This is a genomic window from Streptomyces sp. NRRL F-5755 (assembly GCF_001279365.1).
In the GTDB taxonomy this organism is placed as follows: Bacteria; Actinomycetota; Actinomycetes; order Streptomycetales; family Streptomycetaceae; genus Streptomyces; species Streptomyces rimosus.
Window position 1 is genome coordinate 1 of record NZ_LGCW01000081.1, and the last position, 56,580, is coordinate 56,580.

Consider the following 56,580-nt stretch of genomic DNA (forward strand, 5'->3'; position numbering starts at 1 on the left):
GGCCATCTCCTCGGCGCCTGGAGCGGCCGAAGTGTATGGACGCAACCGGGGCTTCGGTCGCCTGCGGGGAGTGTCCCCCTGCACACCCCCTCCCGTCGGATTGGCGAGTGCGGGCCGGTGGGGGAGGGGGAAAGAAGCCGGGTGCGCGCCCCCCCACGAGGCGAAGCTCGCCTGGCGTAGGCGCAGGGCCCCGGGCGGCTCCGCGCCATGCGGAGGCGGCCGCCGGGGTCTGTAAGGACCCCTGCCACGGCGGCGGGATAGTCGCCTACGGCGCGGGCTCGGGGACACGTAGGGGTCTCCCCGCAGGCGACCGAAGCCCCGGTCGCGTCCATACACTTCGGCCGCTCCAGGCAACGAGGAGAGACCCCTGCGGGGCCCCGAGCCCCCACCCACCGAACCCCGAGCGTCAAGGCGCACCCCCACCGGGCAGAACCGCACCCCACCGGGCAGAACCACACCCCCACCGGGGCAAGCACCACCCCCCCCGGCCCCCGTCACGCAATCGTGACCCCCCACCCGGTAGAAAATGACCCTGGCACCGACAACGGGAGACAACGTGAGCGAAGCGGCAGGCGCAGAGGCAGATCCGTTTGGGACGGCTCGGCTGCGCAGGGGGGTGCTCGATGCGTGGGCGGCCTCGCCGGCCCGGTTTCGGGAGGATGCGAACGCCGAGGAGGATCTCGCTCTCGGCGGGTACCGCGACCGTCTCGCCGTCGAGCTGGCGCAGAACGCCTCGGACGCGGCCGCCCGCGCCGGCGTACCCGGGCGGCTGCGCCTGACCCTGCACCCGGCGGAACGCCCCGGCACGGACCCGGCCGTACTGGTCGCCTCCAACACCGGCGCCCCCATCGACGCCACCGGCGTCGAGTCCCTGGCCACCCTGCGCGCCTCGGCCAAGCGCGAGACCGAGACCGCGGCGGCCGTCGGCCGCTTCGGTGTCGGCTTCTCGGCTGTGCTCGCGGTCAGTGACGAGCCCGCGCTGGTCGGCCGGACCGGCGGCGTCCGCTGGTCGTTGACCGAGGCCCGCGAGCTGGCGAGCCAGTTCGCCGCGCACAGTCCCGGACTCGGCGGCGAACTGCGCCGCCGGGACGGCCATGTGCCGCTGCTGCGCCTGCCGTTCCCGGCGGAGGGCAGTGCCCCGCAGGGTTACGACACTTCTGTCGTGCTCCCGTTGCGCGACGGCGCCGCGCACGAGCTGACGGTCCGCCTGCTGGCCGGTATCGACGCCGCGTTGCTGCTGACGCTGCCGGGCCTGGCCGAGGTCGTGATCGAGACCCCGGACGGTGTGCGGGAGCTGAGGCGGCGCCAGGAGGGCGCGTACGTCGTCATCGAGGACAGTGAGCGCGGCAGCTCCCGCTGGCGGGTCAGGAGCGAGAGCGGGTCGCTGGACGCCGAGTTGCTGGCCGACCGCCCGGTGGAGGAGCGTCTGCGTCCGCACTGGGCGGTGACCTGGGCGGTTCCGGTGGACGAGGAGGGCGCGCCGGTGCGTCCGGCGACCGCGCCGGTCGTGCACGCGCCGACGCCCACGGACGAGCGGCACGGTCTGCCGGCGCTGCTGATCGCTTCGTTCCCGCTGGAGCCGACCCGGCGCCGCGTCGCGCCCGGCGCGCTCGCCGATCATCTCGTACGGCGCGCCGCCGAGGCGTACGCGTCGTTGCTGGCGGCCTGGCAGCCGGTTTCGGCCGGGACGGTCGATCTCGTGCCGGGTCCGCTGGGGCAGGGCGAGTTGGACAACGAGCTGCGGCGGCAGGTGTTGGAGCTGCTGCCGCGCGTACGGTTCCTGCCGAGCGCGGCCGCACCCGCCACGCGTACGGAGCTGCCCTTGGAGGCGCAGTCCGGCACGAGCGGTCCCGATGAGCTGGCTCCCGGCGAGGGGGGCGGCTGGGGCGGCGCCCGCGGCGAGGAGGACGCGTATGTGCTGCGGCCGGTGGACGCGGAGCTGGTCGAGGGGGCCGGTGCGGACACGGTCCGTGTGCTGGCCGAGCTGTTCCCGAGCCTGCTGCCCGCCGGGCTGGAGCGGCGGCCCGAGCTGCGCGCATTGGGTGTCGCGCGGGTGCCGCTGGGCGAGGTCATCGACCGGCTCGCGGGCGTGGACCGGTCGCCCGCCTGGTGGTGGCGGCTGTACGACTCGCTGGCCGGTACGGATCCGGAGCGGCTGAGCGGCCTGCCCGTACCGTTGGCGGGTTCCGGGGCCGAGGACGGCCGGGCGTCGCGCACGGCCATCGGCCCGCGCCAGGTACTGCTGCCCCTTCCCGAGAGCGGCGGGGGTGACGCGACGGACCGCCACCGCGTCCTGGCCCGCCTGGGGCTGAAGGTCGCCCACCCCGATGCCGTGCATCCCCTGCTCGAGAAGCTGGGCGCCACCCCGGCGAACCCGCGCGCCGTCCTGACGACTCCGCAGGTCCGGGCGGCCGTGGCGGGCTCTTTGGACGCGGCCGAGGACGACTATGCCTTCGGCTTCGACGGCGAGCCGGCCGGGCTCGGCGGCGAGGAGCTGGCGGAGGCCGTGCTCGGTCTCGTGCGCGACGCGCACCTCGCGCCCGGCGACGAGCCCTGGCTGGCCGCGCTCGCCCTGCCCGACGAGGACGGCGAACCGGCCCCGGCGGGCGAACTGGTGCTGCCCGGCAGCGACTTCGAGCGGGTGATCCGTGAGGGCGAACTCGCTTCGGTGGAGGCCGAGTTCGCGGAGCGCTGGGGTGAGCAGCCGCTGACCGCCGTCGGCGTGCTGGCGGGCTTCGCGCTCGTACGGGCCCCCGACGTGGTGCTGGATCCGGATGAACTGGAGCCGCGCGACGGGGACTTCACCGAGCCGGACGATGTCGGCGTGCTGGACGCCGTGGACGTGTGGTGCGAGGACGTCCTCGACGGGCTGCCGGAGACGCCGGTGCCGCCGGTCGCGACGGAGATCGTGGCCGTACGGGACCTGGACCTGGTGGACGACGACGCATGGCCGCAGGCGCTGGCGATGCTGTCGCGGCCGCCGCTGCGGGACGCGCTGACCGCGCCCGTGCGGGTGCTGCTGCCGGACGGCACGACCGAGCTGGTCCGCCCGTACACGGCGTGGTGGCTGCGCGGGCACCCGGTGCTGGACGGCCGCCGCCCGGCGGGGCTCCGGGCCGCGGGCGGCGACCCGCTGCTGGCGGGGCTGTACGAGTCGGCGGACGCGGGCGAGGTGGACGCCCAGGTGCTGCGCGCCCTCGGCGTACGGACCTCCGTCGCCGCCCTGCTGGAAGAGCCGGGCGGCGCGGCCGAACTGCTCGCCCGCCTGGCGGACCCCGCGCGCGAGGTGGACTCCGCCCAACTGCACGCGCTGTACGGGGTGCTGGCGGAGCTGGACCCCGAGCAGGTCACGCTCCCCGACGAACTGCGGGCCGTGGTCGGCGGCGAGGTCCGCGTCGTGGACGCGGCCGACGCGGTGGTCGCGGACGCGCCCGACCTGATGCCGCTGGCCACCGGGCTGCCGCTGCTGCCGGTACGCCCGGCGCGCGCCGCGGATCTGGCGGAGCTGTTCCAGGTACGGCGGCTGAGCGAGGTCTTCCCGGCGCCCGTACGGTCGGAGGGCACCCGGCACGAGGTCCCCCAGCCGGTCCGAACCCTCCTCGGCCCGGACACCCCGCACTCCTACGTCGAACACGAGGAACTGACCGTCGAGGACGGCACCGAACTCGACTGGCGCTGGACCCCCGACGGCACCCTCCACGCCGCCACCCTGGAGGGCGTCGCCGCCGGCCTCGCCTGGGCCGCCGGCCAATGGCCCCGCCGCTTCGAAACCGCCGCCCTCCTGGAGGACTTGGACCGCGCGGAGGAACTGGCGGAGGCCCGCTGGTTCGACTGACACCGGTGCGTTCGCCCATGCGCGGCACACCCGCTCCCTTGTCCGGCGGGATAAGGTGACGCGCATGGGCATCGCACGCTGTTCAGGGCCGACGGGCTTCACGTAGCCCGCCAGGAGATACCTGGCGGTGGCTGCGATCGGAGTCCCGTGGCACGCACCGCCCATCACCTTCGCCCTGCCCCCGGTCGGCCCGCGTCCGGCTGGTCACCGGGCGAGCCCTGGAGTTCCGTGGTCCTCCACGACCTCCGGTACAGCGCCCGCACTCTCGCCGAGGCGGCGCGCGAGTCCAGAAGGCCCCGGCCGCGCACGGTCCGCCGTACGGTGGCCATCCACTCGTTTCCCCGTTATCAGCGGGACCGTTCCGTCGCCCGCTGGTCCGCGCAGGAGGAACGCCGGGCGCGGCAGCGGCTGCGCCGCCAGGTGGGCACCGTCGTGGGGCTGCTGAACTCCGCCGCCGGCGAGCTCGCCCTCGATGTCGCGGACACCGTGGACGTACCGCCGGTGCGTCACCGGCGCGGCTCGCTCTGGCTCGCGTAGTCGGCTAGGCGGGGAACCGCCGCCCCACCACCCGCCAAGCCACCTCCAGCAGCACGGCCGCCGCCGCGGCGATGCCCACCGCTGCCCACGGCATGGTCGTGCCGACCAGTTTCAGGTCGAAGAAGTTCTGGAGCCAGGGGACGACGAGGACGACCAGGAAGCCGAGGGCCATGGCCAGGACGAGGCCGATGCGCCACCACGTGTAGGGGCGGGCGATGATCGCCAGGACCCACATGGCGCTGAGGAACAGGGTGAGGGTGGCCGCGCTCGTCTCGGCCGGGAGGGCGTCCGGGCCGTCGTAGTGGCTGCGGGCCAGGAGGTACGTGGCGAACGCGGCGAGGCCGATGATCAGGCCGGAGGGGACCGCGTACCGCATCACCCGGCGGACGAAGTGCGGCTTCGCGCGCTCCTTGTTGGGGGCGAGGGCGAGGAAGAACGCGGGGACGCCGATGGTGAGGGTGGACAGCAGGGTGAGGTGGCGCGGCAGGTACGGGTACGGGATCTGGCAGCAGGCGACCAGGATCGCGAGCAGGACCGAGTAGACGGTCTTGGTGAGGAAGAGGGTGGCGACGCGGGTGATGTTGCCGATCACCCGGCGGCCCTCGGCGACCACCGACGGCAGTGTCGCGAAGCTGTTGTTGAGGAGCACGATCTGCGCGACGGCCTTGGTGGCCTCGCTGCCCGCGCCCATCGAGACGCCGATGTCCGCGTCCTTGAGGGCGAGTACGTCGTTGACGCCGTCGCCGGTCATCGCGACGTTGTGGCCGCGCTTCTGGAGCGCGCCGACCATGTCCCGCTTCTGCTGCGGCGTGACGCGGCCGAACACCGCGCCGTCCTCCAGGGCCTTGCCCATCTCCTCCTGATCGGCGGGGAGTTTGCGCGCGTCCACGGGGGATTCCGCGCCGGGCATGCCGAGCTTTCCGGCCACCGCGCCGACCGACACCGCGTTGTCGCCGGAGATGACCTTCGCCTGGACGCCCTGTTCCTCGAAGTACCGCAGGGTGTCCATCGCGTCGGGGCGCAGCCGCTGTTCGAGGACGACGAGGGCGGTGGGGCGGACGTGGTCGGTGATGGCGGAGTCGTGCAGGTCGCGTTCGGCGCGGGCCAGCAACAGGACGCGCAGGCCCTGGGAGTTGAGGTCGTCGACCTCGGAGAGCGCGTCGTCGCCGGAGGGCAGGAGGACGTCCGGGGCGCCGAGCAGCCAGGTGGTGTGTTCGCCGTCCGGGCTCTGCAGGGCCGCGCCGCTGTACTTGCGGGCGGAGGAGAACGGCAGCGCGTCGGTGCTGCGCCAGTCGTCCTCCGCCGGATACGCGTCGATGATCGCCTGGAGGGACGCGTTGGGGCGCGGGTCGGACGCGCCGAGCGCGCCGAGGACCTGCTCGATGCGGCCCTCGTCCGCACCGTCGAGCGGCCGCAGCTCGCTGACGTCCATGCCGCCCTCGGTGAGCGTGCCGGTCTTGTCCAGGCAGACCACGTCGACGCGGGCCAGACCCTCGATCGCGGGCAACTCCTGGACCAGGCACTTCTTGCGGCCGAGCCGGATGACGCCGATCGCGAAGGCGACCGAGGTGAGGAGGACCAGGCCCTCGGGGATCATCGGGACGATGCCGGCGACCATGCGGCGTACGGCCTCGTCGCCCGCCATGTTCAGGGTGAACAGGTGGCTGAGGATCAGGCCGATGGCGGTCGGCACCATCATCCACGTCACGTACTTGAGGATCTGGCTGATGCCGGTGCGCAGCTCGGAGTGGACGAGGGTGAAGCGGGACGCCTCCTCGGCGAGCTGGGCTGCGTACGCCTCGCGTCCGACCTTGGTGGCGGTGAACGCGCCGCCGCCGGCGACCACGAAGCTGCCGGACATCACCTTCTCGCCGGGCTTCTTGACCACCGGATCGGCCTCGCCGGTCAGCAGCGACTCGTCGATCTCCAGGCCGTCGCTCTCCAGGACCTCCCCGTCGACGATCACCTTGTCGCCGGGGCCGAGTTCGATGACGTCGCCGAGGACCACCTCGGAGGTGGGGATCTCGGCGGCCGTGCCGTCGCGCCGTACGGTCGGCCTGGACTCGCCTATGACGGCCAGGCTGTCCAGGGTCTTCTTGGCGCGCAGCTCCTGGATGATGCCGATGCCGGTGTTGGCGACGATGACGAAGCCGAACAGGCCGTCCTGGATCGGCCCGACGATCAGGATGATCACGAACAGCACGCCGATGATGGCGTTGAAGCGGGTGAAGACGTTCGAGCGGACGATGTCGGCGGTGGAGCGCGAGGACCGTACGGGGACGTCGTTGACCTCGCCTCTGGACACCCGCTCGGCGACCTCGGCGGCGCTCAGGCCGCGGTGGGCCGGTTCGGCGGCCTGCTCGCGGCTGCCGGCTTCGGTCTTCGCCCGCTGAGTCATGCCTTCGACGTTACGGGCGGAACGGACGATTCACCCGCTGGATACGCACAGGAAGGTGGCGGGAGTTGTTGGAGGGGCGTGCGTCAACCGTCGGGGGTCGGGATGCGTCCACTATGGGGTGACATGGTCCGCGGGGCGAGACGGCCGTCCGGGCCGGGCCGTGCCCGTCTCAGACCGCGTCCACCGGCGTGGGCCCGGCGTCCCGCGCCGCCGCGGCGCGCTTGATCGCTGCGTCGCGCTTGCGGACGTACCAGATGCCGAGGAGGCCGAGGCCGCCGCCGGCCAGGCAGGTCCACACCCACCAGGTGCGGTCGTGGTCGGCGAACCAGCCGTAGAAGGGGAGCTGGGCCAGGAAGAGCACGAACCAGATGATGGTGCCGCCGGTGATCGTGCCGACGACGGGGCCCTCAAGAGGCTCCGGGGCCTCGCGCAGTTCGGACTTCTTCCACATGGGGCCAGCTTACGGGCAGCCGCTGACAGCACCGATCCCGGCAGGCCGGGCCGCGCGGCGCGGCCGTCGGGAGGGCCGTGGACGGGTCGAGACCGGACCGCGGGCGGACCGCGGGCACCCGCCGAGCGCTACTGGCCGGATTCCCCAAGGGTCTACGCGCGGAGATAGCGATCATCGACTTGTTTATTCATACTGAACCTATCCGGTTCTGACTGGTTTGATTCGTTCAATCATCCAATCTGATCCGGTCTGTTTGTGTTCTGGGCCCGATCCGGGGCCCCCACGCCTCTTCAGGCCCGTACGACTGAGGTCCGCGCATGTCCCCCTCGGCCACCACGCCGGTCGACGCTGTCCAGAGCCCAGGCCCGCAGCCGCCGAAGAACGGTCTCGACCGGTTCTTCAAGATCTCCGAGCGGGGATCGACGGTCTCCCGCGAGCTCCGCGGCGGTCTCGCCACCTTCTTCGCCATGGCGTACATCGTCGTGCTGAACCCGATCATCCTCGGCGCCGGTCAGGACAAGTTCGGGCACCACCTCGACAACGGCCAGCTGGTCACCGCCACCGCCCTGATGGCGGGCCTGTCCACGCTTCTGATGGGCGTCATCGGCAATGTGCCGATCGCCGTCGCCGCCGGCCTCGGCATCAACGCCGTCGTCTCCCTCCAGCTCGCCCCCAAGATGAGCTGGCCGGACGCGATGGGCATGGTCGTGCTCGCCGGTCTGGTGCTGATGATCCTGGTCGCCTCCGGCCTGCGGCAGCGGGTCATGGACGCGATCCCGAACGGGCTGCGGCGCGCCATCGCGATCGGCATCGGCCTGTTCATCTCGCTGGTCGGCCTGGTGGACGCGGGCTTCGTCACCCGTAACCCGGACGCCGCGCACACCACCGTGCCGCTGGCGCTGGGCCAGGGCGGCCAGCTCCAGGGCTGGCCGGTGCTGGTCTTCGTCGTCGGCCTGGCGCTGATGTTCCTGCTGACCGTGCGGAAGACCAAGGGCGCGATCCTGATCGGCATGGTCGTGATGGCCATCGTCGCGATCATCATCAACGCCGTCGCCGAGATCCCCGACGCGAGCTGGGGCCTGGCCGTGCCGAACGTGCCGGACAGCCTCGTCGGCGCCCCCGACTTCGGCCTGATCGGCCAGATCAGCCTGTTCGGCGGCTTCAAGGAGGTCGGCCTGCTGACCGGCTGCCTGTTCGTCTTCACCGTGCTGCTGTCCGGCTTCTTCGACGCGATGGGCACGATCATCGGCGTCGGAGAGGAGGCCGGGCTGACCGACGAGAACGGCAGTCTGCCGGGCATGGGCCGCATCCTGATGGTGGACGGCATCGCGGTCGCGGCGGGCGGCGTCGGCTCGGCCTCGGCCAACACCTGCTTCGTGGAGTCCACCGCGGGCGTCGGCGAGGGGGCCCGTACGGGGCTGGCGAACGTGGTGACCGGCGGGCTCTTCCTGCTGGCGCTGGTCTTCACACCGCTGGCGACGGTCGTGCCGTCGCAGGCCGCGACGCCCGCCCTGCTGGTCGTCGGCTTCCTGATCATGTCGGCCAACGTCCGGGAGATCGACTGGAGTGACTTCACCGTCGCCGTCCCGGCATTCCTGACGATCATCTCGATGCCGTTCACCTACAGCATCACCAACGGCATCGGCATGGGCGTACTGGCCTTCATCCTGCTGCGGACGGCGACCGGCCGCTTCAAGGAGATCCCCTGGCTGCTGAACGCGGTGGGGCTGGCCTTCCTCGTCTACTTCCTGCTCAACCCGATCGAGCAGGTGCTGGGCGTCAGGTGAGGCCCGGCCGGTCCGTACGGCGGGACCGGCTCACAGCGGCGGGGCGGCGTAGAACCGCTCCGTCCGGTCCACCGACATCTTGAAGCGTTCGTCGAAGTCTTCACGGATGAGCGTCCGGGTCACATAGTCCTGGACGCTCATTCCGCGTTTGGCGGCGTGCTGCCGAAGGCGCTCCAGCAGTTCCCCGTCCATGCGCAGGCTGAGCACTCCCGATCCCATACCGCCACGGTCCTCTCACGCCCTGGTCAGGCGGGTCACTTTCCGCTGCGTCCTCACTCGGAAGGGTGATGCGGGCGGCCCCACGTCAACGGGCTTTCATTAGAGAGGGTAATGAGTTATGCTAACGACCATGCCGGAACTGTCCCTTGGCGACGATGCTGCCGCCGTGAACGCCTTGCGGTCCGCCGTGATGCGGCTCTCCCGCCGACTCAAACACCAGCGGGTCGACGAGTCGCTCAGCCCGACCGAGATGTCGGTGCTCGGCACCCTCGCCCGGTGCGGCCACGCCACCCCCGGCGAGCTGGCGCGCAAGGAGCACGTCCAGCCGCCGTCGATGACCCGCATCGTGGCGATGCTGGAGGCCAAGGGCCTGGTCCGGCTCGAAGCGCACCCCGACGACCGCCGCCAGAAGGTCGTCACCCAGACCGAACAGGCCGAGGCGATGCTCGAAGAGAGCCGCCGCAAACGCAACGCGTGGCTGGCCGAGCTGGCCTCCGGGCTGGACGAGGACGAGTGGGCCGCACTGCGGACCGCCGCACCCGTACTGGAGAAGCTCGCCCAGCTGTAGAAACCGAAAGCCGAGGAGGCGAACCCACTTTGAGTACGGGATCCGGAGCAGACTCCGCCCCCGCACCGATATCCCACGACACCACCGCCACCGACGCCGCGACCGCACCCCCCGCAGGCTCCCGGGGCACCGCCGCCGAGCCGCGCGGGGGCATGTTCCGTTCGCTGCGCGTCCGCAACTACCGGCTGTTCGCCACCGGACAGGTCGTCTCCAACACCGGCACCTGGATGCAGCGCATCGCCCAGGACTGGCTGGTGGTCAGCATCACCGGCTCCTCCGCCGCCGTCGGCATCACCACCGCGCTCCAGTTCCTGCCCATGCTGCTGTTCGGGCTGTACGGGGGCGTGATCGCCGACCGGGTCTCCAAGCGCAGGCTGCTGCTGGTCACCCAGGCTTCGATGGGCCTGACCGGCCTGGTCCTGGCCGTGCTGACCCTCAGCGGGAACGTCGCGGTCTGGCACGTCTACCTGATGGCCTTCGTGCTCGGCCTGATCACCGTCGTCGACAACCCGGCGCGGCAGGCGTTCGTCGTCGAGATGGTCGGCCCGGACGACCTGCGCAACGCCGTCAGCCTGAACTCGGCCAACTTCCAGTCGGCCCGGCTGATCGGCCCCGCCGTGGCCGGCGCGCTGATCACCTCCCTCGGCAGCGGCTGGGCGTTCCTCCTGAACGGCCTGTCCTTCCTCGCGCCGCTCGCCGGACTGCTGCTGATGCGCACCCGTGAGCTGCACAAGGTCGACCGCGCCCCGCGCGGCAAGGGCCAGCTGCGCGAAGGCGTGCGCTACGTCGCCGGCCACCCCGAGCTGATCTGGCCGATCGTCCTGGTCGGCTTCATCGGCACCTTCGGCTTCAACTTCCCGATCTGGCTGACCGCCTTCGCCGACAAGGTCTTCCACGGCGGCGCCGGCATGTACGCCTGGTTCAACGGCCTGATGGCGGCCGGTTCGCTGGCGGGCGCGCTGCTCGCGGCCCGGCGCAGCACCTCGCGGCTGCGGCTGCTGGTGGGCGCGGCGCTGCTGTTCGGCGTGCTGGAGATGGCCGCGGCCCTCTCCCCGGCCGTCTGGATCTTCGGCGCGCTGCTGATCGTCATCGGCATGGTCGGCCTGACGATCAACGTCACGGCCAACTCCAGCGTGCAGCTGGCGACCGACCCGCTGATGCGCGGGCGGGTGATGAGCCTGTTCATGATGGTCTTCATGGGCGGCACACCGCTCGGCGCGCCCATCGTCGGCTGGGTCACCGACGCGTACGGCGCCCGCCTCGGCTTCCTCGCGGGCGGTCTGGTCTCCGTGCTGGCGGCGGCCGGTGTCGGCCTGATGCTGACCCGCGCGGGCGGGCTGCGCGTACGGATCGACCTGCGGCGCGGCCACCAGCACGTACGGTTCGTGCCCCGGCAGCGGGACGGCGAACCGGAGCGGCTGACGGCGGCGGCCTGATACGCCCGTACCGGGCCGGGACCGCGCGTACGGCGATCCCGGCCGGTGCGCTCTGCGGTCCCGGCCCCGCCACCGCCCCGTGCGCGACACTGGCCGCATGAGACTCTTCGCCGCAGCGCTCCCGCCCGAGTCCGCCGTCGAGGAACTCGCGGCCCGGGTGCGCCGGCTGCGGCGGCTGCCCGGCGCGGACCGGCTGCGCTGGACCGGGCGGGCCGGCTGGCACTTCACGCTCGCCTTCTACGGCGAGGTGCCGGAGACCGTCCTCCCCGAGCTGCGCGAGCGGCTGGCGCGGGCGGCCCGGCGGTACGAGCCGATCCCGCTGCGCCTCAAGGGCGGCGGGCGCTTCGCGGACCGGGTGGTGTGGGCGGGGGCCGACGGCGGCCTGCCGGCCCTGCGGAAACTGGCGGACTCGGCGAACGCGGCGGCCCGCCGGGCCGGGGTGGAGATGTCCGGCCACCGCGCGTACACCCCGCACCTGACCGTCGCGCGCAACCGCGGCGGCGCCCTCGACCTGGACCCGTTCGTCGAGGCCCTGACGGACTTCGAGGGCGGCGCCTGGACCGTACGGGAGCTGGCGCTCGTCCGCAGCCACCTGCCCGCCGGCGGGGTGCCGGGCGAGCAGCCCCGGTACGAGACGGTGGCGGCCTGGCCGCTGGGCCGCTGAGCCTGGCCGCGGGTGTGCCGGCGGGGCCGGTTACGCTCGAAGGGTGGACCCCAAAACCCGTAACCGGATCATGTCCGGCCTGTTCGCCGTACTGCTCATCGTCGTGATCGTGGCGGCCGCCCTGCGCTGAACCGCCGGACGGCCGCCCGGCACCGCCGTCCCCTCAGCTCACCAGGCGAACGCCTCCGGCGAAGGACCGGTGGCCGGGAAGATCTCATCGAGCGCGCTCAGCAGCTCCGGCGAGAGCTCCAGCTCCACGGCGCGCAGCGCGGAGTCGAGCTGTTCGGAGGTGCGCGGCCCGACGATCGGCCCCGTCACACCGGGCCGGGTGAGCAGCCAGGCCAGCGCGACCTCGCCGGGCCGCAGCCCGTGCTTGTCGAGCAGGTCCTCGTACGCCTCGATCTGCGCCCGGATCGCGGAGTTCGCCAGCGCGCCGGCCGAGCGGCCCCCGTTCGTACGGGCTCCGCCGCCGCCCTCGCGCTCCTTGCGCACGGCGCCGCCGAGCAGGCCGCCGTGCAGCGGCGACCACGGGATGACGCCGAGCCCGTAGGACTCGGCCGCCGGGATCACCTCCATCTCGGCGCGCCGCTCGGCGAGGTTGTAGAGGCACTGCTCGCTGACCAGCCCGAGCGAACCGCGGCGCGCGGCGGCCTCGTTGGCCTGCGCGATGTGCCAGCCCGCGTGGTTGGAGGAACCGGCGTAGAGGATCTTGCCCTGCTGCACCAGGACGTCGACGGCCTGCCAGATCTCGTCCCACGGCGTGTGCCGGTCCACGTGGTGGAACTGGTAGAGGTCGATGTAGTCGGTGTTCAGCCGCTTGAGGCTGGCGTCCACCGCACGCCGGATGTTCAGCGCGGAGAGCCGGTCGTGGTTGGGCCAGACCCGCTCCCCGTCGCCGCCCATGTTGCCGTAGACCTTGGTGGCGAGCACGGTCTTGTCGCGGCGGCCGCCGCCCTGGGCGAACCAGGAGCCGACGATCTCCTCCGTGCGGCCCTTGTTGTCACCCCAGCCGTAGACGTTGGCGGTGTCGAAGAAGTTGACGCCCGCGTCGAGCGCGGCGTCCATGATGGCGTGGCTGTCGGTTTCGTCCGTCTGGGGTCCGAAGTTCATCGTTCCCAGGACGATGCGGCTGACCTTGAGTCCGGTGCGTCCGAGCTGCGTGTACTCCATGGGGCCCTAGCCAACGCCTTGGAGCGTGCTCGAATCAAGACGCGCGCCGTGCCCCGCGTCCCTCAGTTCCCTGCCGCCATGTACGGCCCGCCCACGTCCCACGCCTGGTGCATGGCGTCCGCGAAGGCCGCCGCGAGCAGGTGCTCGCCGGACGCGGAGGGGTGCGTTCCGTCGTAGGTGTCCCGGTCCAGGTCGTAGTCCGCCGGGTGGGAGGCCAGCAGCAGCGGCGAGGCGGGGGTCGACAGGTCCGCGACCGCCTTGGCCAGCAGTTCGTTGAAGCGCTCGCACTCGGCGGCGAAGGGCGCGTCGCACAGGGCGCGGGTGTTCGGGATGACGGGCAGCAGGACGGCCCGTACGGACGGGCGGGCGGCCCGCGCCTCGGCGACGAAGCGGCGCACGTTCGCGGCGGTCTGCTCCGCGTTCGTGTAGAAGCCGAGGTCTATCAGGCCGAGCGAGACCAGCAGGGTGTCGGCCTTGGACGCGCGCACGGCCTCGCCGATCAGCGGCGCCATGTGGCACCAGCCCTCGCCCCACCCGGCGAGGTGCCGCCGCGCGTTCTCGGGGAAGTCCGGGTCCCGGTAGGCGTACGAGACCGCCGCGCCGGCGGCCGCGTCGTACAGCGCGCCGCGCGGCCCGACGATGCGGTACGGCCCGCCGAAGGTCCGGTTCAGGTGCTGCCACATGCGATAGCGCCAGGTGAAGTCCCCGGCGCTGCCGATCGTCATCGAGTCGCCGACGAACATCACGCGCATACGGCCTCCCGGCCCGCCGGCCCGGGAGCGCCAAAGGGCGCGGTCGGGGTACTCATGCGGAGATCATAGGGAGCCGCCGGGCGGGCGGTCGGCGCCGGGCCCTGGGTCCGCCCGGCGCCGCGGGCCGGCCGCACCGAAGTGGCAAGCTGACCCCATGCGTTCGCTACTGTGCGCGGCCGGGGCCGCGGGGATACTGCTGTTCGCCGCGGCCGGGCCGGTGGCGGCCGACGACGGCGGGGACGGCTTCACGATCACCGATCCGCGGATCAAGGAGTCCAGCGGCCTGGCGGCCAGCCGGACGCACCCCGGGGTGTACTGGACCCACAACGACAGCGACGACGGCCCGTACGTCTATGCGGTGGACGGCCGCACCGGCCGTACGGTCGCCACCGTCACCCTGCGCGGCATCGGCGACCCGCGCGACGTGGAGGCGATCTCGGTCGGCCCGGACGGCCATGTGTACGTCGGCGACATCGGCGACAACCTCGGCGGCACGTGGAACCACGTCTGGATCTACCGCTTCCCGGAGCCGCGGCAGCTGCGCGACCAGACGGTCACGGCGGCGCAGCTCACCGTCACGTACGACGAGGGCCCGCGCGACGCCGAGGCGATGATGGTGCATCCCAAGACCGGCCGGGTCTACATCGCCAGCAAGAAGAAGAGCGGCGGCGCCGCCCTGTACGAGGGCCCGGAACGCCTGTCGTCGCGCGGTACGAACACCTTCCGCCGGATCGCGGCCATCGACCAGTGGGTGACCGACGGCGCGTTCTCCCCGGACGGCACGCGGCTGGTGCTGCGCGGCTACTTCGGCGCGGAGATGTACCGCTGGCAGGGCGGCCGCCCGAAGGACATCGGAAGCGTGGGCGTACCGCTCCAGATGCAGGGCGAGTCCGTCAGCTTCACCCCCGACGGACGCACGCTGATGTTCGGCTCGGAGGGGAAGTCCAGCCGCGTACAGCCGGTGGGCCTGAGCGGCGACCAGCTGCCGGAGTCGGCGGCGAAGAATTCCGACGGGAAGACCGGCGACAAGGGCGGCACCGACGACCGGAGCCAGGACGGCCCCGGCAAGAACCGCAACGTCCTGCTGGCGGCGGTGACGTTCGGGGTGGGGGCGGTGGTGGTGCTGGGCCTGCGGAGGGTGTTCCGGCGGAAGTGAGCGGCCGGCGGCCACCGGTTGCGGGTGGCTGAGCGCCCTGCTCAGCCGCCCTGCTTCTCGATATAGGCCGCGATCCCGTCCAGCAGCCGCCCCAGCCCCAGTTCGAACAGGGCGTCGCCTTCGTCGCAGTCGTCGTCGAAGGCGAACGTGTCCTCGGAGAGCGCGGCGAGGTGCGGGTAGCGGCCGCTTTCCATGGCCTTGACCAGGAACGGGCCCTGGATCTTCCACCATTCCTCGTCGGTGATGCCGGTGCGCTTCTCGGCCATCGCCGAGTTGAGGCGGGTGCGCGCCGCGCCCGCGACATAGCCCTCCACGATCGTCAGCAGGCGGATCTTCTCCCGGTCGGGCAGGGCGACGCCCGACAGCCCGCGGATGGTGTACTCCAGCGCGTCGACCGAGTTGGGGCCCAGCAGCGGGCGCGTCTGGTCGACCTGGAGCAGCCAGGGGTGGCGGTGGTGGAGCTGCCAGGCGCGGCGCGCGACGTTCTCCAGGACGGCCCGCCAGCCGGCCTCGGGCCCGGGGAAGTCGTCGGCGCCGAACGCGGCGATCTTGTCGAGCATCAGGTCCAGCAGCTCGCCCTTGCCGGGGACATAGCGGTAGAGCGACATCGTGCCGACGCCCAGCTCGGTGGCGACCCGCCGCATCGACACCGCGCCGATCCCCTCGGCGTCGGCGACCGCCACCGCGGCGGTGACGATCCGGTCGAGGGTCAGGCCGGGCTTGGGGCCGCGGGTGGGGCGCTCGCCGGTGCCCCAGAGCAGCTCCATGCTGCGTGCCGCGTCGCCGCTGCCACTGTGTTCTGTCGTCATGGTGCGGCCAGTCTATGCCGCCGGCCAAAAATTGAGTACGGCGTACGCGGTGATCGGGTAGGGTGGGCCACGTTACTGAGTACGCCGTACCCAATTCCGGGGCCGGCGCTCAGCGCCCAGGGCTCGGTGCCCGGGGCGGACGAGGAGGACGGGGAGGCGCATGAACACATCCGACGTGGCGGTGCTGGCGGAGGGGCTGGCCAAGCGGTACGGGGACAAGCGGGCGCTCGACGGCTTCGACCTGGCCGTACGGCGCGGCACCGTACAGGGCCTGCTCGGGCCCAACGGGGCGGGCAAGACCACCGCCGTCCGCATCCTGGCGACGCTGCTGCGCCTGGACGGCGGACGGGCGACGGTCGCCGGGCACGACGTGGCGCGCGAGCCGCACGCCGTACGCCAACGGATCGGCCTGACCGGGCAGTACGCCGCCGTGGACGAGATCCTGACGGGGCGGCAGAACCTGGAGATGTTCGGGCGGCTGTTCCACCTGGACGGGCGGCGGGCGCGGGCCCGCGCCGACGAGCTGCTGGCGCGCTTCGGGCTGGCCGACGCGGCCGGCAAGCAGGTCAAGCACTACAGCGGCGGCATGCGGCGGCGCCTGGACCTGGCGTCCAGTGTCCTGCTCGCGCCCGAGGTGCTGTTCCTGGACGAGCCGACCACCGGCCTCGACCCGCGCAGCCGCAACGAGGTCTGGGAGACCGTACGGACCCTGGTCGCGGGCGGTACGACCGTCCTGCTCACCACGCAGTACCTCGACGAGGCCGACCAGCTGGCCGACCGGATCGCCGTCATCGACCACGGCCGGACCGTCGCGGAGGACACCCCGGACGGCCTCAAGCAGGGCATCGGCGGCGACCGCATCCACGTAGTGGTGCGCGACGCCACCGAGCTGCCGCGGACGGCGCGGATCGTGGCGCGGGTGGCGGCGGACGGCGCCGCGCCGGACACGGACGTGGCGGAACGGCGGGTCGGCGCGCCGGTGGCGGACGGCGTGGCGGCGCTGACCGAGGTGGCACGGGCGCTCCAGGACGCGGGGATCGGGGTGGCGGACATCGGGCTGCGGCGGCCGACGCTGGACGAGGTGTTCCTGCGGCTGACGGGGCACCGCACCGCGGCGGGGGAGCCGGACGATGCCGGAGCCGGCCGTACGTACGGGACGGAGGCCGCCGCATGAGCACCCCCGCCCCCGCACAGCTCCCCGAACGGCGCCTGTACTGGGCCTTCGCCGACTGCTGGACCATCGTCCGCCGCGACCTGACCCACCTCGTCAAGCAGCCCGTCAACATCGCCTGGCAGCTGGGCTTCCCGATCGTCTCCGTCCTGCTCTTCGTCTATGTCTTCGGCAGCGCGATGGACGTCGGCGGCGAGGGCTCCTACCGGGACTACGCGATGCCCGGGATGTTTGCCATGACCATGGCGTTCGGCTTCATGAACACCGCGATGCTGGTCGCGGTCGACAAGGACCGGGGCGTGACCGACCGCTTCCGTTCGATGCCGATGGCGCGGTCGGCGGTGGTCAGCGGGCGGGGCGTCTCGGATGTGTTCGGCGCGGCGCTGGACCTGGCGGTGCTGGCGCTGATCGCCGTCGTCGTCGGCTGGCGCTCGGACGGCGGCGCCGTCGCCACGCTCGCCGCGTTCGCCCTGCTGCTGCACCTGCGCTTCGCACTCATCTGGGTGGGGGTGCTGCTGGGCCTGCTGGTGCCCAACCAGGAGGCGGCGGGCGGGCTGTTCGCGCTGGCCTTCCCGTTCGGCATGATCTCCAGCGTCTTCACACCGCCGTCGATGATGCCCGACTGGCTCGGCGCGATCGCGATGTGGAACCCGGTCTCCTCGACGGCGAACGCCGTACGGGAACTGTTCGGGCAGCCCGGCACCACCGGCGGCAGCTGGATCGAGCAGCACGCCCTGCTGATGGCGGTCGTCTGGCCGCTCGTCCTGACCGCGGTCTTCCTGCCGCTGGCCGTACGCCGCTTCCAGCGCCTGAGCCGCTGAGAGGGCCCTTGGGCACAGCACGACGGCCGGGCCCCGGCGGGTGCGTCCCGCCGGGGCCCGGCCGTCCGGGGCGAAGGCCCCTACAGCTTGGTGATCACGTAGTCGATGCAGGCGGTCAGCGCCTCGACATCGGCCGGGTCGATCGCCGGGAACATCGCCACCCGCAGCTGGTTGCGGCCCAGCTTGCGGTACGGCTCGGTGTCCACGATGCCGTTGGCGCGCAGCGCCTTGGCGACGGCCGCCGCGTCGATCTCGTCGTCGAAGTCGATGGTGCCGATGACCTGGGAGCGCTTGGCCGGGTCGGTGACGAACGGCGTCGCGTACGGGGACTCCTCGGCCCAGCCGTACAGCGTGCGCGAGGAGGTGGCGGTGCGCCGTACCGCCCAGTCCAGGCCGCCCTGGCCGTTGATCCACTCCAGCTGCTCGTTGAGCAGGAAGAGGGTGGACAGGGCCGGGGTGTTGTACGTCTGGTTCTTCAGCGAGTTGTCGATCGCGGTCGGCAGCGAGAAGAACTCCGGCACGTGCCGGCCGGAGGCGTGCACCGTGCGGGCGCGCTCCAGGGCCGCGGGGGAGAAGACGCCGATCCACAGGCCGCCGTCGGAGGCGAAGGACTTCTGCGGCGCGAAGTAGTAGACGTCCGTCTCCGCGATGTCCACGGGCAGGCCGCCCGCGCCGGAGGTGGCGTCCACCAGGACGAGCGAGCCGGCGTCCGCGCCCGCCACGCGCTTGATCGGGGCGGCGACACCGGTCGAGGTCTCGTTGTGGGTGAAGGCGTAGACGTCCACGCCCTCCTCCGCCTTCGGCTCCGGGTGGCTGCCCGGGTCCGCGGAGATCAGCGTGGGCTCGGCCAGCCACGGCGCCAGCTTGGCGGCCTTGGCGAACTTCGAGGAGAACTCGCCGAAGGTGAGGTGCTGGGACTTGTTCTCGATCAGACCGTGGGTCGCGATGTCCCAGAAGGCGGTGGAGCCGCCGTTGCCGAGGACGACCTCGTAGCCCTCCGGCAGCCGGAACAGCTCGCGCACGCCGTCGCGGACCTTGCCGACCAGGTTCTTGACCGGAGCCTGGCGGTGGGACGTGCCGAGCAGAGAACGTCCGGTGGCGGCGAGGGCGTCGAGCGCCTCCGTACGCACCTTGGAGGGGCCCGCGCCGAAGCGACCGTCGGCGGGCTTGATGTCAGCGGGAATCTGGATATCAGCCACGGGCGAAGCGTAATCCGTCAGGGGGCCGGCGCAGGACCGGGGTCCACCGGGTGAGACGGATCGGACACCGCCGCCGGACCGGTTCCCCCGTGACCGTCTTCCGCTTCCCCGGCCTTGCCCTGCCCGGCGTCCGCGCGACCGGCCTCCGCGTACATCTCACCGACCGAGGCCGCCGCCCGCGCCAGCTCCGCCCGCGCCTCCGGCGGTTCCAGCACCTCGACCGTCGTCGCGAACTGGAGCAACTGGCGCACCGCGCGCAGCTCTTGCAGCGCCAGTTCGACCGTCACCCACGGACCGCCGGTGTCGCATGGCGGCTCCACCAGCGCGGGCCCCATGATCCGTACGAACAGGTCCAGCCGCGGCCGCAGCACCCGCGCCGTCGCCCGGAACCCCGCCGGCCGCTCCTCCACCTGCCGCCGCAGCACCTCCCACACGTCCGCCAGCTCCACCCCCTCCCGGCGCCGCACCGGCGTGTCGAGCACCGTGGCCGCGGCCACCCGGTCGGCCCGGAACAGCTGGGAGCGCCGCCGCCGGTCCGCGACGAGGTACCAGGTCCCGGCCTTGGAGACGAGGCCGTACGGATCGACGGTGTACGTACGTGTACGGGTCTCACCGCTGTGCCGGTACCGCAGGCGCAGCCGCCGGTCGGCGAACACCGCGGTGTGCAGCGTGTCCAGGTCCACCGCGGGCCGCGGGCCGGACAGCCAGCGCCCGGGATCGACCAGGATGCGGCGGCTGGTCAGCTCGGCGGCGGGCCGGTGCGGCGCGGGCAGCGCGGCCATCACCTTGCGCAACGCGGACCCGAGCGCGTCATCCAGCCCGAGCGCGCGGTGCGCCCCCTCGGCCGCCAGCACGAACAGCGCCCGCGCCTCTTCGGTGGTCAGCCCCGTCACATCCGTACGGAATCCCGGCAGCAACGCGATACCACCGTGCCGCCCGCGCTCCGCGTACACCGGAACTCCGGCCGCGGACAGCGATTCGATGTCGCGGTAGATCGTCCGGACGGACACCTCCAGCCGCGTGGCCAGCTCGGCGGCGGGCACCCGGCCGCGGGTTTGCAGGAGGAGCAGGATCGAGAGGAGGCGGTCGGATTTCACGCGGTCCAGTCTTCCGGAAAGCCCGCCGGAAAACTTGACGGCAGGTGTCAGGTTATGGCGCGAGAGTCCTGGTCATGAACCTCACGAACGACACCGTTCCCGCAGCTTCCCCCACCCTCGCCGAGCTGGCCGCCCAGCTCACCGGCGTCCTCCTCACCCCCGGAGACGACGGCTACGACGAGGAGCGCTCCGGCTACCAGACCGCGTACTCCCACCGCCCCTCGGTGATCGTCGGCGCGGCCTCGGCGGCCGACGCCGTGGCGGCGGTGCGCTACGCCCGTGCCCACGGACTGCCGGTGTCCGTGCAGTCGACCGGGCACGGCCTGGCGGCGGCCGGCGACGGGGGCCTGCTGATCAGCACGCGCCGGATGGACGAGGTGCGCGTCGACGCGGAAGCCCGGACCGCATGGACCGGGGCGGGTGTGCTCTGCGGCCAGGTGGTCGAGGAGGCCGCGCCGTACGGGCTGGCGCCGGTGAACGGGTCGTCGCCCGGGGTGGGCGTCGTCGGGTACACGCTCGGCGGGGGGCTGGGCATCCTGGGGCGGGAGTTCGGGTACGCGTCCGATCGCGTCCGGACGGTGGAACTGGTCACCGCCGACGGGGAGTTGCGCCGGGTGTCCGCGGCGCGCGACCCGGAGCTGTTCCGGGCGCTGCTCGGCGGCGGTCACGGGCTGGGCGTGGTGACCGGCCTGGAGTTCGGGCTGGTGCCGGTGGAGCGGGTGTACGGCGGGCAACTGGTCTTCGGCGCCGACCTGGTGGACGAGGCGCTGGCCGCGTACCTGGCATGGACGGAGAACCTGCCCGGCGAGCTGACCTCGTCGGTGGGTCTGATCGCCTACCCGGACGTGCCCGCCATGCCGCCGCACCTGCGCGGGCGCTACCTCGCCCACATCCGGATCGCCTACACGGGCACGGCGGAGGACGGCGAGCGGCTGGTCGCGCCGCTGCGCGCGGTCGGGCCGCGGGTGGCCGACACGCTGCGCGACATGCCGTACGCCGAGTCCCACACCATCCACCAGGACCCCACCACGCCGCACGCCTACGACGGTGACAGCGTGCTGCTCAGCGGCCTGGACGCGGACGCGCTGCGCGCGGTGGCCGCGCTGACCGGCCCGGACGCCCCGCTGATGACCGTGGTGCAGCTCAACCACCTGGGCGGCGCGCTCGCGGAGGGCGGCGGCTCCGTCGGCCACCGGGACGCGCGCTATCTGTTGCGCCTGCTGTCGCCACTGGACGGTACGGACGTGGCGGCCGCCCGCGCGCTGCACGCGGAGGTACGCGGGGTGCTGGCGCCCTGGGCGCTTGGCCGCAGCGTCAACTTCCTGTTCGGTGATCACGGTGACAAGACGGCCGACGCGTACGAGGAGCCGGTGCGTCGGCGGCTGGCCGCTGCCAAGGCCGCGTACGACCCGGAGAACCTGTTCCGGGCGTAGGGCGCCAAAGCGCGGGCAGCGGGCGGGGGAGTGCCCCCGGCCGAGTGGGCAGGCTGGGTGCATGGCTGATCGTACGCAGACACGCGGGACGCGGGACGGGACACCGGACGGGACGCGGGAGCTGGCACGGGAGCTGTCGGCCGCCGTGCGCGGCGAGGTCTCGGCCGCCGCCGGGGACCGGGCGCTGATGACCATGGACGCCTCCAACTACCGCCGGGTGCCGCGGGCGGTGGTCGCGCCACGGGACGCGGAGGATGTCGCCGCCGTACTCCGCGTGTGCCGCGAGCGCGGCGTGCCGGTGGTGCCGCGCGGCGGGGGCACGAGCATCGCCGGGCAGGCCACCGGGCTGGGCGTGGTGCTGGACTTCACCCGCCATCTGCGGCGGATCGTGTCGCTCGATCCCGAGGCCGCCACGGCGGTCGTCCAGCCGGGCGTGGTCCTCGACGACCTGCGGGCGGTGGCCGCCGTACACGGCCTGACCTTCGGCCCGGACCCGTCCACGCACAGCCGCTGCACCCTCGGCGGCATGATCGGCAACAACTCCTGCGGCTCGCACTCGGTGGCCTGGGGCACCACCGCCGACAGCGTGCGGGAGCTGGAGGTGCTGACGTACGGGGGCGAGCGGCTGCGCGCCGGGCGCGGCACGGCGGCCCTGGACGCGCTGCCGCAGCGGCTGCGGGACGGCGTACGGGAGCTGGTGAACGGCGACTTGGCGCTGCTCCGCACCGGATACCCGGACCTCCCGCGTCGCATCTCCGGCTACGCGCTGGACGCCCTGCTCCCGGAGCAGGGGACCGACCTGGCGCGGGCGCTCACCGGCAGCGAGGGCACCCTCGGCGTGCTGACCGAGGCCACGGTCGCGCTGGTCAGGCCGCCCGCCGCCAAGGTGCTGGCGGTACTCGGGTACGCGGACGAGAGCGCGGCGGCCGAGGCGGCGCACACGCTGCTGCCGTACCAACCCCTGACCGTCGAGGGCATGGCCGCCGACCTGGTGGGCAGCGCGGCGGGGCTGCCCAAGGGCGGCGCCTGGCTGTTCGTCGAGATGGGCGGCGACGAGCCGGGAGAGGCACTGGCCCGCGCCGAAAAACTGTGCCGCGACGCGGGCACGGCGACGACCGACCACACCGTCGTCACCGACCCGGCACGGCAGCGCGCCCTGTGGCGGGTGCGCGAGGACGCGTCCGGCACCGCGACCCGGATGCCCGACGGCTCGGAGGCGTGGCCCGGCTGGGAGGACTGCGCCGTGCCCCCGGAGCGACTGGGCCCCTACCTGCGGGACTTCCGTTCCCTGCTGGCCCAGCACGGCCTGCGCGGCACGCCGTACGGGCACTTCGGCGACGGCTGCATCCACGTCCGTATCGACTTCGACCTGCTGACCGCGCCCGGCATCCGCCGGTTCCGGGAATTCTCCGGCGACCTGGCGGAGCTGGTCGTGGCGCACGGCGGCTCGCTCTCCGGCGAGCACGGCGACGGACAGGCCCGCGCCGAACTGCTGCCGAAGATGTACGGACCCGAACTGGTCGGCCTCTTCGGCCGCTTCAAGGACCTGTGGGACCCGGCGGGCGGCCTGAACCCCGGCATGCTCGTCCGGCCGGACCGGATGGACGCCAACCTGCGCTTCGCGCCGCTGCCGAAGCGCCCGGTGGACGTGGAGTTCGGCTACCCGCACGACGGCGGTGACTTCTCGGCGGCGGTACGGCGCTGCGTCGGTGTCGCCAAGTGCCGTAACGCCGCCCCCGGCCCCTCGGCCGTCATGTGCCCGTCGTACCGCGCCACCGGCGAGGAACGGCACTCCACCCGGGGCCGCGCCCGGCTGCTGCACGAGATGCTGGCGGGCGAGGTGGTCACCGACGGCTGGCGTTCCGAGGAGGTACGGGACGCGCTGGACCTGTGCCTGTCCTGCAAGGGCTGCCGCAGCGACTGCCCCGTGGGCGTGGACATGGCCACGTACAAGGCCGAGTTCCTGCACCACCACTACGCCGGGCGGCTGCGGCCCGCCGCGCACTACTCGATGGGACGGCTGCCGCGCTGGCTGCGCGCCGCGGCCCCGGTCGCGCCGCTGCTCAACGCCCTGGCCCGGACCCCGCTGGCGGGCGCGGCCAAGCGCCTGGGCGGCATCGCGCCGCAGCGGGCGATCCCGGAGGTGGCCACCGAGCCGTTCGTACGGTGGTGGGCGAAGCGGACGCCCGCACCGGCCTCGGCGGGACCGGCGCTCCTCCTGTGGCCGGACACCTTCACCAACTACCTCGCACCCGAGGTCGGCCGCGCCGCCGTACGCGTACTGGAGGCCGCCGGCCTCTCCGTCCGGCTGCCACCGGTGCAGCGCCGCCCCCTGTGCTGCGGCCTGACCTACATCTCGACCGGCCAGCTCGACCAGGCGCGCGCGGTCATGCGCCGTACGGTGAACGCCCTCGACCCGCTGCTCACCGACGGCACCCCGCTGACCGTCCTCGAACCGAGCTGCGCGGCGGCCCTGCGCACCGACCTGCCCGAGCTGCTGCCCGACGACCCGCGCGCGGCACGGCTGGCCGCCTCCGTACGCACCTTCGCGCAAACCCTGGAGGAGCGGGCGCCCGCCTGGGAGCCACCGCGCCTCGACCGCCCGGCCGTCGGCCAGACCCACTGCCACCAGCACGCCGTGCTGGGCGAGGCGGCCGAACACCGCCTCCGCGAACGGGCCGGGCTGACGGGCGGCCTGAGCGGCGGCTGCTGCGGCCTGGCCGGAAACTTCGGCTTCGAACGCGGCCACTACGACGTGTCCGTGGCCTGCGCGGAAGAACAGCTCCTGCCGTCCGTACGGGAGGCCGCCCCCGGCACGGAAGTCCTGGCGGACGGCTTCTCCTGCCGCACCCAGATCGCCCAGCTCACCGACCGGCGAGCCCGCCACCTGGCGGAGGTGTTGGCGGAGGGGGTGATGGGTGGGGGTGAGGCGAACGGGGAGGGGTGAGGTGGGTGGGGGCGCGGGCGGTGAGGCGGGTGGGCCGGGGCTGGAGCCGAGGCCGGAGCCGGAACCCGGCCCGCCCGCGCGCCTCCTGGAGGCGAATCGAACGTGATCGTCCCCCCGGCGGGGGCTTACCCAGGGGTGGCCGCGGCGAAGCCCCCGGGCCGGTGGGACTCCTGGCGCGGTGTGCCGGGCACCCGCCCCGGAAAACCGCATTTCACGGCGTGCTCGGCGGGTCGTAGCGTGGGCCTGTGAACGAGTCGCGCCACGAGTCCAGCAACCCCCAGTCCGCCGGTCAGGCGGGTGCCCCGGCCGGGGGCACCGCCGCCGGTCTGCCGCCCGTGCCCCCGGTTCCCGAGCCTGTACCGGCCTCCCCGGAGGTCCGCGCCGCGGAGCGGGACGCGGCGGCGAGCGGGCGGCTGGTGTCCATCGCGCTGGTCATCGGCGGCATCATCTCGCTCCAGTTCGGGGCCTCGGTCGCGGTGCTGCTCTTCCCGCGGGCCGGTGCGCTCGGTGTGGTCACGCTCCGCCTGGTCGTCGCCGCGCTCGTCCTGATGATCGCCTGCCGCCCCAAGGTGCGCGGCTACTCCCGCGGCGACTGGGCCACGATCGTCGCCTTCGGTGTCGCCCTGGTCGGCATGAACTCGCTGTTCTACGAGGCCATCGACCGCATTCCGCTGGGCGCCGCCGTCACGCTGGAGTTCATGGGCCCGCTGATCCTGTCGGTGGTCACCTCGCGGCGGGCGCTGAGCCTGGTGTGGGCGGCGCTCGCGCTGGGCGGTGTCGCCCTGCTCGGCCGGGAGGGCTTCGACGGGCTGGACCCGCTCGGCGCCGGGCTCGCCCTGTCGGCGGGCGCGCTGTGGGCCGCGTACATCCTGCTCTCGTCCCGTACGGGTCAGCGCTTCCCGCAGGCGGACGGCCTGGCCCTGGCGATGGCGGTGGCGGCGCTGCTGAGCCTGCCGCTGGGCATCACCAGCGCGGGCACGGCCCTGCTGGACCCGGTCACGATCGGGCTGGGCGCCGCCGTCGCGCTGCTGTCCTCGGTCACGCCGTACACCCTCGAACTGCTCGCCCTGCGCAAGCTGCCCGCTTCCGGCTTCGCCGTGATGATGAGCCTGGAGCCGGCCGCCGGGGCGCTGGCCGGCTTCCTGGTCCTGCACCAGTCGCTGGGCTGGGCCGAGGTGGTGGCGATCGGGCTGGTGGTCCTGGCGAGCGTCGGTGCCGTACGGAGCACGAGCGGGGCCGGGAAGGGCTGAGACGGGCCCGGTGCGGGCTGACCGCGCGTCGGTACGGGCCGAGCCGGGTCCGTACGCGCGAGAGCCCCCCACCGGTGCGGTGCGGGGTTCTCGGCCCGGAGTGCCACGGTCCTTACGGGTCCGTGGGTTCCGGGGAGTGGAGGGTGATGGCTCCGGCGGGGCAGAGGCCGGCGGCCATCCGGGCGGCGGCCCGGTGTCCGGGGGCCGGTGCGGGGTGCTTGAGCACCACCAGGCCCTCTTCGTCGTCCTGGTCGAAAACATTGGGAGCGGTCAGGGCGCACATCCCAGCGCCGACGCAGCGGTCACGGTCGACGCCCAGACGCAGCCGCTCTTGTGGATCGCTCATGGGGCTACTCCTTGTCCCAGGTGACGGGCAGGCTGATCACGCCGTAGATGTTGGCGCGGTCGCGCAGCGGCACCTCCTGCGGCGGCACCGCGAGGCGCAGGGTGGGGAAGCGGGCGAAGAGCGCCGGGAACGCGACGGTCATCTCGACGCGGGCGAGCTGCTGGCCGAGGCACTGGTGGGGGCCGTGGCCGAAGGAGACGTGCCCGGTGGCCTTGCGGTGGATGTCGAACCGGTCGGGGTCGGGGAACTTCAGCGGGTCGCGGTTGGCGGCCTGCACCGAGACGGTCACCGTCTCACCGGCCCTGACCAGCTGGCCTTCGATCTCGACGTCCTCCAGGGCGGCGCGCGGGATGGGGTCGGCCACGCTGAGGTAGCGCAGCAGCTCCTCGACGGTCTGCTCGGCGAGGCCCGGGTCGGCGCGCAGGGCGGCCAGCTGGCCGGGGTTGCTGAGCAGGGCGAAGGTGCCGAGGCCGAGCATGTTGGCGGTGGTGTCGAGTCCGGCGGCCAGGAGCACCCCGCCGACCCCGATCAGCTCTTCCTCCGTGAGGTCGGAGGTGGTCAGGTCGCTGAGCAGGTCGTCGGTGGGCTCGGCGCGCTTGGCGGCCACGAGTTCGCCGATGAACTGCCCGACGGCGGCGAACGCCGCGCCCCTCGCCTCCGCGTCCGCGGCCTGGTCGAAGAGGATCGCCACATGCTCCTGGAAGCGGTCCCGGTCGCCGTACGGCACGCCGAGCAGTTCGCAGATCATGAGCGCGGGCACCGGCCGCGCGAACGCCTCCACCAGGTCGACGGTGGGTCCGGCCTGCTCCATGGCGTCCAGGCACTCGTGGGTGAACTGCTCCACGCGTTCGGCGAGCCGACGCATCCGGCGGACCGTGAACTTGCCGGTGAGCAGCCGCCGGTAGCGGGTGTGCTCGGGGGCGTCGAGGCCGAGGAAGTCGCCGGCCGGCGCCGGCGGCACCGAGGTCATCTCCTCCATGCCCGGCATCGGTACCGGCAGGTGCAGGAGTTCGTAGCGGGAGCTGAAGCGCGGGTCGGACAGGACCGCGCGGGCCGCGGCGTGGCCGGTGGCCAGCCAGCCTATGTGCCCGTCGGCGTAGCGCATGCGGCGCAGGGGCCGGTCGCTCAGCGCGGTGAGTTCGCCGGGCGGGTCGAAGGGGCAGCCGGTGCGGCGGTCGGTGGGCAGGGTGGGCGGTTCTCCGGTGGTGCCGTCGGCGGTGGTGTCGGGGGCCGTCGGGTTGTGCGACATAAAATCCTCCTGTGATCGCCGTGCGGGATGTGGATCGTGCTCATCGGTGAAGTGGCTTGAGGGGAGCGGCCGTTACCGCTTGGCGCCGGTCTTGAAGGTGCGGCGTGCCCACAGGTAGCCGACCAGGGAGAGCCCCGCGCACCAGGCGAGGGCGATGACCGCGCTGGAGCCGATCCCGGTGCCGAGCCACAGGCCGCGCAGCGTCTCGATGATCGGCGTGAAGGGCTGGTACTCGGCGAACCAGCGCAGACCGGCGGGCATCGACTCGGTCGGCACGATGGCGCTGCCGAGGAACGGCAGGAACGTCAGCGGCATCGGGATGTTGCTGGCGGTCTCGACGTTCTTGGCGACCAGGCCGATGCCCGCGCAGAGCCAGGTCAGCGCCAGGGTGAGCAGGGCGAGCAGGCCGATGGCGGCGAGCCATTCCACGGGTGTCGCGCTCGGGCGGAAGCCCATCAGGAGGGCGACGCCGGTGACCAGCGCGATGCTGACCATCGTCTGGAGCACGCTGCCGACGACATGGCCGGTCAGGAACGAGGCGCGGGAGATCGGCATCGTACGGAAGCGGTTGACGATGCCCTCGGTCTTGTCGCTGCACACGCTGATCGCGGTGGTCAGGGCGCCGGACGTGGCGGCCATCAGGATGATGCCGGGCGCGAGGTAGTCGATGTAGTCGCCGCTGCCGGTGGGCATGCCGCTGATGCCGGTGCCCAGGGCGCTGCCGAAGACGTAGTTGAACAGCAGCAGCATCGCGAGGGGCATGATGACGACGGTGAGCGTCAGGGACGGGTAGCGCAGCGCCTTCTTCAGGTTGCGCCGCAGCATCGTCCTGGAGTCCCGAGCGGCGCACGACAGGGTGGCCATCAGACGTTCTCCTTGGACGGGGCGGCGGTGCCGGCCGGGTGGGGCTGACCGGTGAGGGTCAGGAAGACATCGTCGAGATCGGGGGTGTGCACGGTGAGCGACTCGGCCTGGACGCCGGTGGTCTCCAGGGCGTCGAGGACGGCCCGCAGGTTCGGGATGGAGCCGTCGCTGGGGATCTGGAGGGTGAGGGATTCCTCGTCGCGCGTGGCGACGCCGAAGATGTCCGCCGCGGTGTCCAGGACCCGGGTGTCGGCGAACCGCACCCGGATATGGCCGCCGGGGATGCGCTGCTTCAGCTCGTCGGCGGTGCCCTCGGCGATCAGCCTGCCGTGGTCCAGTACGGCGATCCGGTCGGCGAGCTGGTCGGCCTCTTCGAGGTACTGGGTGGTCAGGAAGATGGTCACGCCGTCGTCGGCGACGAGGCCGCGGATGATCTCCCACATGGTGCGCCGGCTGCGCGGGTCGAGTCCGGTGGTGGGCTCGTCGAGGAAGATGATCCGCGGATCGCCGACCAGGGTCATCGCCAGGTCCAGCTTGCGCCGCATACCGCCGGAGAAGGTGACGGCGGTCTTGCCCGCGACCTCCGACAGGTCGAAGCGGCGCAGCAGGTCTCTGGCCCGCCGCTTGCCCTCGCGCCGGTCGAGGTGGTGCAGGTCCGCCATGAGCAGGAGGTTCTCCTCGGCGGTCAGCAGGTTGTCGACGGCCGAGAACTGGCCGGTGACGCCGATCGCGGAGCGCACCGCGTCGGCGTCCCGGGTCAGATGGCGGCCCGCGACCCGGGCTTCGCCCGCGTCGGCGTCGATGAGCGTGGAGAGGATCTCCACCGTGGTGGTCTTGCCGGCACCGTTGGGCCCGAGCAGCGCGAAGATGCTGCCTTCGGCGATGTCCAGGTCGATGCCGTCGAGCACGAGCTTGTCGCCGTAGGACTTGCGCAGTCCGGTGGCGGTGATCGCCGACGCCCTCGTGGGGGCGGCGCCGGGCGCGGAGGTCTGGGTGACTGTCATGCCGTTTTCCCTTCGGCGGTGGAGCGTTGGGATACGTGGGGTCAGGCGCGGCGGACGATGATGTCGCCGGTGGCGGTCCGGGCGATCACCTCGACGGTCTCGTCGGAGTCCGCGGGGCCCTCGGCGGCGCCGAGCGAGTTGCGTACGACGCCGTACTTGGTGTGGGTGTCGAGCCAGGCGGCGGTGCCCTCGTGGATGCCCACTTCGAGGTCGCCGACGGAGGTGCGCAGGTCGATGCGGCCGCGGGTGACGTCGCCGACGCGGATGCCGCCGGCGGACGCGGAGGCGTCCACCCCGGCGTGGGCGGTGCCGATGTCGGTACGGCCGTTGGCGCACTTGGCGCTGATGTCGCCGTGCGCGACGCCGACGGAGATGTCGCCGTTGGCGGCGCTGGTCTTCAGGGCGCCGGTGACCTCGCCGATCTCGATGACGCCGTTGCTGTTCTTGACGGTCGCCGAGCCGGTGACGGTGCCGATCTCGATCCGGCCGGAGCCGACGGCTTCGATGTCCCCGGTCGAGCGGGCCAGGCGGATGTCGCCGTGGTCGGTCCTGAGGTCGGCGCCGGCCGCCTCGTCGACCTGGAGGTCGCCGAGCGAGGTCTTGAGGGTGACTTCTCCGAAGCTGCCTTCGCAGAAGAAGCCGCCCAGGGCGGAAGTGCCCCGGATGTCCGACCCGGCGGGCAGTTCGACGCTGACCTCGATGGCGCCCGGCTTGCCGAACAGGGACCGCTTCTTGGGCGTCTTGATCGCGAGGCGGCCGCCCGAGCAGGTGACCTGCGTCTGCTGTACGGCCTGTACATCCTTGTCGTCGGCCCCGTCGCGCGGCAGCACCTCGACGACCGTCTCGGTGCGCTTGCCGGCGGTGATGCGGGCGGTGCCGCAGTCCAGTTCGAGGGTGGCGGTGATCGGTTCGGGGGTCTCGTAAGCAGGCATGGCGGTGCCGTCCTTTTGGCTCGCGTGGGTGTTCCCGCTGGTGAGGCGGGTGATGATGACGTCGGCCGGATCGGTGATCCGCCGGTGAAGAGTGGGTGGGGCGGGTCGCTCAGCGGACCCAGCCGGTGAAGCTCCGGCCGCCCGAGGGCTTGCCCCGGCCCGTCGGGGCCGCGCGCTGCCCGCCGTCGAGGGCGGTGGACACCGCCCGTACCAGCCAGGCGTTGACCGACAGGCCCTCCGCCGTCGCGGCTTCCTCGGCGCGGGCCTTGAGGTGGGCCGGGAGACGGAAGTTGATCCGCGCCATGGCGCCGTCGTCGGTGTCCGCGGGCGGCGGGGGCGGCGCGGGAACCGCGACCGGTTCCGGCTCCTCCCGCACCGGCTCGGGGGCGGGCGGCGCCGTCACCACGAACTCCGGGTCGAGTCCGCGCAGCCGTACGTCGACCGAGCCCGGCGCCAGTTCCCGCGTGACCTCGCCCATGGCGGCGGACAGCGCGTTCAGGAGGGTCAGCCGGGTGGCGGACTCCAGGGGGGCGGTGAGCCGTTCGGCGAGGGCGCGGGCGTCGTCGCCGCCGGCGTCCGCGGCGACGGCCAGCTCCTGCCGGAGGTTGTCGACGTAGGGCGTGAGGTCCATGACGCCATCATGGCACATTGATGGCGCCATGGCGAGCCAAAGTGGTGGCACTTTGGCGCGCGTCCGCTCTGACCTGCGGGTTTCTCTGTGAAATCGATGTGCCGTGGTGTCGTGGTGGCGGTGCCGTGGCTCACGGCGATGCCGTGGTGATGCCATGCTGGCGCCGTCGGAGTGCCGGGTGATGTGCCATAGGGTGCCGCGCTGGCGCCGGTGCCGGGGTCGCCCCGTACCCCCGGAGTCTCCCCCGCAGAAAATCATGCAGGCGTGCTTGATTGTTTCTCTCCGCGCTGCCACGCTCGGTACCCGCACCGCATGAGTCAACGTGCCCTGCCCGTACGGCAGATGGCCGACGAGGGGAGTGCCGCGTGTCCGACGCCGACGCCGTACTGGCGGATCTGAGGGACGAAGGGGATGCGCTCGACGCGCTGGTCGGCGGGCTGGCGCCGGCGCGGTGGACGGAGCCGACACCGGCCGCGGGCTGGACGGTCGCCCACCAGATCGGGCACCTGGCCTGGACCGACCGGCAGGCCCTGCTGTCCGCCACCGACCCCGCCGCCTTCCGGGAAGCGGCCGAGCGGGCTCTGGCCTCGCCCGCGACCTTCGTCGACGAGGGCGCGCGGCGCGAAGCGCAGGCGCCGCCCGACGAGCTGCTGGCGCGCTGGCGCGCGGTCCGGACCGAGCTGTACGAGGCACTGGCCGCCCGGACCACGCGGGACAAGATGCCGTGGTTCGCGACCTCGATGAGCACCGCCTCCATGGCCACGGGCCGGCTGATGGAGACCTGGGCGCACGGCCAGGACATCGCCGACACGCTGGGCGTACGGCGTGAGCCCACGGCGCGGCTGCGGCACGTGGCCCGTATCGGCGTGCGCGCGCGGGACTACGCGTACGCGGCCAACGGGCTGCCGGTCCCGGCCGAGGAGTTCCGCGTCGAGCTGCGCGCTCCCGGCGGCGGCACCTGGACGTACGGCCCGCAGGACGCGGCGCAGCGGGTGACCGGCGACGCCCTCGGCTTCTGCCTGCTGGTCACGCAGCGCGCGCACCGCGACGACGTGGACGTACGGGCCGAGGGCGCGGACGCGGACCGCTGGCTGGACATCGCCCAGGCGTTCGCCGGGCCGCCCGGCAAGGGGCGTGAGCCGGGCGGGCGGGGCGCCCGGTGACCGGCGGGGACGTGCTGCGCGTCGGCAACGCCTCCGGCTTCTACGGCGACCGCTTCGATGCCGTACGAGACATGCTCACCGACGGCCCGCTCGACGTCCTCACCGGCGACTATCTCGCCGAACTGACCATGCTCATCCTGGGCCGCGACCGCCTCAAGGACCCCACGCGCGGCTATGCGAAGACGTTCCTGCGGCAGCTGGAGGACACCCTCGGCCCGGCTGTCGAGCGCGGGGTACGGATCGTCACCAACGCGGGCGGCCTCAACCCTGCCGGGCTGGCCGAGGCCGTAAGGGAGTTGGCGAAGCGGGTCGGTGTCCCCGTACGGGTGGCGCACGTCGAGGGCGACGACCTCATGGCCCGCTACGCCGGACGCGCGGGCGTGCTGACCGCCAACGCCTATCTGGGCGGCGAGGGCATCGCCGCCTGCCTGCGCGCCGGTGCCGAGGTGGTGGTGACCGGCCGGGTCACGGACGCCGCCCTGGTCAGCGGGGCCGCGGCGGCCCACTTCGGCTGGGCGCCCACGGACCACGACCGGCTGGCGGGCGCGGTCGTCGCGGGCCACGTCCTGGAGTGCGGCACCCAGGCGACCGGCGGCAACTACGCCTTCTTCACCGACCCGGACTTCTCCGCCGCCCACGACCTGCGCCGCCCCGGCTTCCCGCTCGCCGAGATCGCCGCCGACGGCTCCTCGGTGATCACCAAGCACCCGGGCACGGGCGGCGCGGTGACCGTCGGCACCGTCACCGCCCAGCTGCTGTATGAGACGGCCGGCGCGCGCTACGCGGGCCCGGACGTGACCGCGCGCCTGGACACCGTACGGCTGACCGAGGACGGCACGGACCGGGTGCGTATCGACGGCGTACGCGGTGAGGCCCCGCCGCCGACGCTGAAGGTGGGCCTGACCCGTCTGGGCGGCTGGCGCAACGCGGTCACGTTCGTGCTGACCGGCCTGGACATCGAGGCGAAGGCCGCCCTCGTACGGGAGCAGATGGAAGCGGCCTTCGACGCGGCCAAGCGCCGCCCGGCGAGCGTGGAATGGACGCTGGCCCGGACCGACCACCCGGACGCCGCCGTCCAGGAGGTGGCGAGCGCCCTGCTGCGGCTGGTGGTGCGGGACGCCGAACAGGACGCGGTGGGCCGGGTGGTCAGCGGGGCGGCCGTCGAGCTGGCGCTCGGGAGCATCCCCGGTTTCCATGTGACGGCACCGCCGGGCAAAGGTGAGCCGTACGGGGTCTTCGAAGCGGAGTACATGGCCGCCGCGGACGTACCGCACATCGCCGTACTCCCGGACGGCAACCGCATCGAACTGCCCCCACCTGCGGAAACCCGCGAACTGACACCGCTCGCCGAGCCCGCCCTCCCCGAACCCCTCGCCCACGGCGGCCGGACGCGCCGCGCCCCGCTCGGCCTGGTGGCCGGTGCCCGCAGCGGCGACAAGGGCGGCTCGGCCAACGTCGGTGTCTGGGCCCGTACGGACGCGGCCTGGCGCTGGCTGGCCCATGAACTGACCGCCGACCGGCTGCGCGAGCTCCTCCCGGAGACGGCGGACCTGCCCGTCACCCGCCACGTCCTGCCCAACCTGCGCTCCCTGAACTTCGTGATCGACGGCCTGCTCGGCGCGGGCGTCGCCGCGCAGGCCCGCTTCGACCCGCAGGCCAAGGCCGTGGGGGAGTGGCTGCGCGCCCGCCACCTGGACATACCGGAGGTACTGCGGTGACCGTGCTCGGCAGCCGACTGGACCCGGCAGGGCCCGAGTACGCGGCCCACCGCGAGGCGATGCTCGCCAAGCTGGCCGAGATCGAGGCCGAACACGCCAAGGCCCTCGGCGGGGGCGGCGCGAAGTACGTCGATCGGCACCGGGGGCGCGGCAAGCTGCTCGCCCGCGAGCGCATCGAGCTGCTCCTCGACCCGGACACGCCGTTCCTCGAACTGTCGCCGCTGGCCGCCTGGGGCAGCGACTATCCGGTGGGCGCCTCGCTGGTCACCGGCATCGGTGTGATCGAGGGCGTGGAGTGCCTGGTCACCGCCAACGACCCGACCGTACGCGGCGGCGCCTCCAACCCCTGGACGCTGAAGAAGGCCCTGCGCGCCAACGAGATCGCCTTCGCCAACCGGCTGCCCGTCGTCTCCCTGGTCGAGTCGGGCGGCGCGGACCTGCCCAGCCAGAAGGAGATCTTCATTCCGGGCGGGGCACTGTTCAAGGACATCACCCGGCTGTCGGCGGCCGGCATCCCCACCGTGGCCGTGGTGTTCGGCAATTCGACCGCGGGCGGCGCGTACATCCCCGGCATGTCCGACCACGTGATCATGGTCAAGGAGCGGGCGAAGGTCTTCCTCGGCGGGCCGCCGCTGGTCAAGATGGCCACCGGCGAGGAGAGCGACGACGAGTCGCTGGGCGGCGCCGAGATGCACGCCCGTACGTCCGGACTCGCCGACCACTTCGCCGTGGACGAGCCGGACGCGCTCCGCCAGGCCCGCCGCGTCGTCGCCCGCCTGAACTGGCAGAAGGCGCACGCCGACCCGGGCCTCGCCGAACCGCCCAAGTACGACGAGGACGAACTGCTCGGCATCGTCCCCGGCGACCTCAAGGCCCCCTTCGACCCGCGCGAGGTGATCGCCCGCCTCGTGGACGGCTCGGACTTCGACGAGTTCAAGCCGCTGTACGGGCCTTCGCTCACGACCGGGTGGGCCCGGCTGCACGGCTACCCGGTCGGCATCCTCGCCAACGCGCAGGGCGTGCTGTTCAGTGCGGAGTCGCAGAAGGCCGCGCAGTTCATCCAGCTCGCCAACCAGCGCGACATCCCGCTGATCTTCCTGCACAACACCACCGGCTACATGGTCGGCAAGGAGTACGAGCAGGGCGGCATCATCAAGCACGGCGCCCAGATGATCAACGCGGTGTCCAACTCCCGCGTCCCGCACCTGTCCGTCCTCATGGGCGCCTCCTACGGCGCGGGGCACTACGGCATGTGCGGCCGCGCCTACGACCCGCGCTTCCTGTTCGCCTGGCCCAGCGCCAAGTCCGCCGTGATGGGCCCGCAGCAGCTCGCCGGAGTGCTGTCGATCGTGGCGCGCGCCTCCGCCGCCGCCAAGGGGCAGCCGTACGACGACGAGGCCGACGCCGGACTGCGCGCCATGGTCGAGCAGCAGATCGAGGCCGAGTCGCTGCCGATGTTCCTGTCCGGGCGCCTGTACGACGACGGCGTCATCGACCCGCGCGACACCCGAACCGTCCTCGGCCTGTGCCTGTCCGCCGTCCACACCGCGCCCGTGGAGGGCGCGCGCGGCGGCTTCGGCGTCTTCCGGATGTGAGGAACCCGTGATCTCTTCCCTCCTCGTCGCCAACCGTGGCGAGATCGCCCGCCGGATCTTCCGCACCTGCCGGGAGCTGGGCATCGCGACGGTGGCCGTGTACTCCGACGCGGACGCCGACGCGCCGCACGTCCGCGAGGCCGACGCCGCCGTACGCCTGCCGGGCAGCGCCCCCGCCGACACCTACCTGCGCGGCGACCTGATCGTGAAGGCCGCGCACGCCGCCGGGGCCGACGCCGTCCACCCCGGCTACGGCTTCCTCTCCGAGAACACCGGGTTCGCCGCCGCCGTCGCCGACGCGGGCCTGACCTGGGTCGGCCCGCCGCCCGCAGCGATCGAGGCGATGGCGTCCAAGACGCGCGCCAAGGAGCTGATGGCGGCGGCCGGGGTGCCGCTGCTCGCCCCCGTCGACCCGGACCGGGCCACGGACGCCGATCTGCCGCTGCTGGTGAAGGCGGCAGCGGGTGGCGGCGGGCGCGGCATGCGTGTCGTACGGGACCTGGCGGACCTGCCGGGGGAGCTGGCGGCGGCGCGGGCCGAGGCCGCGTCGGCCTTCGGGGACGGCGAGGTCTTCGCCGAGCCGTACGTCGTCGGCGGGCGCCACGTCGAGGTGCAGGTCCTCGCCGACGCGCACGGCACCGTCTGGACCCTCGGCACCCGCGACTGCTCCCTCCAGCGCCGCCACCAGAAGGTCATCGAAGAGGCCCCCGCACCCGGCCTCTCCGACGAACTGCGCGCCACCCTGCACACGGCCGCCGCCGACGCCGCCCGCACCATCGGCTACCGCGGCGCGGGCACCGTCGAATTCCTCGTCTCCGCCACCAGCCACGCCCACTTCCTGGAGATGAACACCCGCCTCCAGGTCGAGCACCCGGTCACCGAGGCCGTGTACGGCGTCGATCTCGTCGCGCTCCAGCTGCGGGTGGCCGAGGGCGAGGCGCTGCCGGACGCGCCGCCCGAGCCGCACGGCCACGCCGTGGAAGCCCGGCTGTACGCGGAGGACCCGGCGGCGGGCTGGCAGCCGCAGATCGGCACGCTGCACCGCCTGTCCGTGCCCGACGGCGTCCGGCTCGACTCGGGCGTGGCCGACGGCGGCGTCATCGGCGTCCATTACGACCCGATGCTCGCCAAGGTCATCGCCTGGGCGCCGGGCCGCGCCGAGGCCGTACGCAAGCTGGCGGGCGCGCTGGAACGGGCCCGTGTGCACGGCCCGGTCACCAACCGCGACCTGCTCGTCCGGTCCCTGCGCCACCCCGAGTTCGCCACCGCCACCGGCCTGGACACCGGCTTCTACGACCGCAACCTCGACGCCCTCACGACGCCCCCGGACGCCACGGCCACCGGCCTGTGCGCGCTGGCCGCCGCCCTCGCCGACGCGCACGGCCGGTCCCGCTTCGGCGGCTTCCGCAACGTACCGTCCCAGCCGCAGACCAAGACGTACGCCTGCGGCGGGACCGAGCACGAGATCCGCTACCGGCTGGGCCACGACGGGCTGCGCGCCGAGGATTTCCCCGGCGTACGGCTCGTCCGGTCCGCCCCCGGCCGGGTCGTCCTCGAAGTGGACGGGGTACGGCGGGAGTTCAATGTCGCCCGCCACGGCGACCAGATCTACGTCGACTCCGCCGCCGGCTCCCGCACCCTCACCGCCCTGCCCCGCTTCCCCGACCCCGGCGCCCGCACCGAACCCGGCTCGCTGCTCGCCCCCATGCCCGGCACCGTCGTCCGGGTGGCCGACGGCCTGGCCGAGGGCGACCGCGTCGAGGCCGGTGCCCCGCTGCTCTGGCTCGAAGCGATGAAGATGGAACACAAGATCACCGCTCCCGCCTCCGGCACGCTGACCGCCCTGCACGTCAAGGCCGGTCAGCAGGTCGAGGTGGGCACGCCGCTGGCCGTCGTCACCGTATGACGGCGCTCCCCCTCGAAGGAGTCCCCGTGAGCACCCCCGTGATCGAAACCGAGGAACACCGCGCCCTCCGCGCCTCCGTCGCCGCGCTCGGCAAGCGCTACGGACGCGCGTACTTCGCCCGCGTCGTCGCCGAGGGCAAGCACACCGACGAGCTGTGGACCGAGGCCGCCAAGCTGGGCTACCTGGGCGTGAACCTGCCCGAGGAGTACGGCGGCGGAGGCGGCGGCATCGCCGAACTCTCCATCGTGCTGGAGGAGCTGGGCGCGGCCGGCTGCCCCCTGCTCATGCTCGTCGTCTCGCCCGCCATCTGCGGCACGGTCATCGCCCGCTTCGGTACGGAGGAGCAGAAGCGCGCCTGGCTGCCCGGCCTCGCCGACGGAACGCGCAAGATGGCCTTCGGCATCACCGAACCGGACGCCGGCTCCAACTCCCACCGCATCACCACCACGGCCCGCCGCGATCCGGCCACCGGCGAGTGGGTCCTCAACGGGCGCAAGGTCTTCATCTCGGGCGTGGACATCGCCGAGGCCACGCTGATCGTCGGCCGCACCGAGGACTCCCGTACCGGCAAGCTCAAGCCCTGTCTGTTCATCGTCCCGCGCGACGCCCCCGGATTCGGGCGCAGTCGGATATCCATGGAGCTGGGCGCGCCGGAGAAGCAGTTCGAGCTGACGTTGGACGATGTGCGGCTGCCTGCTGAAGCCCTGGTCGGTGGGGGTACCTCCCATGCCGAAGGCTATGGGGGAGAGGACGCGGGGCTGCTCCAGCTCTTCGCAGGGCTCAACCCGGAACGGATCATGACCGCCGCCTTCGCCCTCGGCATGGGCCGGTACGCGGTCGGGCGGGCCGTCGACTACGCCCGTACCCGCCAGGTCTGGAAGGCGCCCATCGGCGCCCACCAGGCCATCGCCCACCCCCTCGCCCAGGTGCACATCGAGCTGGAACTCGCCCGCCTGATGATGCAGAAGGCCGCGCACCTCTACGACGCGGGCGACGACATGGGCGCGGGCGAGGCCGCCAACATGGCCAAGTACGCGGCGGCCGAGGCGGCGGTCAGGGCCGTGGACCAGGCGGTGCACACCCTCGGCGGCAACGGCCTGACCCACGAGTACGGCCTCGCGTCCCTGATCACCGCGGCCCGCGTGGCGCGGATCGCGCCGGTCAGCCGGGAGATGATCCTCAACTACGTCTCCCACCAGAGGCTCGGGCTCCCGAAGTCGTACTGACCGGCCGTGCCCGGCATCGCGGTCGCCGTACTGACAACCGCACCGGCAACCGCGATGCTGCACGCACACGGACAGGCGCCCGCCCGCGGCCCGTACCGGCACCGGGCGCGCGCCGCTGCTGAGGGGATGGCCATGGTCTTTCACAGTCAGTACGCCGATGTCGCACCCGTCGACCTGCCGATCCACGAAGCCGTACTGGGCCGGTCGGCCACCGAGCACGCCGCCCTGCCCGCGCTGATCGACGGCCAGGACGGCACCGCGCTCAGCTACGCCGAACTCGACGGCGCGAGCCGCCGGATCGCCGCGGCCCTGGCCGACGCGGGCGTCCTGCCCGGCGACGTGCTCGCGCTGCACAGCCCCAACACCATCGCCTACCCGGCCGTCTTCTACGCCGCCTCGCGCTGCGGCGCCGCCGTCACCACCGTGCACCCCCTGTGCACGTCGGGGGAGTTCGCCCAACAGTTGCGCGACTCCGGCGCCAACTGGATCGTCACCGTCGCCCCGCTGCTGGAGACCGCCCGCAGCGCCGCCGAGCAGGCGGGCGGCATCACCGAGGTGTTCGTCTGCGACGGTGCCGTGGGCCACCGCTCCGTACGCGACATGATCGCCTCCACCGCGCCCGAACCGGCCGTCCGTATCGACCCCGCGAACGATGTGGCCGTGCTGCCCTACTCCTCCGGCACCACCGGCACCCCGAAGGGCGTGATGCTCACCCACCGCAACATCGCCACCAATCTCGCCCAGCTCAACCGGCTGGTCGGCAGCGGACCCGGCGACCGCGTGCTGGCCGTACTGCCGTTCTTCCACATCTACGGCCTCACCGCCCTGATGAACTCCCCGCTGCGCAACGGCTCCACCGTCGTCGTGCTGCCCCGCTTCGACCTCGAACACTTCCTGCGCACCATCGAGAAGTACCGGATCAACGCGGTGTACGTGGCCCCGCCCATCGTGCTGGCCCTCGCCAAGCACCCGGCCGTCACCCAGTACGACCTGTCCTCGCTCGACTACCTCGTCAGCGCCGCCGCCCCGCTGGACGCCCGGCTCGCCGACGCCTGCGCCCGGCGCCTGGGCATCCCGCCCGTCATGCAGGCGTACGGCATGACCGAGCTGTCGCCCGGCACCCATGTCGTGCCGCTGGGCGCCGCCGACGCGCCGCCCGGCACCGTCGGCAAGCTGCTGCCGGGCACCGAGATGCGCATCCGCTGCCTGGACGCCGACAAGGACCTCGGCACCGGCGAGAGCGGCGAGATCTGGATCCGCGGCCCGCAGGTGATGAAGGGCTACCTCGGGCGGCCCGCGGAGACCGACGCGATGATCGACGCGGACGGCTGGCTGCACACCGGCGACATCGGGCAGGTGGACGCGGACGGCTGGCTGCACGTCGTCGACCGCGTCAAAGAGCTGATCAAATACAAGGGCTACCAGGTCGCGCCGGCCGACCTCGAAGCGGTGCTGCTCGCCCACGACGGCATCGCGGACGCCGCGGTGATCGGCGTCACCGACGCGGACGGCAACGAGATCCCCAAGGCGTATGTCGTACGGCAGCGCGGCGGGGCGGGGGCCCGGCTCACCGAGGAGGACGTGATCGCGTACGTTGCCGGGCGGGTCGCCCCGTACAAGAAGGTACGGCGGGTGGAGTTCACGGACATCGTGCCCCGCGCCGCCACCGGCAAGATTCTGCGGCGCGAACTGCGCGCCAGGGAAAGGAGTTCCACGGCCTCATGACCGACGCCACACCGGACGCCACCCCGGACGGACCGCTGGTACGGCGCGCCCACGACCGGGGCGTCACCGTCCTGACCCTCGACTCCCCGCACAACCGCAACGCGCTCTCCCGGCGCCTGGTGGGCGAGCTCCACGAGGCGCTGGCAGAGGCGGCCGGGTCCGCCGGCACCCGCGCCGTGCTGCTCACCCACACCGGGACGACGTTCTGCGCGGGAGCGGACCTGACGGAGGCCACGGACCCCGCAGCGGCCGCGGCCTCCGGCCCGCTCGGACTCGCCCGCCTGCTGCGGACGATCATCGAACTCCCCAAGCCCGTCGTCGCCAGGGTCACCGGCCATGTACGCGCGGGCGGCCTCGGCCTCCTCGGCGCCTGCGACCTGTCGGTGGCGGGCCCCGGCGCCACCTTCGCCTTCACCGAGGCCCGCCTCGGCCTCGCCCCCGCCGTCATCTCCATGCCCCTGCTGCCCCGTATGGACCCGCGGGCCGCGTCCCGCTACTACCTGACCGGCGAGCGCTTCGACGCCGCCGAAGCGGCCCGCACCGGCCTGGTGACGATGGCCGCCGACGACCCCGACGCCGCCCTCGAACCGGTACTGGCCGGGCTGCGCAAGGGCTCCCCGCAGGGCCTGGCGGAGTCCAAGGCCCTGGTCACCGCCGAAGTCCTGCGGACCTTCGACCGCGACACCGCGGCCCTCGCCGAGACCTCGGCCCGCCTCTTCGCCTCCGACGAGGCCCGCGAGGGCATGACCGCCTTCCTCCAGCGCCGGGAACCGTCATGGGTACGGTGACCACCTCCCGCGCCGCCAAGGAGCCGCAGCAGGAACGCAGCCGCGCCACCCGCCGCGCCCTGCTGGAAGCGGCCGTCTCCTGCCTCGCCGAGCGGGGCTGGAGCGGCAGTACGGTCTCCGTCGTCGCGGAGCGCGCGGGCGTCTCGCGGGGGGCCGCCCAGCACCATTTCCGTACCCGCGAGGATCTGTTCACGGCCGCCGTCGAGCATGTCGCGGAGATGCGGCAGAGCGCGCTCAAGGCGGTGGCGAACGACCTGCCGCCCACCGGGTCGTCGGCCCGCACCCGTATCGTCGTCGAGGAGATCGTCGGCCTCTATACGGGGCCCCTCTTCCGCGCCGCCCTGCACCTGTGGGTGGCGGCTTCCGACGAGGAGCCGCTGCGCGAGCGGGTCACCGCCCTGGAGGCGCGCGTCGGCCGCGAGGCGCACCGCACGGCGGTCGCCCTGCTGGGCGCCGACGAGTCGGTCCCCGGCGTCCGCGAGACCGTACAGGGGCTCCTCGACATGTCCCGCGGCCTCGGCCTCGCCACCCTCCTCACCGACGACAAGCCCCGCCGCGACCGCGTGGTGACACAGTGGGCGCACATTCTGGACACCGTGCTGAACGGGGGCTGAGGGGGCTCAGCGGGGGTGATCGTCGGTGCCGTTGCCGGCGTCCGCGTACGAGCCGAGGCGCCGGGCCAGCGCGCGCACCAGGTCGCGCAGGGCGGCCGGGCGCTCGATGACGAACGGGCGGTCCAGCGCGGCCAGTACGGGCGGAATCCAGTCCAGCCGCTCGGCCCGGATGCGGACGCGGACCCATTCGGACCCGTCGCCGGACGGGTCGGGCCCGTCGTGGGAGAGGGCGGCGATCCCGGCCGGGAGGTGGCTCCGGATGTGCTCGACGGTGCCGCGGACGCGCAGCGACACATCGTGTTTCCACGGTGTACGGGCGAGATGGTCGAGGACGGTCGCCGCCGGGTCGAAACCGTCCGGAACCTCGAACGAACCGGACAGTATGCGGACGGAGACGATCCGGTCCAGCCGGAAGATCCGCATCTCTCCGCCGTCCCGGCCTGCCCCGGTCAGGTACCACCGCCCGGAGTGCGCCACGAGACCGTACGGCAGGACCGTACGGGCACTGTCGTCACCCTTGCGGTCGGTGTACGCGAACGCCACCGGCCGCTGCCTGCGTACGGCCTCGGCGAGTTCGAGCAGCACCGCCGCCTCCGGCGGGGCGGCGGGACGGGGCCGCTCGGTGAAGTCGGCCGTCTCCAGCAGCGCTTCCAGCCGCCGCCGCAGGGCCACCGGCAGCACCCGCCGCACCTTCGCCGCGGCGCTCTCACCGGCCGCCGCGGAGGCGGCGCCCGGCCCGCCGCGCTGCCCTGCGAGCAGGCCGAGCAGCACGGCAAGGGCTTCCTCGTCGGTGAGCATCAGCGGGGGCATTCGGTAGCCGGGGGCGAGCCGGTAGCCGCCGTAGCGGCCCCGCACCGCGTCGACAGGGATGTCCAGGTCCAGCAGGTGGCCGACGTAGCGGCGGACGGTGCGCTCGTCGACGCCGAGGCGGGCGGCCAGCTCGGGAACGGTACGGACGCCGCCGCCCTGGAGGATTTCCAGCAGGGCGAGCACCCGGGCGGTGGTCGAAGTGGTCACCCGGAAAGTCTGCCGCCCATACCGGGCGGAATCTGTCCGGTATGGGTCCTAGCGTGAGCGGAGCCCGCAGATCCGGGCGCATGTCCCTACGCCAGAAAGCCGCACCATGAACCTCGTCTCCCTCCGCATGATCACCGACGATGTCGCCCGCCTCGTCGAGTTCTACGAGCACGTCACCGGCGTACGGGCCGAGTGGGCCACCCCGGAATTCGCCGAACTCGTCATGCCGTCCGGCACGCTGGCGATCGCCGGCAGCCGCACGGTGGCCCTGTTCGGGGAGGGCACCGCACGGGCCGCCGCCAATCACTCGGTGATCATCGAGTTCCGCGTCCCGGACGTGGACGCGGAACACCGTCGCCTGGCCGCCGCCGGCCGCGCCTTCGTCCAGCAGCCGACGACCATGCCGTGGGGCAACCGCTCCCTGCTCCTGCGGGACCCCGACGGCAACCTGGTCAACCTCTTCACGCCCGTCACGGAGGACGCCGTACGGCGCCAGGAGCGCCCGGCCCGTCAGGCGGGCAGCGTGTAGCCGTCCACCGCTTCCGGACCGCGCGGCCCCGGGCCCACGTACGTGGCCGACGGCCGGACCAGGCGGCCGGTCCGCTTCTGCTCCAGGATGTGCGCGCTCCAGCCCGCCGTACGGGCACAGGTGAACATCGACGTGAACATGTGCGCCGGAACCTCCGCGAAGTCCAGCACGATCGCCGCCCAGAACTCCACATTCGTCGCCAGGACGCGGTCCGGGCGGCGGTTGTGCAGCTCCTCCAGGGCGGCCTTCTCCAGTGCCTCCGCGACCTCGAAGCGCGGCGCGCCCAGTTCGCGCGCCGTGCGCCGCAGCACCCGCGCCCGCGGGTCCTCGGCGCGGTACACCCGGTGGCCGAAGCCCATCAGCCGCTCGCCGCGGTCCAGCGCCCGCTTCACATAGGCCGTCGCGTCACCCGTCCGCTCGATCTCCTCGATCATGCCGAGGACCCGGGAGGGCGCCCCGCCGTGCAGCGGCCCGGACATCGCGCCCACCGCGCCGGACAGCGCCGCCGCCACATCGGCCCCGGTCGAGGCGATGACCCGGGCCGTGAAGGTGGATGCGTTCATGCCGTGCTCGGCCGCCGAGGTCCAGTACGCGTCCACGGCCGCGACGTGCTTGGGGTCCGGCTCGCCCCGCCACCGCTTCATGAAGCGCTCGACGACGGTCCCGGCCTTGTCGATCTCCTTCTGCGGCACCATCGGCAGGCCCTGCCCGCGCGCCGACTGCGCGACGTACGACAGCGCCATGACCGCGGCCCGCGCCAGCTCGTCCCGTGCCGTCTGCTCATCGGTGTCCAGCAGCGGTTTCAGGCCCCACACCGGCGCGAGCATGGCCAGCGCGGACTGCACGTCCACCCGGATGTCACCCGAGTGGACCGGGATCGGGAACGGCTCGGCCGGCGGCAGCCCGGGGTTGAACGATCCGTCGACCAGCAGCCCCCACACGTTCCCGAAGGAGACCTTCCCGACGAGGTCCTCGATGTCGACACCGCGGTACCGGAGCGCGCCGCCTTCCTTGTCCGGTTCGGCGATCTCCGTCTCGAACGCGACGACTCCTTCGAGTCCGGGTACGAAGTCGGACATCAGGCGGCTCCTCAAGATGTGGACGACATGCGGCTCATGACCAAGATGCCGTGCGTTCAAGATCTGTCAGGTCAGGCCGGCCGGGTCGGCGGTTCGCGGGACGCCGCGCGGCCGGCCGGGCGCCGGTCCGGGTACGCGGCCACCCTGCGGCTCGCGGTCCGTACCGGTCACTCCCGTCATGCCCCGCGCGGGTGTTGGTCACCCGACCGGCACCCGTGGCATCCCGCCCGGAGCACGTCACTTCGATCACTTCAGGGCGGACACGATATCCCGCGCCGTCGCCGCGCCACAGTGGCGCGCGGCACGATTTTGGCCGGTCCGGCACTTACCGGGAAGCGTGAGATCCGGCACACCGGGCGATTCGCTTACGGGAGGGTTACGCCGGGCCGTCGAAGGGCAGACTTCCCTGCCGCCCGGCTGCCCCAACAGCCCTCCATGCTGCAAGATGTGGCCGTGCACTCCGCCGACACGCCGCTCCCCGATCCGTTCGATCCCTCCGCCATGCGGGCGCAGTACCGCGCCGAGGGACTCGACGGGGCAGACCTCGCCCCCAGCCCGTACGACCAGTTCGCGCGCTGGTTCAAGGAAGCGGCCGCGAGCGGACTGCACGAACCGAACGCGATGGTCGTCTCGACCGCCGACGCCGCCGGCCGCCCCAGCTCAAGGACCGTGCTGCTCAAGCGCTACGACGAGCACGGCTTCGTGTTCTTCACCAACTACACCAGCCGCAAGGGCCGCGACCTGGCGGAGAATCCGTACGCCTCGCTGCTCTTCCCGTGGCACCCGCTGGCCCGCCAGGTGATCATCACAGGACCGGCCGCCCGCATCGGCCGCGACGAGACCGCCGCGTACTTCCGCACCCGCCCGCACGGATCACAGCTGGGCGCCTGGGCCAGCGACCAGTCGGCGCCGGTCGCCTCCCGCGCCGAACTGGAGCGCGGCTGGGCCGAGCTGGCGGCCCGTTACCCGGAGGGCGAGCAGGTGCCCGCGCCGCCGCACTGGGGTGGCATCCGGGTCGTCGCCGAGACCGTCGAGTTCTGGCAGGGCCGGGAGAACCGCCTCCATGACCGGCTGCGCTACGAGCGGCAGGGGGACGGGGACGGCTGGGCCGTCGTACGGCTGGCGCCCTGAGGGCCGGGGCGGGTACGGGCGCGTCCGTACCCGCGCGGCGTCCGTGACCGCGAAGCGCCCGCGAACGCAGACGACCCGCGGGCTGCTTCCCCCGCGCCTGAGGCGCGAAGGGCCGGTCGGACGAACCGGCAGCCCGCGGGTCGGGTGACTGCTGGGAATTGGGCCGGCTGCGCAGCTGACTCCTGCGCTGGTCCGGCGCTGCACACTGAGTGCGACGACGGGCCGCTAGCCCGCAGTCACCTCACGCGTCCGGTAAGAAATCATCTGCCGAACCACCTCCCTTCTCGTGTGCCTCACACCCTAGGAACCGGCCCCGGGGCCGCACAACCGAATTTCCCCGGGCGGCGATTTCGCCGAATGGGGTGTGGCCCGCGTCACGTTCCAGTTGAATGATCCGACGTGCGGCACGTGCGGCCGCGTTCGTAGGGGGTGCCAGTGGCTGCTTCGTCTTCGTCGTCCTCTTCGTCGTCCTCGTCGCACCGCTTCGAGCCCGTACCGCCCGGGGGGCCGGGGCGGGCCGCGGACCGGGGCGGCCCGCCGGACGACGCGTGCGCGGGCGCCGTGCCCGGCGACGGTCCGGACCCGCAGCCGGACAGCGAGGACTCCGGTCTGCTCGCCGCCCTGCTGGACGGGATGGACGCCGCGCTGTGCGCCTTCGGCGCGGACGGCGCGGTCACCCACTGGAACCGCGAGGCCGAGCGGCTGCTCGGCTGGACTGCGGCCGAGGCCGTCGGCCGGCAGGGCCTGGCCGGATGGGCGGTCCGCAAGGAGGACGCCGACGAGGTCGAGGCCGACCTGCTCGCGGCGACCCGCTCGCCCGGACGCCAGGTCCACGAGTTCGCGCTGCTGACGAAGGACGGGCGCCGCGTCCTGGTGCGTACCCAGTCCTCCGCCGTGCTCGGGCCCGACGGCCGGGCGGCGGGCGTGTACTGCGCGTTCAGCGAGGTGCACGCGCAGATCGACCTGGAGCGTTCCATCGCCCTGAGCGAGGCGCTCTTCGTGGACGCCTCCTGGGGCGTCGTGCTGGTCGACGCCGACCTGCGCCCCGCCGTCGTCAACGCGCACGCCGCCCGCGCCCTGGGGATGGGCCGTACGGCCGTCCTGGGGCGCCCGCTGGGCGATCTGCTGACCCAGGGCGTGGAGGAACTGGAGAGCGCCCTGACCCACGTCCTGGCGGAGGGCACGCCGCCGGCCGCCGCCGAGCTGTGGGTGACGCTCCGGTCCGACGAGGTCGAACAGACCCGCCGGTGCTGGCGCAGCGGCTTCGTCCGGCTGGCCTCGCCGCTGGCGGAGGAGCCGGTGCCCCTCGGCGTGGGCTGGATCTTCCAGGACGTCACGGACGCCAAGCGCGCCGAACAGGAAGCCTCGCTGCTGCGCTTCCGCGCCCAGCAGCTGCACCGCGCGGGCCGGGCGGCGGGGGAGTGCGAGGACCCGATGGAGGCGGCGGCGGTCCACCTCGACTTCGCCCTCGCCGGGTTCGCCGATCACGGGCTGATCGATGTGGTGGGCGGCGGCGACACCGGTGGGTCCCCCGTCGGCCCGGACGCGGCCGGCCCGCCCGCCCTCGTACGGGCCATCGCCTCGCCCGCCGGCGCGCCCGGCCCCTCCGAGGCCATGCCGCCGACCGGCATCCCGGTGGCCTACGGCCCGGGCCACCCGGCCGCCCAGGCCCTGGAGCGGTGCGGTTCGGTACGGGCCGGCGCGGGCCCGGCGATCGCGGAGGGCTGGGCCGCGGCCCGCAAATGGCCGGACGGCACGGTGCACGGCCTGTGTGTCGTGCTGCGCAGCCGGGGGCGGACGCTGGGCGTGGCGACGTTCCTGCGCGGCCCCTCCCGGCGCCCGTTCGACCGGGCGGACGCGTCGTACGCGGAAGACGTCGCGTCCCGGATCGCGGCGGCGCTGGACCTGGCGGGCGGCCCCGCGGGGCGGGAGCCGTAGACCGCCGGACCGGCCGCTACTGCCGGTAGTAGATCCGGTCCGCGTACTCCCGCATCACCCGGCCGTTCCAGTCGTGCCCGCCGTCCACGTTCCCGGAGCGCAGCAGCGGCGGCTCGATGCCCCGGTCGGCCAGCACCCCGGCGGCCGTCGCGACCACCGACTGCATGATCGCGCTGGTGACGACCGTGGAGGCGGGCGCGAACGGCGCCTCGATGCCCGGCACCGTCAACTCCGCGTCGCCCACCGGGATCTTGCTGTCCAGGACCAGGTCGCAGTGGTCCCTGAGGAAGGTGCCCGAGACGTGCCGGGACCTGGTCTCGTCCGCGTACGCCAGCGAGGTCAGCCCGATGACCTTCAGGCCGAGCGACCGCGCGTTCATCGCCATCTCCACGGGCAGCGAGTTGCGCCCGGAGAGCGAGATGACGATCAGCACGTCACCGGCCTCCAGGGGGCTGGTGTCCAGGACCGCCCCGGCCAGCCCGTCCACCCGCTCCAGCGCGCTGCCGAGCGTGGCGGGCCGTACGTCGACGCCGACCACGCCCGGCACGGTCAGCAGGTTCATGATCGCGAGCCCGCCGGCCCGGTAGACGGTGTCCTGGGCGGGGAGCGAGGAGTGCCCGGCGCCGAAGACGAAGACCCGGCCGCCCGCCTCGACGGTGTCGGCGATCAGCGTGCCGGCCGCGCCGATCCGCTCGTCCTCCTCGTCGCGCACGCGGCGCAGCAGCTCGATCGCGGCGTCGAAGTACTGCCCGGCCAACCGGTTGCTCTCGCCCATCGCCGCGGGGCCCCTCTCGTCGGTGTTCCTCGGTCTTGTACGTTGGTCCTCGTACGTTTGTCCACGTTCTGACGTGTTCCGACGCGTTCCGGCACGTACCGGCGCCCGGCCGGCGCCGGGAAGCGCCGCCCCCACCAGTCCCCGCGGTCCCCGTCGGTCCTCGCCCGTGGCGCGGATCACGTTGCGGTCTGGACCAGTGCCCTGTCAATACGGTGTACGCCGCCGCTCGCGACCGGGAGGCAACCTTCCGGCCGCCCGGGCGTCGCCCGGTTGCCGTCCCGCCGCAGGGTGGCGGCCGCCGTACCGGGGTCCCGGGCGGCGGCGGCCGGAGCGGACGCGGAACCGTTGTCAGTGGGATGCGTCAGAATTGAGGTCAGGGCCACCGCACGACACATCGAGGGGCACGCATGTCCGGACTGATCGACACCACGGAGATGTATCTCCGCACCATCCTTGAGCTGGAAGAGGAAGGTGTGGTCCCGATGCGCGCCCGGATCGCGGAGCGGCTCGAACAGAGCGGCCCGACGGTCAGCCAGACCGTGGCGCGCATGGAGCGCGACGGCCTGCTCACGGTCGCGGGCGACCGTCATCTGGAGCTGACCGAGGAGGGCCGCCGGCTGGCGACCCGCGTCATGCGCAAGCACCGCCTCGCCGAGTGCCTGCTCGTCGACGTCATCGGCCTGGAGTGGGAGCAGGTGCACGCCGAGGCGTGCCGCTGGGAGCACGTGATGAGCGAGGCGGTCGAGCGCCGCGTCGTCGAGCTGCTGCGGCATCCGACGGAGTCGCCGTACGGCAACCCCATCCCGGGCCTGGAGGAACTGGGCGAGAAGGCCGAGGCCGACCCGTTCCTGGACGCCGGCATGGTGAGCCTGATGGACCTGGAGGCCGGCGCGGACGGCAAGACGGTCGTGGTGCGCCGCATCGGCGAGCCCATTCAGGCGGACGCCCAGCTCATGTACACGCTGCGGCGGGCCGGTGTGCAGCCGGGCGCGGTGGTCAGCGTGACCGAGTCGCCCTCCGGTGTGCTCATCGGCAGCAGCGGCGAGGCCGCGGAGCTGGAATCCGAGATCGCCGCCCACGTTTTCGTGGCCAAGCGCTGACCTCGTAGGGCCGCCCGTCCCCCGGCTGACCTGGCGTGACGGCCGGTCCGGCGCGGCGTTCAACGGCCGCGCCGCCGGACGGAGTTGGCGAACCGCGAGCGCGGCGGGCGGTGGCGTGTCACCCTGGCGCTGAGCACGTGCGCGATGGCGGGCGGGAGCCGCGCGGCGTGCGCGCGCGAGCACGGCGGCTCATGACGTGTGGTGCCTATGGCCTGGGGCGAGGCGGCTGAGGAGAACCGGGCAGGATGCTCCCTGCCGCCGCGGGCCCGGGTCGGGGAGGGGGCTCGGGTGAGGGACGGTCCACCGGGGTCCCCGGTCCGGCGGCCGCGGACAGCGCCGGCGGCGGTGGCGAGTGCGTCCGCGCCGCCCGCCTCATGCGTACCGCGGCGATCGCGCGGGGCGCGGCCTTGGCGCCTGCCACGACTTCGGCAAGTCGTGAGGGGTTGTGGACCGTCCGGTGGAACAGCGCCCGCCGCCCCGCGCACATCCGGGGCCCCGGCGCTGCGAGCAGCCGGGGCCCCGCCTCCCCATGTCCCCCCGCCAAGACCCGGAGCCCCGAGCTCTCAGGGTCTTTTCCCGTGGGCCCCCTTCCCGGAGGGGCCCGCCTCCCGCTACGTGTCTCCCCTCGGCGACGACCGGCAACCCTTGGGCGTGGTCACCCGAACGAGGGTTATTGAGCGCAGAAACGGCCTACTCGAATAGAGGTTCGATAGTGTGGGGCTGCTCGAAGACCGAATGGGGGTGCCAGGACCCATGGTGCGCCGTATCGACGTGACGGGAGCCGGCGGTGTCCGGCTCGCCGCCTGGGAGTTCACCGATCCGCCGAAGCCCGGCGGGGGAGGGGAGGAGGGTGAGCGGGGCCGCCCGGGGGTGCTCCTCCTGCACGGCCTGATGGGGCGTGCGTCGCACTGGGCCGAGACCGCCCGCTGGCTCGGCTCCCGGTGCCGCCCCGTCGGGCTGGACCAGCGCGGCCACGGCCGCAGCGAGAAGCCCCAGGACGGTCCGTACGACCGCGAGGCGTACGTCGACGACGGCATCGCCGCCATCGAACAGCTCGGCCTGGCCCCCGTCATCCTGATAGGCCACTCCATGGGCGCCCTGACGGCCTGGCAGATAGCCGCCCGCCGCCCCGATCTCGTCAGCGCGCTCGTCGTCTGCGACATGCGGGCCTCGGCCCTCGGCTCGGCCTCGCAGCAGGAGTGGGCGGACTGGTTCCGCTCCTGGCCGGTCCCGTTCGCCACCCTCGCGGACGTCCGCAAGTGGTTCGGCGAGGACGACCCGACCCTGGAGCGTCCCATGCCCGCCCGCGGCGAGTTCTTCGCCGAGGTCATGGCCGAGCGCGCGGACGGCTGGCGGCCGGTCTTCTCCCGCCACCAGATGCTCAGCGCCCGCGAGACCTGGGTCCACGACGCGCACTGGGAAGATCTCGCCCTGGTGCAGTGCCCCACGCTCGTGGTCCGCGGCCTGGACGGCGAACTGGGCCGCGCGGAGGCCCAGGAGATGGTCCGTGTCCTCCCGCGCGGCGTCTACGCCGAGATACCGGACGCCGGGCACTGGCTCCCCTGGGAGGCCCCCGAGGAGTGGCGGGCCGTCCTCGACCCGTTCCTGGAATCCGTCCTCCCGGACTGACCCCGCGGCGCACCGGGGCCGCGGACCGCCCGTATTTCCCTGCCGCGGCCACCGGACCCCCACTAGGGTCGAAAACCATGCACCTTCTTGTACTTGGCGGCACGTCCTTCGTCGGGCGCGCCATCGTCGAGGATGCCCTGCGAACCGGTGCCGAGGTGACCCTCTTCGGCCGGGGCCGCACCAACCCGGACCTGTTCCCCCAGCTGACCCGCCTCATCGGCGACCGCGACACCGGTGACTACTCGGCCCTGCGCGAGGGCGCCTGGGACGCCGTCGTGGACGTCAGCGGCTATGTGCCGCGCCACGTCGGGCAGGCGATGGACGCCCTCGGCGACCGCGTCGGCCGGTATCTGTTCATCTCCAGCCACGCCGTCTACGAACGTACGGGCCTGGCCCCCGGCAGCGACGAGGACACCCCGCGCCGCCCGCCGGTCCGGGACACCGAGGAGCGGAGCGAGGCCACGTACGGCCCGCTCAAAGTGGCCTGCGAGGACGATGTGACGGCCCGGTACGGCGCGCGGGCGACGATCGTCCGGCCGGGAAAGGTGGCCGGGCCGCACGACTCGATGGACACCTTCACCTACTGGGTGCGCCGTGCCGCGCGCGGCGGCCGGGTGGCGCTGCCGGGCGACCCGGAGCAGCCGGTGCAGGTCGTCGACTCGCGGGATCTGGCCCGGCTGGTGGTGCGGTTGATCACCGACGACCGCCCCGGTGCCTTCCAGGCAGTGGGCCCGGCGGAGCCGACGACGCTCGGCGGGCTGATCAGGACCTGCGCGCGGGCCGCCGGTACCGAAGTCGAGATCGTGCCGGTCTCTCCCGAGGGCGCGCCCCCGATGTTCCCGCTCGTCCGCCCGAACTGGCCGACCCAGCAGCGCAGCGCGGCCCGCGCCCGGCGGGCGGGCCTGCCCGCGACGCCGCTGGAGGTCACCGCGGCCGACGTGCTGGCCTGGGACCGCGCCCGCGGCGAGCCGCCGCTCCGCCTCGGCTACACCCCGGAGGAAGAACGCGCGGTCCTCGCGAGCCAGGCGTCCGACTCAGTCACGTAACGGCGGCCCGGCCGAACGCATGGTGCAGTGCGGTGCTCGTCGCGACGACGAACAGGCCGAAGAGCGTGATGGGCAGCAGGCCGACCGGGCGCAGCAGCTGCGTCCAGTCGGCCTGTATGGACGGCCAGTTGCCGGCCCAGTTCGCGGTGACGTCCGTGGTCATCACTCCGCACGTCAGCCACACCCCCGCTCCCCGCAGCCGCACCACCAGCAGCGTGGCCAGCGGGTCGAGGACCACCAGGCTGATGAAGTAGACCTCGAAGGCCACATGCGGGTACGCCGCGTAGGCGTGGATGCCGCCGCGTACCAGGTCGAGCAGGTGGGCGCACGCGCCCTGGGCGAAGCCGATCGCGTACACCGCGGTGACCCACCGCGCCCACACCGGCAGCCGTCCCCACCGCTGTCTCAGCCCCGGCCCGGACCCGTCCCCAAGGTCCGCGGGCGCGTGCCCGCGGACCTCCCCCGTAGCTTGCCTCATCCCTTGCTGACCGCTGCCAGGATCTCCGGCAGCCGCGCCACCACCCGGGGCGCGGCGATCCGCATCCCCAGGAGCGCGGCGCCGACGCCGTACGCGGCGCCCACCGGCACCAGCAACCACAGCAGTCCGTGCAGGCCCGCCACGTGCAGCCAGATCGTCAGCCCGACCATGGGGGCCGCGAACACGGCGCTCACCAGCATCCCGCCGAACAGGCTGAACCAGGCGATGGCCCCCTGGCCCGGGGCGATGTTCTTGTTGCCCTCCGAGGGGATCGAGTACGGGAACAGCGCCGAGGCCAGCGCGCCCGTCGCCACCAGCGAGCCGAGCAGCGCCAGCGACAGCCCGTAGACGTCCCAGAACGCGGACCACGGACCGAGGAGGGCCGCCGCGCCGACCACGACCACCGTCACGAACGGCACCGCGGCCAGGGCCAGGCCCAACGCCCGCCCGCGCAGCTCCAGATAGGCGTCGCGCGGTGTGGAGATCGTCGAGGCGACCATCCAGAACGCCGAGGTGTCCTGCCCGAACTGGTTGTACATCTGCATGCCCAGCAGGGCCGAGGCGGAGAACGCCGTGTAGATGGAGCCGTTGCCCTGGACGACGGAGACGACCGGGATCAGCAGGCCGACGCCGAACGCCATCGCCCAGCCCATCTTCGTCTTCGGATCGCGCCACGCGTAGCGCAGCATCCGCACCATGACCGTGCCCGTATGGCCCTCCGGCAGCAGGCGGTGCAGGCCGCCGCCCGCGGCGCGCTGCTTGCGTCCGCTGTCCTTCTCGACGGCCTGGAGGGTGGACGAGTCGGGGGAGGTCATCACCGTCGTCAGCGTGCGCTGCCACCACCACAGCAGCAGGGCGAGCGCCACCGCGGCCAGCGCGAGGCCCAGTACGGCGCGTCCGTACGCGCCGTCGCTCGCCGCGCGTACGGCGTCCACGGCCGAGGCGGGCGGAATCCACCGCACCACGTCGGACGCGCCCTCCAGGGCGGACAGCCCGGCCGCCCCCGCACCGAACAGCTTCTGCGAGGCGAGGTTCACGGCCTGGGCGCCGAGCGCGATGAACAGGCCGCTCAGTACGGCCAGGTCGCGGCCGCGGCGGCTGGTCAGCAGCCGTACGTTGGCGGTGGCCACGGCCCGCGCCAGCGCCACACAGACCAGGATGACCAGGACCACGGCGAGCACACCGGTCACCGTGGCCGCCGCGCCGTGCGCCAGCATGATCACCGAGCCGACGGCCAGCGCCAGGGTGAAGACCGGGCCGACCCCCACCAGGGACACCATCAGCAGCGAGAAGATCAGCGGCCGGGGCCGCAGCGGCAGCATGACCAGCCGGGTCGGGTCCAGGGTCTCGTCGCCGCCCGGGAAGAACAGCGGCATCACCGCCCAGCCCAGCGTCAGCAGCGCGACGAGCAGCACGCCCAGCGCGCCCGCGTGCTCGACACCGCGCAGGACCACCAGCCCGACCAGCACGACCGCAGCGCACAGCAGGGACATGGCCAGCGACGCCACATACGCGATGGCCCGGCCGGTCGACTGGCGCAGCCCGTTGCGCAGCAGGGACAGTTTGAGGCGGACGAGGACGGGGGTGAGCGACGTGCCCGGTGCCGCGGCGGCGGGACCGCCGGGCGTACGGGTGAGCGCCGCGGAGGAGGGGGTGGAGGTCATCGGGCGCCTCCGCCGCCCAGCCAGTCCAGGTCGTGTCCGGCGGCGCGGCCGCCCGCGCCGACCAGTTCGAGGAACGCGTCCTGGAGGGTCGGCGCGTCGCCGCGTACCTCCGCGAGCGGGCCGTCCGCCCGGATGCGCCCGCCGGCCATCACCGCCACCCAGTCGCACAGCGACTCCACCAGCTCCATGACGTGGCTGGAGAAGACGACGGTGGCGCCGGAGGAGGTGTAGCGCTCCAGGACGCCGCGGATGGTCTGCGCGGACACCGGGTCCACGCCCTCGAACGGCTCGTCCAGGAAGAGGATCTCGGGGTTGTGCAGCAGCGCCGCCGCCAGACCGATCTTCTTGCGCATACCGGTCGAGTAGTCCACGACGAGCTTGTTCTGCGCCCCGGACAGGTCCAGGACTTCGAGCAGCTGGTCGGCGCGCTTGTCGACCTCGGCACCGGGCAGCCCCCGCAGCCGCCCGATGTACGCCAGCAGTTCGCGGCCGGACAGTCGCTCGAACAGGCGCAGGCCCTCGGGCAGTACGCCGATCCGGGACTTCACCGCGACCGGGTCCTGCCACACGTCGTGGCCGCCGATCTCCACCTGCCCGGCGTCCGGGCGCAGCAGGCCGGTCACCATCGACAGGGTGGTGGTCTTGCCCGCGCCGTTCGGCCCGACCAGGCCGATGAACCGGCCCGCGGGCAGCGTCAGGTCGATTCCCGCGACGGCGATCTGCTCGCCGTACTTCTTCCACAGCCCCCGCACGCGGACGGCGGGCGGTGCCGCCCCGTCCTGCCCGGCGGCCGGTTCCGCCGGTGTCGCGCCGACCGCGGTCGGCTGGTCGATGTGTTCCGGTTCGTTGGCCACCGGGCCTGCCCTTCCACGTCCCCGCAGGGGCCGGTCGTGCCCCCGTCCGCGGTCCACGATACGGGCGGGTGTGCGACGCGGCCGTACGGCCGATCGGCCGAGCGGAGGGGGGTACGCAGGGGGCGCGCGGAACGGATGGGAAGCCCGGCGCACACGCCCGGAGCCGACGGACCTACCGCCCCCGCGCGGCCACGGCTTCCCGCGCGCAGGCATACGCCAGCGGGCTGATCAGTTCTTCCGCGTCCGGCAGCCACCGGTTGGCGGCGGTGGGCCTGCGCGCCCACTGCACCGCCCCGTGCGCCCCCATGCGCGTGGGCGGCGCGGCGACGTAGTCGCCGTCCCCCCGGGTGATCAGGTCCAGTGCCGCGGGCGCCCACCCCAGGCCCCGTACGAGATCGGGCACTTTGGTTGAGGCGCCGGGCAGGACGAAGAACAGCATCCGGCGGTCGGGGGTGCTGGTGACCGGGCCGAGCTGCAGGCCCATGCGTTCCATCCGGGCCAGGGCCAGGCAGCCGGCCGCCTCGGGCACGTCGAGCGCTTCGAACGTACGGCCCGTCGGCAGCAGGATCGATGCGCGTGGATTCCTGCTCCACAGGCGGCGGGCGCCCGACGCGCTGCCGGTGGCGTGGCCGGCCCAGCCGGGTGCCGTGGGGTGCGCGCCGGGCGCGGCGCAGTCGGCCGCACCGCACGAGCAGCGCGGCACTTCGCCCTCGTCCTCCAGCCATGCGCCGGGCAGGACGTCCCAATGCCGCTCTTCCGCGTAACGCACCGCAGTTTCGATCAACAGCTCGCCTCGCTGCTCGGTGACCTGAGAGGCTCCTGTGACTCCGATGGTGTCTTCCACGTGGTGGACAACTTCCCCTGTCACCAAGGGTTACGGCCGACACGTGCACCACCCCGGCGCATCGTTCCCGCACGTGGGGCGCATGGAAGCATGTCCGGGGGCGCGTGCGGGGTGGCGTCCGGAGAACGGGTAGCCACCTGCGTGACGGGCGGAGAGGCCGCCCGGCGGCAAGGCCGCGGCACGGCCGTGACGTTCCCGGAGCGAACCCGGGGCCGTCCGGGGCGGCGGCGCCGCGAGCAGAACGCGGGCACCGCACGCCGGGTCCCGGAGCGTCGATTTCCCGGAACACCGTCCACCGAAGCGCGGAGCGGCAGGGCCTACCGGACACCGCAATCCGGCGGAGCGATCCGCCGGCCGGCCGGTCCGTCCACTCCGTTCCAGCAGAAGTCAAGGCTTTGGCAGACATGACGCACATCTGAGATATCTCTGGATATCCGGCATATGCACGGGGAATTGATCAACGGGTACGGCGTTCGCTGGTGAACGCGCAGCAGTAATCAGGGGGTGCAGCATGGCCGCCAGGCCACTCGTCGCGCGGCAGCCGAACGAAAGGCTGCAGGCGCTCATCCAGGAAGCCGCCTGTTCCAACGCCGGACTCGCCCGCCGCGTCAACATGTGCGGCGCCGAACACGGCCTCGACCTGCGCTACGACAAGACCTCGGTCGCCCGCTGGCTGCGCGGCCAGCAGCCGCGGGGCCGGGCCCCGGCCATCATCGCGGAGGCGCTGGGGCGCAAACTCGGGCGCACGGTCACCATCGACGAGATCGGGATGGCCGACGGCAAGAACCTCGCGTCCGGCGTGGGGCTCCAGTTCTCGCCCACCGTCCTCGGCGCGATCGAACAGGTCTGTGAACTGTGGCGCAGCGACGTCGGCCGCCGCGATTTCCTCAGCGGCTCCACCGTGGCCGCGTCCGCGCTGGTCGAACCGAGCCGCGACTGGCTCATCACCAGCGCCGACCCCCAGGTGGCGCGCAACGCCGGTGCCCGGGTGGGCATCTCGGACGTCGAGGCCGTACGGGCCATGACCACGGCCCT

The 56,580-nt window shown here is 73.2% G+C and carries 48 protein-coding genes (1 of these 48 only partly in view); 27 read left to right on the forward strand and 21 right to left on the reverse strand.

Translation table 11 applies throughout. The annotated features are described in order from the left end of the window. Positions 1 to 526 precede the first annotated feature (526 nt). Positions 527 to 3,835 (forward strand): sacsin N-terminal ATP-binding-like domain-containing protein, encoded by a 3,309-nt coding sequence (locus ADK86_RS11120; RefSeq protein WP_053696428.1) that lies wholly within the window; start codon positions 527 to 529, stop codon positions 3,833 to 3,835. Between the two features lie 228 nt (positions 3,836 to 4,063). After that, positions 4,064 to 4,372, forward strand: coding sequence for a hypothetical protein (locus tag ADK86_RS11125; protein WP_053696429.1), 309 nt, complete (start codon positions 4,064 to 4,066; stop codon positions 4,370 to 4,372). 4 nt (positions 4,373 to 4,376) lie between these two features. Here the strand turns inward: ADK86_RS11125 and ADK86_RS11130 are convergent, their stop codons facing one another. Next, entirely contained in the window at positions 4,377 to 6,770 is a 2,394-nt protein-coding gene (locus ADK86_RS11130) for an HAD-IC family P-type ATPase (RefSeq protein WP_053696430.1), read from the reverse strand. Positions 6,771 to 6,939: 169 nt separating this feature from the next. After that, complete coding sequence (locus ADK86_RS11135) at positions 6,940 to 7,221, reverse strand: DUF2530 domain-containing protein (RefSeq protein ID WP_003986983.1); 282 nt, start codon at positions 7,219 to 7,221, stop codon at positions 6,940 to 6,942. A gap of 317 nt (positions 7,222 to 7,538) precedes the next feature. On the opposite strand from ADK86_RS11135, the gene ADK86_RS11140 reads away from it, so the two are divergent. Next, entirely contained in the window at positions 7,539 to 9,008 is a 1,470-nt protein-coding gene (locus ADK86_RS11140) for an NCS2 family permease (RefSeq protein WP_053696431.1), read from the forward strand. Between the two features lie 30 nt (positions 9,009 to 9,038). Here the strand turns inward: ADK86_RS11140 and ADK86_RS40695 are convergent, their stop codons facing one another. Continuing rightward, positions 9,039 to 9,227, reverse strand: coding sequence for a ribbon-helix-helix protein, CopG family (locus ADK86_RS40695; RefSeq protein ID WP_073759267.1), 189 nt, complete (start codon positions 9,225 to 9,227; stop codon positions 9,039 to 9,041). A gap of 130 nt (positions 9,228 to 9,357) precedes the next feature. On the opposite strand from ADK86_RS40695, the gene ADK86_RS11145 reads away from it, so the two are divergent. The 3 genes from ADK86_RS11145 (at position 9,358) to thpR (ending at position 11,895) form a co-directional block, all read left to right on the forward strand. Beyond that, a complete protein-coding gene (locus ADK86_RS11145; RefSeq protein ID WP_053696432.1) occupies positions 9,358 to 9,795 on the forward strand; it encodes a MarR family winged helix-turn-helix transcriptional regulator in 438 nt (145 codons plus the stop codon). A gap of 29 nt (positions 9,796 to 9,824) precedes the next feature. Beyond that, on the forward strand, positions 9,825 to 11,231 hold the full coding sequence (locus tag ADK86_RS11150; RefSeq protein ID WP_053696433.1) for an MFS transporter: 1,407 nt from the start codon (positions 9,825 to 9,827) through the stop codon (positions 11,229 to 11,231). 97 nt (positions 11,232 to 11,328) lie between these two features. Continuing rightward, the gene (thpR, locus tag ADK86_RS11155; protein ID WP_053696434.1) at positions 11,329 to 11,895 is read left to right on the forward strand and encodes an RNA 2',3'-cyclic phosphodiesterase; all 567 of its coding nucleotides are present in this window, start codon (positions 11,329 to 11,331) and stop codon (positions 11,893 to 11,895) included. Between the two features lie 168 nt (positions 11,896 to 12,063). Here thpR and ADK86_RS11160 read toward each other — a convergent pair whose 3' ends face one another. Further along, positions 12,064 to 13,065 (reverse strand): aldo/keto reductase, encoded by a 1,002-nt coding sequence (locus tag ADK86_RS11160; RefSeq protein WP_053696435.1) that lies wholly within the window; start codon positions 13,063 to 13,065, stop codon positions 12,064 to 12,066. 62 nt (positions 13,066 to 13,127) lie between these two features. Continuing rightward, entirely contained in the window at positions 13,128 to 13,817 is a 690-nt protein-coding gene (locus ADK86_RS11165; RefSeq protein WP_053696436.1) for a GDSL-type esterase/lipase family protein, read from the reverse strand. A gap of 154 nt (positions 13,818 to 13,971) precedes the next feature. Between ADK86_RS11165 and ADK86_RS11170 the strand changes: the two genes are divergently transcribed. Then, positions 13,972 to 14,973, forward strand: a complete 1,002-nt coding sequence (locus ADK86_RS11170) for a hypothetical protein (RefSeq protein WP_053696437.1) — start codon at positions 13,972 to 13,974, stop codon at positions 14,971 to 14,973. Positions 14,974 to 15,014: 41 nt separating this feature from the next. Here the strand turns inward: ADK86_RS11170 and ADK86_RS11175 are convergent, their stop codons facing one another. Continuing rightward, positions 15,015 to 15,782 carry a TetR/AcrR family transcriptional regulator gene (locus tag ADK86_RS11175; protein ID WP_053696438.1) on the reverse strand — a complete coding sequence of 256 codons (768 nt, stop codon included), beginning with the start codon at positions 15,780 to 15,782 and terminating at the stop codon, positions 15,015 to 15,017. Positions 15,783 to 15,942: 160 nt separating this feature from the next. On the opposite strand from ADK86_RS11175, the gene ADK86_RS11180 reads away from it, so the two are divergent. Both ADK86_RS11180 and ADK86_RS11185 read left to right on the forward strand, forming a co-directional pair. Then, complete coding sequence (locus ADK86_RS11180) at positions 15,943 to 16,956, forward strand: ATP-binding cassette domain-containing protein (RefSeq protein ID WP_053696439.1); 1,014 nt, start codon at positions 15,943 to 15,945, stop codon at positions 16,954 to 16,956. Beyond that, entirely contained in the window at positions 16,953 to 17,774 is an 822-nt protein-coding gene (locus tag ADK86_RS11185) for an ABC transporter permease (RefSeq protein WP_053696440.1), read from the forward strand. The genes ADK86_RS11180 and ADK86_RS11185 overlap by 4 nt, the downstream gene beginning before the upstream one ends. 80 nt (positions 17,775 to 17,854) lie before the next feature. Here ADK86_RS11185 and serC read toward each other — a convergent pair whose 3' ends face one another. Further along, positions 17,855 to 18,973 (reverse strand): phosphoserine transaminase, encoded by a 1,119-nt coding sequence (gene serC, locus ADK86_RS11190; protein ID WP_053696441.1) that lies wholly within the window; start codon positions 18,971 to 18,973, stop codon positions 17,855 to 17,857. 17 nt (positions 18,974 to 18,990) lie between these two features. After that, complete coding sequence (locus ADK86_RS11195) at positions 18,991 to 20,070, reverse strand: helix-turn-helix transcriptional regulator (protein WP_053696442.1); 1,080 nt, start codon at positions 20,068 to 20,070, stop codon at positions 18,991 to 18,993. Positions 20,071 to 20,144: 74 nt separating this feature from the next. Here ADK86_RS11195 and ADK86_RS11200 point away from each other — a divergent pair, with 74 nt between their 5' ends. The 3 genes from ADK86_RS11200 to ADK86_RS11210 all read left to right on the forward strand — a co-directional run bounded on the left by ADK86_RS11200 (position 20,145) and on the right by ADK86_RS11210 (position 25,700). Continuing rightward, on the forward strand, positions 20,145 to 21,503 hold the full coding sequence (locus ADK86_RS11200) for an FAD-binding oxidoreductase (RefSeq protein WP_053696443.1): 1,359 nt from the start codon (positions 20,145 to 20,147) through the stop codon (positions 21,501 to 21,503). A 61-nt stretch (positions 21,504 to 21,564) separates the two neighbouring features. After that, positions 21,565 to 24,450 (forward strand): FAD-binding and (Fe-S)-binding domain-containing protein, encoded by a 2,886-nt coding sequence (locus tag ADK86_RS11205; protein ID WP_053696444.1) that lies wholly within the window; start codon positions 21,565 to 21,567, stop codon positions 24,448 to 24,450. A gap of 245 nt (positions 24,451 to 24,695) precedes the next feature. Next, a complete protein-coding gene (locus tag ADK86_RS11210; protein ID WP_078951994.1) occupies positions 24,696 to 25,700 on the forward strand; it encodes an EamA family transporter in 1,005 nt (334 codons plus the stop codon). A 112-nt stretch (positions 25,701 to 25,812) separates the two neighbouring features. Here the strand turns inward: ADK86_RS11210 and ADK86_RS11215 are convergent, their stop codons facing one another. From ADK86_RS11215 to ADK86_RS11240, 6 genes are all read right to left on the reverse strand, one after another. Continuing rightward, on the reverse strand, positions 25,813 to 26,046 hold the full coding sequence (locus ADK86_RS11215; RefSeq protein WP_199834386.1) for a ferredoxin: 234 nt from the start codon (positions 26,044 to 26,046) through the stop codon (positions 25,813 to 25,815). 4 nt (positions 26,047 to 26,050) lie between these two features. Further along, positions 26,051 to 27,295: a cytochrome P450 gene (locus tag ADK86_RS11220; protein ID WP_053696445.1), complete on the reverse strand. Its 1,245-nt coding sequence runs from the start codon at positions 27,293 to 27,295 to the stop codon at positions 26,051 to 26,053. Between the two features lie 72 nt (positions 27,296 to 27,367). Next, a complete protein-coding gene (locus tag ADK86_RS11225; protein ID WP_053696446.1) occupies positions 27,368 to 28,159 on the reverse strand; it encodes an ABC transporter permease in 792 nt (263 codons plus the stop codon). Beyond that, positions 28,159 to 29,163: an ATP-binding cassette domain-containing protein gene (locus ADK86_RS11230; protein WP_053696447.1), complete on the reverse strand. Its 1,005-nt coding sequence runs from the start codon at positions 29,161 to 29,163 to the stop codon at positions 28,159 to 28,161. Before ADK86_RS11230 ends, ADK86_RS11225 begins: the two co-directional genes overlap by 1 nt. Positions 29,164 to 29,204: 41 nt before the next feature. Beyond that, positions 29,205 to 30,095, reverse strand: a complete 891-nt coding sequence (locus tag ADK86_RS11235; RefSeq protein WP_053696448.1) for a DUF4097 family beta strand repeat-containing protein — start codon at positions 30,093 to 30,095, stop codon at positions 29,205 to 29,207. Positions 30,096 to 30,204: 109 nt separating this feature from the next. After that, the gene (locus tag ADK86_RS11240; RefSeq protein WP_053696449.1) at positions 30,205 to 30,726 is read right to left on the reverse strand and encodes a toxin-antitoxin system HicB family antitoxin; all 522 of its coding nucleotides are present in this window, start codon (positions 30,724 to 30,726) and stop codon (positions 30,205 to 30,207) included. Between the two features lie 365 nt (positions 30,727 to 31,091). Here ADK86_RS11240 and ADK86_RS11245 point away from each other — a divergent pair, with 365 nt between their 5' ends. The 8 genes from ADK86_RS11245 to ADK86_RS11280 all read left to right on the forward strand — a co-directional run bounded on the left by ADK86_RS11245 (position 31,092) and on the right by ADK86_RS11280 (position 41,461). After that, positions 31,092 to 31,889, forward strand: a complete 798-nt coding sequence (locus tag ADK86_RS11245) for a TIGR03084 family metal-binding protein (RefSeq protein ID WP_053696450.1) — start codon at positions 31,092 to 31,094, stop codon at positions 31,887 to 31,889. Beyond that, the gene (locus tag ADK86_RS11250; RefSeq protein WP_053696451.1) at positions 31,886 to 33,607 is read left to right on the forward strand and encodes an acyclic terpene utilization AtuA family protein; all 1,722 of its coding nucleotides are present in this window, start codon (positions 31,886 to 31,888) and stop codon (positions 33,605 to 33,607) included. The genes ADK86_RS11245 and ADK86_RS11250 overlap by 4 nt, the downstream gene beginning before the upstream one ends. Next, positions 33,604 to 35,202 (forward strand): acyl-CoA carboxylase subunit beta, encoded by a 1,599-nt coding sequence (locus ADK86_RS11255; RefSeq protein WP_053696452.1) that lies wholly within the window; start codon positions 33,604 to 33,606, stop codon positions 35,200 to 35,202. The genes ADK86_RS11250 and ADK86_RS11255 overlap by 4 nt, the downstream gene beginning before the upstream one ends. A 7-nt stretch (positions 35,203 to 35,209) precedes the next feature. After that, positions 35,210 to 37,108, forward strand: coding sequence for an acetyl/propionyl/methylcrotonyl-CoA carboxylase subunit alpha (locus ADK86_RS11260; protein ID WP_053696453.1), 1,899 nt, complete (start codon positions 35,210 to 35,212; stop codon positions 37,106 to 37,108). Beyond that, a complete protein-coding gene (locus ADK86_RS11265; protein ID WP_420718839.1) occupies positions 37,105 to 38,334 on the forward strand; it encodes an acyl-CoA dehydrogenase family protein in 1,230 nt (409 codons plus the stop codon). Before ADK86_RS11260 ends, ADK86_RS11265 begins: the two co-directional genes overlap by 4 nt. A gap of 132 nt (positions 38,335 to 38,466) precedes the next feature. After that, entirely contained in the window at positions 38,467 to 40,059 is a 1,593-nt protein-coding gene (locus ADK86_RS11270) for a 4-coumarate--CoA ligase family protein (protein WP_053696492.1), read from the forward strand. Continuing rightward, the gene (locus tag ADK86_RS11275) at positions 40,056 to 40,847 is read left to right on the forward strand and encodes an enoyl-CoA hydratase family protein (protein WP_053696455.1); all 792 of its coding nucleotides are present in this window, start codon (positions 40,056 to 40,058) and stop codon (positions 40,845 to 40,847) included. The genes ADK86_RS11270 and ADK86_RS11275 overlap by 4 nt, the downstream gene beginning before the upstream one ends. Next, positions 40,835 to 41,461: a TetR/AcrR family transcriptional regulator gene (locus ADK86_RS11280; RefSeq protein WP_053696456.1), complete on the forward strand. Its 627-nt coding sequence runs from the start codon at positions 40,835 to 40,837 to the stop codon at positions 41,459 to 41,461. Before ADK86_RS11275 ends, ADK86_RS11280 begins: the two co-directional genes overlap by 13 nt. Positions 41,462 to 41,467: 6 nt before the next feature. Here ADK86_RS11280 and ADK86_RS11285 read toward each other — a convergent pair whose 3' ends face one another. Beyond that, entirely contained in the window at positions 41,468 to 42,478 is a 1,011-nt protein-coding gene (locus tag ADK86_RS11285; protein WP_234345800.1) for a helix-turn-helix transcriptional regulator, read from the reverse strand. 106 nt (positions 42,479 to 42,584) lie between these two features. Here ADK86_RS11285 and ADK86_RS11290 point away from each other — a divergent pair, with 106 nt between their 5' ends. Next, the gene (locus ADK86_RS11290; RefSeq protein ID WP_053696457.1) at positions 42,585 to 43,007 is read left to right on the forward strand and encodes a VOC family protein; all 423 of its coding nucleotides are present in this window, start codon (positions 42,585 to 42,587) and stop codon (positions 43,005 to 43,007) included. Here ADK86_RS11290 and ADK86_RS11295 read toward each other — a convergent pair. Next, positions 42,989 to 44,086 (reverse strand): citrate synthase 2, encoded by a 1,098-nt coding sequence (locus tag ADK86_RS11295; protein WP_053696458.1) that lies wholly within the window; start codon positions 44,084 to 44,086, stop codon positions 42,989 to 42,991. The two genes, ADK86_RS11290 and ADK86_RS11295, sit on opposite strands and share 19 nt — an antisense overlap. 435 nt (positions 44,087 to 44,521) lie before the next feature. Here ADK86_RS11295 and pdxH point away from each other — a divergent pair, with 435 nt between their 5' ends. Further along, positions 44,522 to 45,217: a pyridoxamine 5'-phosphate oxidase gene (gene pdxH / locus ADK86_RS11300; RefSeq protein WP_234345801.1), complete on the forward strand. Its 696-nt coding sequence runs from the start codon at positions 44,522 to 44,524 to the stop codon at positions 45,215 to 45,217. Positions 45,218 to 45,778: 561 nt separating this feature from the next. Further along, on the forward strand, positions 45,779 to 47,155 hold the full coding sequence (locus ADK86_RS11305; RefSeq protein WP_053696459.1) for a PAS domain-containing protein: 1,377 nt from the start codon (positions 45,779 to 45,781) through the stop codon (positions 47,153 to 47,155). Between the two features lie 16 nt (positions 47,156 to 47,171). Here the strand turns inward: ADK86_RS11305 and ADK86_RS11310 are convergent, their stop codons facing one another. Then, positions 47,172 to 47,930 (reverse strand): SIS domain-containing protein, encoded by a 759-nt coding sequence (locus ADK86_RS11310; RefSeq protein ID WP_053696460.1) that lies wholly within the window; start codon positions 47,928 to 47,930, stop codon positions 47,172 to 47,174. Positions 47,931 to 48,337: 407 nt separating this feature from the next. On the opposite strand from ADK86_RS11310, the gene ADK86_RS11315 reads away from it, so the two are divergent. The 3 genes from ADK86_RS11315 (at position 48,338) to ADK86_RS11325 (ending at position 51,705) form a co-directional block, all read left to right on the forward strand. Continuing rightward, complete coding sequence (locus ADK86_RS11315; RefSeq protein WP_030598393.1) at positions 48,338 to 49,030, forward strand: metal-dependent transcriptional regulator; 693 nt, start codon at positions 48,338 to 48,340, stop codon at positions 49,028 to 49,030. 753 nt (positions 49,031 to 49,783) lie between these two features. Next, positions 49,784 to 50,659, forward strand: coding sequence for an alpha/beta fold hydrolase (locus tag ADK86_RS11320; RefSeq protein WP_053696461.1), 876 nt, complete (start codon positions 49,784 to 49,786; stop codon positions 50,657 to 50,659). 77 nt (positions 50,660 to 50,736) lie between these two features. Then, positions 50,737 to 51,705 (forward strand): NAD-dependent epimerase/dehydratase family protein, encoded by a 969-nt coding sequence (locus ADK86_RS11325; RefSeq protein ID WP_053696462.1) that lies wholly within the window; start codon positions 50,737 to 50,739, stop codon positions 51,703 to 51,705. On the opposite strand, the gene ADK86_RS11330 is transcribed toward ADK86_RS11325, so the two are convergent. From ADK86_RS11330 to ADK86_RS11345, 4 genes are all read right to left on the reverse strand, one after another. Further along, a complete protein-coding gene (locus ADK86_RS11330; protein ID WP_107088454.1) occupies positions 51,698 to 52,087 on the reverse strand; it encodes a hypothetical protein in 390 nt (129 codons plus the stop codon). The two genes, ADK86_RS11325 and ADK86_RS11330, sit on opposite strands and share 8 nt — an antisense overlap. 92 nt (positions 52,088 to 52,179) lie before the next feature. Then, positions 52,180 to 53,847 (reverse strand): hypothetical protein, encoded by a 1,668-nt coding sequence (locus ADK86_RS11335; RefSeq protein WP_053696464.1) that lies wholly within the window; start codon positions 53,845 to 53,847, stop codon positions 52,180 to 52,182. Then, the gene (locus ADK86_RS11340) at positions 53,844 to 54,701 is read right to left on the reverse strand and encodes an ABC transporter ATP-binding protein (RefSeq protein ID WP_053696465.1); all 858 of its coding nucleotides are present in this window, start codon (positions 54,699 to 54,701) and stop codon (positions 53,844 to 53,846) included. The genes ADK86_RS11335 and ADK86_RS11340 overlap by 4 nt, the downstream gene beginning before the upstream one ends. Positions 54,702 to 54,873: 172 nt before the next feature. Continuing rightward, on the reverse strand, positions 54,874 to 55,545 hold the full coding sequence (locus ADK86_RS11345; RefSeq protein ID WP_053696466.1) for a bifunctional DNA primase/polymerase: 672 nt from the start codon (positions 55,543 to 55,545) through the stop codon (positions 54,874 to 54,876). 511 nt (positions 55,546 to 56,056) lie between these two features. Between ADK86_RS11345 and ADK86_RS11350 the strand changes: the two genes are divergently transcribed. Then, positions 56,057 to 56,580, forward strand: the 5' end (the start) of a protein-coding gene (locus tag ADK86_RS11350) for a hypothetical protein (RefSeq protein WP_030598411.1). Its footprint extends 868 nt past the window's final position; 524 of the gene's 1,392 nt are visible here — the first part of the coding sequence; it begins with the start codon at positions 56,057 to 56,059; its stop codon lies beyond the right edge, outside the window.

What these genes read in the sequence shown, in the direction of transcription:
- ADK86_RS11135 (WP_003986983.1), bottom strand. Translation starts at nt 7,221, where the DNA reads ATGTGGAAGAAGTCCGAACTGCGCGAGGCCCCGGAGCCTCTTGAGGGC.
- ADK86_RS11235 (WP_053696448.1), bottom strand. Translation starts at nt 30,095, where the DNA reads ATGCCTGCTTACGAGACCCCCGAACCGATCACCGCCACCCTCGAACTG.
- ADK86_RS11315 (WP_030598393.1), top strand. Translation starts at nt 48,338, where the DNA reads ATGTCCGGACTGATCGACACCACGGAGATGTATCTCCGCACCATCCTT.
- ADK86_RS11295 (WP_053696458.1), bottom strand. Translation starts at nt 44,086, where the DNA reads ATGTCCGACTTCGTACCCGGACTCGAAGGAGTCGTCGCGTTCGAGACG.
- pdxH (WP_234345801.1), top strand. Translation starts at nt 44,522, where the DNA reads ATGCTGCAAGATGTGGCCGTGCACTCCGCCGACACGCCGCTCCCCGAT.
- ADK86_RS11230 (WP_053696447.1), bottom strand. Translation starts at nt 29,163, where the DNA reads ATGACAGTCACCCAGACCTCCGCGCCCGGCGCCGCCCCCACGAGGGCG.
- ADK86_RS11290 (WP_053696457.1), top strand. Translation starts at nt 42,585, where the DNA reads ATGAACCTCGTCTCCCTCCGCATGATCACCGACGATGTCGCCCGCCTC.
- ADK86_RS11215 (WP_199834386.1), bottom strand. Translation starts at nt 26,046, where the DNA reads ATGAGCGATCCACAAGAGCGGCTGCGTCTGGGCGTCGACCGTGACCGC.
- ADK86_RS11130 (WP_053696430.1), bottom strand. Translation starts at nt 6,770, where the DNA reads ATGACTCAGCGGGCGAAGACCGAAGCCGGCAGCCGCGAGCAGGCCGCC.
- ADK86_RS11140 (WP_053696431.1), top strand. Translation starts at nt 7,539, where the DNA reads ATGTCCCCCTCGGCCACCACGCCGGTCGACGCTGTCCAGAGCCCAGGC.
- ADK86_RS11200 (WP_053696443.1), top strand. Translation starts at nt 20,145, where the DNA reads ATGAACCTCACGAACGACACCGTTCCCGCAGCTTCCCCCACCCTCGCC.
- ADK86_RS11265 (WP_420718839.1), top strand. Translation starts at nt 37,105, where the DNA reads ATGACGGCGCTCCCCCTCGAAGGAGTCCCCGTGAGCACCCCCGTGATC.
- ADK86_RS11240 (WP_053696449.1), bottom strand. Translation starts at nt 30,726, where the DNA reads ATGGACCTCACGCCCTACGTCGACAACCTCCGGCAGGAGCTGGCCGTC.
- ADK86_RS11270 (WP_053696492.1), top strand. Translation starts at nt 38,467, where the DNA reads ATGGTCTTTCACAGTCAGTACGCCGATGTCGCACCCGTCGACCTGCCG.
- ADK86_RS11335 (WP_053696464.1), bottom strand. Translation starts at nt 53,847, where the DNA reads ATGACCTCCACCCCCTCCTCCGCGGCGCTCACCCGTACGCCCGGCGGT.
- ADK86_RS11325 (WP_053696462.1), top strand. Translation starts at nt 50,737, where the DNA reads ATGCACCTTCTTGTACTTGGCGGCACGTCCTTCGTCGGGCGCGCCATC.
- ADK86_RS11220 (WP_053696445.1), bottom strand. Translation starts at nt 27,295, where the DNA reads ATGTCGCACAACCCGACGGCCCCCGACACCACCGCCGACGGCACCACC.
- ADK86_RS11120 (WP_053696428.1), top strand. Translation starts at nt 527, where the DNA reads ATGACCCTGGCACCGACAACGGGAGACAACGTGAGCGAAGCGGCAGGC.
- ADK86_RS11205 (WP_053696444.1), top strand. Translation starts at nt 21,565, where the DNA reads ATGGCTGATCGTACGCAGACACGCGGGACGCGGGACGGGACACCGGAC.
- ADK86_RS11310 (WP_053696460.1), bottom strand. Translation starts at nt 47,930, where the DNA reads ATGGGCGAGAGCAACCGGTTGGCCGGGCAGTACTTCGACGCCGCGATC.
- ADK86_RS11165 (WP_053696436.1), bottom strand. Translation starts at nt 13,817, where the DNA reads ATGCGCGTGATGTTCGTCGGCGACTCGATGACGATCGGCAGCGCCGGG.
- ADK86_RS40695 (WP_073759267.1), bottom strand. Translation starts at nt 9,227, where the DNA reads ATGGGATCGGGAGTGCTCAGCCTGCGCATGGACGGGGAACTGCTGGAG.
- thpR (WP_053696434.1), top strand. Translation starts at nt 11,329, where the DNA reads ATGAGACTCTTCGCCGCAGCGCTCCCGCCCGAGTCCGCCGTCGAGGAA.
- ADK86_RS11180 (WP_053696439.1), top strand. Translation starts at nt 15,943, where the DNA reads ATGAACACATCCGACGTGGCGGTGCTGGCGGAGGGGCTGGCCAAGCGG.
- ADK86_RS11170 (WP_053696437.1), top strand. Translation starts at nt 13,972, where the DNA reads ATGCGTTCGCTACTGTGCGCGGCCGGGGCCGCGGGGATACTGCTGTTC.
- ADK86_RS11145 (WP_053696432.1), top strand. Translation starts at nt 9,358, where the DNA reads ATGCCGGAACTGTCCCTTGGCGACGATGCTGCCGCCGTGAACGCCTTG.
- ADK86_RS11185 (WP_053696440.1), top strand. Translation starts at nt 16,953, where the DNA reads ATGAGCACCCCCGCCCCCGCACAGCTCCCCGAACGGCGCCTGTACTGG.
- ADK86_RS11160 (WP_053696435.1), bottom strand. Translation starts at nt 13,065, where the DNA reads ATGGAGTACACGCAGCTCGGACGCACCGGACTCAAGGTCAGCCGCATC.
- ADK86_RS11280 (WP_053696456.1), top strand. Translation starts at nt 40,835, where the DNA reads ATGGGTACGGTGACCACCTCCCGCGCCGCCAAGGAGCCGCAGCAGGAA.
- ADK86_RS11225 (WP_053696446.1), bottom strand. Translation starts at nt 28,159, where the DNA reads ATGGCCACCCTGTCGTGCGCCGCTCGGGACTCCAGGACGATGCTGCGG.
- ADK86_RS11275 (WP_053696455.1), top strand. Translation starts at nt 40,056, where the DNA reads ATGACCGACGCCACACCGGACGCCACCCCGGACGGACCGCTGGTACGG.
- ADK86_RS11175 (WP_053696438.1), bottom strand. Translation starts at nt 15,782, where the DNA reads ATGACGACAGAACACAGTGGCAGCGGCGACGCGGCACGCAGCATGGAG.
- ADK86_RS11320 (WP_053696461.1), top strand. Translation starts at nt 49,784, where the DNA reads ATGGTGCGCCGTATCGACGTGACGGGAGCCGGCGGTGTCCGGCTCGCC.